At 51.7% G+C, this 41,808-nt stretch carries 34 protein-coding genes, 1 tRNA gene and 5 pseudogenes; 15 read left to right on the top strand and 25 right to left on the bottom strand.

Annotated elements, in window-relative coordinates; genetic code table 11:
* Window positions 1-88: 88 nt before the first annotated feature.
* The 3 genes from efeB to efeU all read right to left on the bottom strand — a co-directional run bounded on the left by efeB (window position 89) and on the right by efeU (window position 3,956).
* Complete coding sequence (gene efeB / locus NSCA4_RS0105095) at window positions 89-1,360, bottom strand: iron uptake transporter deferrochelatase/peroxidase subunit (protein ID WP_016687130.1); 1,272 nt, start codon at window positions 1,358-1,360, stop codon at window positions 89-91.
* Between the two features lie 541 nt (window positions 1,361-1,901).
* Window positions 1,902-3,065 carry an iron uptake system protein EfeO gene (gene efeO / locus NSCA4_RS0105090; RefSeq protein WP_016687129.1) on the bottom strand — a complete coding sequence of 388 codons (1,164 nt, stop codon included), beginning with the start codon at window positions 3,063-3,065 and terminating at the stop codon, window positions 1,902-1,904.
* A 54-nt stretch (window positions 3,066-3,119) separates the two neighbouring features.
* Window positions 3,120-3,956 carry an iron uptake transporter permease EfeU gene (gene efeU / locus NSCA4_RS0105085; RefSeq protein WP_003775827.1) on the bottom strand — a complete coding sequence of 279 codons (837 nt, stop codon included), beginning with the start codon at window positions 3,954-3,956 and terminating at the stop codon, window positions 3,120-3,122.
* Between the two features lie 506 nt (window positions 3,957-4,462).
* On the opposite strand from efeU, the pseudogene mltA reads away from it, so the two are divergent.
* Window positions 4,463-5,786 (top strand): annotated as a pseudogene (gene mltA, locus NSCA4_RS12845) (murein transglycosylase A).
* Between the two features lie 230 nt (window positions 5,787-6,016).
* Here the strand turns inward: mltA and NSCA4_RS0105075 are convergent.
* The gene (locus NSCA4_RS0105075) at window positions 6,017-6,481 is read right to left on the bottom strand and encodes a CYTH domain-containing protein (protein ID WP_016687128.1); all 465 of its coding nucleotides are present in this window, start codon (window positions 6,479-6,481) and stop codon (window positions 6,017-6,019) included.
* A gap of 63 nt (window positions 6,482-6,544) precedes the next feature.
* Complete coding sequence (locus tag NSCA4_RS0105070; protein ID WP_016687127.1) at window positions 6,545-6,970, bottom strand: CopD family protein; 426 nt, start codon at window positions 6,968-6,970, stop codon at window positions 6,545-6,547.
* 221 nt (window positions 6,971-7,191) lie between these two features.
* Between NSCA4_RS0105070 and NSCA4_RS0105065 the strand changes: the two genes are divergently transcribed.
* Window positions 7,192-7,467 carry a hypothetical protein gene (locus tag NSCA4_RS0105065; protein ID WP_016687126.1) on the top strand — a complete coding sequence of 92 codons (276 nt, stop codon included), beginning with the start codon at window positions 7,192-7,194 and terminating at the stop codon, window positions 7,465-7,467.
* Window positions 7,468-7,842: 375 nt separating this feature from the next.
* On the opposite strand, the gene NSCA4_RS0105060 is transcribed toward NSCA4_RS0105065, so the two are convergent.
* Together NSCA4_RS0105060 and rlmH are read right to left on the bottom strand one after the other, a co-directional pair.
* Window positions 7,843-7,919 (bottom strand) — tRNA-Met (locus tag NSCA4_RS0105060).
* A gap of 141 nt (window positions 7,920-8,060) precedes the next feature.
* Window positions 8,061-8,531 carry a 23S rRNA (pseudouridine(1915)-N(3))-methyltransferase RlmH gene (gene rlmH, locus NSCA4_RS0105055; protein WP_016687125.1) on the bottom strand — a complete coding sequence of 157 codons (471 nt, stop codon included), beginning with the start codon at window positions 8,529-8,531 and terminating at the stop codon, window positions 8,061-8,063.
* On the opposite strand from rlmH, the gene NSCA4_RS16005 reads away from it, so the two are divergent.
* Entirely contained in the window at window positions 8,530-8,652 is a 123-nt protein-coding gene (locus tag NSCA4_RS16005) for a hypothetical protein (RefSeq protein ID WP_255265274.1), read from the top strand. The two genes, rlmH and NSCA4_RS16005, sit on opposite strands and share 2 nt — an antisense overlap.
* Window positions 8,653-8,729: 77 nt before the next feature.
* Here NSCA4_RS16005 and rsfS read toward each other — a convergent pair whose 3' ends face one another.
* The 3 genes from rsfS to NSCA4_RS0105035 form a co-directional block, all read right to left on the bottom strand.
* Entirely contained in the window at window positions 8,730-9,116 is a 387-nt protein-coding gene (gene rsfS / locus NSCA4_RS0105045) for a ribosome silencing factor (protein WP_016687123.1), read from the bottom strand.
* 67 nt (window positions 9,117-9,183) lie between these two features.
* Window positions 9,184-9,795 (bottom strand): nicotinate-nucleotide adenylyltransferase, encoded by a 612-nt coding sequence (gene nadD, locus NSCA4_RS0105040; RefSeq protein ID WP_016687122.1) that lies wholly within the window; start codon window positions 9,793-9,795, stop codon window positions 9,184-9,186.
* Between the two features lie 57 nt (window positions 9,796-9,852).
* Window positions 9,853-10,449 (bottom strand): beta-class carbonic anhydrase, encoded by a 597-nt coding sequence (locus NSCA4_RS0105035; protein ID WP_016687121.1) that lies wholly within the window; start codon window positions 10,447-10,449, stop codon window positions 9,853-9,855.
* Between the two features lie 158 nt (window positions 10,450-10,607).
* Between NSCA4_RS0105035 and NSCA4_RS0105030 the strand changes: the two genes are divergently transcribed.
* The 6 genes from NSCA4_RS0105030 to NSCA4_RS0104985 all read left to right on the top strand — a co-directional run bounded on the left by NSCA4_RS0105030 (window position 10,608) and on the right by NSCA4_RS0104985 (window position 19,425).
* On the top strand, window positions 10,608-11,486 hold the full coding sequence (locus NSCA4_RS0105030; protein WP_016687120.1) for an NUDIX hydrolase: 879 nt from the start codon (window positions 10,608-10,610) through the stop codon (window positions 11,484-11,486).
* Between the two features lie 66 nt (window positions 11,487-11,552).
* Window positions 11,553-12,494 (top strand): ABC transporter ATP-binding protein, encoded by a 942-nt coding sequence (locus NSCA4_RS0105025; protein WP_016687119.1) that lies wholly within the window; start codon window positions 11,553-11,555, stop codon window positions 12,492-12,494.
* Between the two features lie 1,711 nt (window positions 12,495-14,205).
* Window positions 14,206-15,717, top strand: coding sequence for a DNA recombination protein RmuC (locus NSCA4_RS0105005; protein WP_016687115.1), 1,512 nt, complete (start codon window positions 14,206-14,208; stop codon window positions 15,715-15,717).
* A gap of 539 nt (window positions 15,718-16,256) precedes the next feature.
* The gene (locus tag NSCA4_RS0104995) at window positions 16,257-17,093 is read left to right on the top strand and encodes a GNAT family N-acetyltransferase (RefSeq protein WP_016687113.1); all 837 of its coding nucleotides are present in this window, start codon (window positions 16,257-16,259) and stop codon (window positions 17,091-17,093) included.
* 68 nt (window positions 17,094-17,161) lie between these two features.
* Window positions 17,162-17,290: a hypothetical protein gene (locus NSCA4_RS16000; RefSeq protein ID WP_016687112.1), complete on the top strand. Its 129-nt coding sequence runs from the start codon at window positions 17,162-17,164 to the stop codon at window positions 17,288-17,290.
* A 278-nt stretch (window positions 17,291-17,568) separates the two neighbouring features.
* Window positions 17,569-19,425: an ABC transporter ATP-binding protein gene (locus NSCA4_RS0104985; RefSeq protein WP_016687111.1), complete on the top strand. Its 1,857-nt coding sequence runs from the start codon at window positions 17,569-17,571 to the stop codon at window positions 19,423-19,425.
* A gap of 333 nt (window positions 19,426-19,758) precedes the next feature.
* Here the strand turns inward: NSCA4_RS0104985 and NSCA4_RS16275 are convergent, their stop codons facing one another.
* Window positions 19,759-20,547, bottom strand: a complete 789-nt coding sequence (locus tag NSCA4_RS16275) for a hypothetical protein (protein WP_016687110.1) — start codon at window positions 20,545-20,547, stop codon at window positions 19,759-19,761.
* Here NSCA4_RS16275 and NSCA4_RS15990 point away from each other — a divergent pair.
* Window positions 20,428-21,172, top strand: a pseudogene (locus NSCA4_RS15990) (M16 family metallopeptidase). The gene NSCA4_RS16275 and the pseudogene NSCA4_RS15990 overlap by 120 nt on opposite strands.
* Before the next feature lie 344 nt (window positions 21,173-21,516).
* On the opposite strand, the gene gltX reads toward NSCA4_RS15990, so the two are convergent.
* Window positions 21,517-22,911: a glutamate--tRNA ligase gene (gene gltX, locus NSCA4_RS0104970; RefSeq protein WP_016687107.1), complete on the bottom strand. Its 1,395-nt coding sequence runs from the start codon at window positions 22,909-22,911 to the stop codon at window positions 21,517-21,519.
* A gap of 74 nt (window positions 22,912-22,985) precedes the next feature.
* A pseudogene (locus tag NSCA4_RS15005) lies at window positions 22,986-23,108 on the bottom strand (IS5/IS1182 family transposase); the annotation flags it as partial.
* Window positions 23,109-23,175: 67 nt separating this feature from the next.
* Here NSCA4_RS15005 and NSCA4_RS0104965 point away from each other — a divergent pair.
* Window positions 23,176-24,270, top strand: coding sequence for an ABC transporter substrate-binding protein (locus NSCA4_RS0104965; RefSeq protein ID WP_016687106.1), 1,095 nt, complete (start codon window positions 23,176-23,178; stop codon window positions 24,268-24,270).
* Between the two features lie 29 nt (window positions 24,271-24,299).
* Here the strand turns inward: NSCA4_RS0104965 and NSCA4_RS0104960 are convergent.
* From NSCA4_RS0104960 to NSCA4_RS15485, 7 genes and pseudogenes are all read right to left on the bottom strand, one after another.
* A pseudogene (locus NSCA4_RS0104960) lies at window positions 24,300-24,551 on the bottom strand (glutamate--tRNA ligase family protein); the annotation flags it as partial.
* A gap of 131 nt (window positions 24,552-24,682) precedes the next feature.
* A pseudogene (locus NSCA4_RS0104955) lies at window positions 24,683-26,783 on the bottom strand (peptidase domain-containing ABC transporter).
* Window positions 26,780-28,072 carry an HlyD family secretion protein gene (locus tag NSCA4_RS0104945; RefSeq protein ID WP_016687102.1) on the bottom strand — a complete coding sequence of 431 codons (1,293 nt, stop codon included), beginning with the start codon at window positions 28,070-28,072 and terminating at the stop codon, window positions 26,780-26,782. Before NSCA4_RS0104945 ends, NSCA4_RS0104955 begins: the two are co-directional and overlap by 4 nt.
* Window positions 28,073-29,167: 1,095 nt before the next feature.
* A complete protein-coding gene (locus tag NSCA4_RS13750; protein ID WP_016687097.1) occupies window positions 29,168-29,272 on the bottom strand; it encodes a bacteriocin in 105 nt (34 codons plus the stop codon).
* A gap of 347 nt (window positions 29,273-29,619) precedes the next feature.
* On the bottom strand, window positions 29,620-29,805 hold the full coding sequence (locus tag NSCA4_RS0104915; RefSeq protein ID WP_016687096.1) for a hypothetical protein: 186 nt from the start codon (window positions 29,803-29,805) through the stop codon (window positions 29,620-29,622).
* 33 nt (window positions 29,806-29,838) lie between these two features.
* A complete protein-coding gene (locus NSCA4_RS0104910; RefSeq protein WP_016687095.1) occupies window positions 29,839-30,069 on the bottom strand; it encodes a Blp family class II bacteriocin in 231 nt (76 codons plus the stop codon).
* Window positions 30,070-30,216: 147 nt separating this feature from the next.
* Entirely contained in the window at window positions 30,217-30,390 is a 174-nt protein-coding gene (locus NSCA4_RS15485; protein ID WP_016687094.1) for a hypothetical protein, read from the bottom strand.
* A gap of 420 nt (window positions 30,391-30,810) precedes the next feature.
* On the opposite strand from NSCA4_RS15485, the gene NSCA4_RS0104900 reads away from it, so the two are divergent.
* Window positions 30,811-32,148 carry a TolC family protein gene (locus NSCA4_RS0104900; protein WP_016687093.1) on the top strand — a complete coding sequence of 446 codons (1,338 nt, stop codon included), beginning with the start codon at window positions 30,811-30,813 and terminating at the stop codon, window positions 32,146-32,148.
* Between the two features lie 147 nt (window positions 32,149-32,295).
* Here the strand turns inward: NSCA4_RS0104900 and NSCA4_RS0104895 are convergent, their stop codons facing one another.
* From NSCA4_RS0104895 to NSCA4_RS0104885, 3 genes are all read right to left on the bottom strand, one after another.
* Window positions 32,296-32,625: an FKBP-type peptidyl-prolyl cis-trans isomerase gene (locus NSCA4_RS0104895; protein ID WP_003743612.1), complete on the bottom strand. Its 330-nt coding sequence runs from the start codon at window positions 32,623-32,625 to the stop codon at window positions 32,296-32,298.
* 164 nt (window positions 32,626-32,789) lie between these two features.
* On the bottom strand, window positions 32,790-33,050 hold the full coding sequence (locus NSCA4_RS0104890) for a hypothetical protein (protein WP_016687092.1): 261 nt from the start codon (window positions 33,048-33,050) through the stop codon (window positions 32,790-32,792).
* A gap of 172 nt (window positions 33,051-33,222) precedes the next feature.
* Window positions 33,223-33,441, bottom strand: a complete 219-nt coding sequence (locus NSCA4_RS0104885) for a DUF2061 domain-containing protein (RefSeq protein ID WP_016687091.1) — start codon at window positions 33,439-33,441, stop codon at window positions 33,223-33,225.
* A 295-nt stretch (window positions 33,442-33,736) separates the two neighbouring features.
* On the opposite strand from NSCA4_RS0104885, the gene NSCA4_RS0104880 reads away from it, so the two are divergent.
* A complete protein-coding gene (locus NSCA4_RS0104880) occupies window positions 33,737-34,687 on the top strand; it encodes a D-2-hydroxyacid dehydrogenase (protein ID WP_016687090.1) in 951 nt (316 codons plus the stop codon).
* Window positions 34,688-34,943: 256 nt separating this feature from the next.
* On the opposite strand, the gene gnd is transcribed toward NSCA4_RS0104880, so the two are convergent.
* Window positions 34,944-36,392, bottom strand: coding sequence for a decarboxylating NADP(+)-dependent phosphogluconate dehydrogenase (gene gnd / locus NSCA4_RS0104875; protein ID WP_016687089.1), 1,449 nt, complete (start codon window positions 36,390-36,392; stop codon window positions 34,944-34,946).
* A 477-nt stretch (window positions 36,393-36,869) separates the two neighbouring features.
* Between gnd and ggt the strand changes: the two genes are divergently transcribed.
* On the top strand, window positions 36,870-38,639 hold the full coding sequence (ggt, locus tag NSCA4_RS0104870; protein WP_016687088.1) for a gamma-glutamyltransferase: 1,770 nt from the start codon (window positions 36,870-36,872) through the stop codon (window positions 38,637-38,639).
* Between the two features lie 439 nt (window positions 38,640-39,078).
* Here ggt and lpxC read toward each other — a convergent pair whose 3' ends face one another.
* Window positions 39,079-39,993, bottom strand: a complete 915-nt coding sequence (gene lpxC / locus NSCA4_RS0104865) for a UDP-3-O-acyl-N-acetylglucosamine deacetylase (RefSeq protein WP_016687087.1) — start codon at window positions 39,991-39,993, stop codon at window positions 39,079-39,081.
* 566 nt (window positions 39,994-40,559) lie between these two features.
* Here lpxC and gap point away from each other — a divergent pair.
* Window positions 40,560-41,564, top strand: coding sequence for a type I glyceraldehyde-3-phosphate dehydrogenase (gap, locus tag NSCA4_RS0104860; protein WP_016687086.1), 1,005 nt, complete (start codon window positions 40,560-40,562; stop codon window positions 41,562-41,564).
* Window positions 41,565-41,808 lie beyond the last annotated feature (244 nt).

The following is a 41,808-nucleotide window of genomic DNA, read 5'->3' as shown; positions in this document are numbered from 1 at the left end:
ATACCGGATTCTGCTTTTCAGACGACCTTTTTCAGGGAGAGTTTGACGGATAGAGCCTATGCGCCGTCAGATTTCAGACGACCTGTATTCACGCGCTGAGCAGGGTTTGGGCGAGGAAGCCGCCTTTTTCTACACCGGGGAGGATGAAGAAATAGCCGCCGCCGAAGGGGCTGATGTATTCTTCCAGCGGTTCGCCGTTGAGCAGGTTTTGGACGAAGATGAAGCCGTCGGCGAGGTTGGCTTGGTAGCAGATGAACACCAAGCCGACGTCGAGCTGGCCGTTGGCGGCGAGGCCGCGGGAGTAGTTGAAGGTGCGGCGGTAGAGCAGGTGTTTTTTCATGAACTCGGGGTCGCGCGGGTTGGCGAGCCTCATGTGGCTGTCTTTGGGGGTGGTTTTGCCGTCGGGGTCTTTGGCGAAGTCGGCGGTGTCGCCCTCTTTTTTGCCGTCCATGGGGGCACCGCTGTATTTGCGTCGGCCGAAGATTTCGGTTTGTTCCTGCAAGGGGGTTCTATCCCAGAATTCGACGAAGTGGCGGATGAGGCGGACGGCTTGGTAGCTGCCGTTTTTCGCCCAGGCGGGTTCGTCTTGGCTGTTGGCGGCGATGCCTGTCCAGAGGACTTGGTCGGCAATTTTGGGATCGGATACGTCGGGGTTGCCGGAGCCGTCGCGGAAGCCTAAGAGGTTGCGGGCGGCGATGGCGCCGGGTTCGGCTTTGGGCAGCCAGCCGTCTATGCTCCAGCGGATGACGGCGGTTTGGGCGGTGTTTTTGATGATGTCGCGCAGGGCGGCCTGGCAGGTTTCGGGGGTGAAGGCGCAGATTTGGAGGCTGAGGTCGCCGTCGCACCATGATTTTTGGAGGCGGTCGTTGGGAAAGTCGCGCATTTCTTGGAGGTGGCGGGGTTTTTTGTCTTTGAGTCCGAAGCGGTCGTCAAAGAGGCTGCTGCCGACGCCGACGGTGATGGTGAGGCCGTCGGGGCGGAATGTTTTGCCGAGCAGGCCGCTGCCTGCGGGGGGGAGTTTTTCGTCGCCGTCTTGGTATTCGCCGCCTTGGGTGAGGAATTCGATGCGGGCGGTGAGGGTGCGGAAGAGGTTTTCGAGTTGTTTGGGGTCTTTGGCGGTGACATCGAAGGCGCACATGATGCCGAAGAGTTGGTGCGGGGTGGTGATGCCGGCCTGGTGGGCGCCGTAGCAGGGGTAGGCTTGCGGGGAGTGTTCGTTGTGGCGGGTCTCGGCGGCGGTTTCGCCTTGTTGTTTGCCGGCAAACCAGCCTGCCGCGCCGGCTGCGCCTGCGGCGAGGACGGTTTTGAACAGGGTGCGTTTGGTCGGTTGGGCGGGTTGTGGGTTGTTGTCTTGGCTCATGGCGGAGTCCTTTGCGGGGGATTCGGGCTGCGGTAGGTACGCGGGTGTTGCGTTTACAGTTTGCTATGTCGAATGTTCAGACGACGTTTAAGGTCGTCTGAAAACTTTGAATTGTCGGTCAATCCGATACACGGTAAGCAATGTACGATTCCTGAATGTATTTTGGTATGGCGGCAAGGTGTGCCGCGGTTTTAGTTTTTTTGTGGGCAAAGCCTACGTTACGGGCTGACGGCAGGGTTAGGTTGGGTTGGTAAACCTGACAAAACGTTGGAATGAAGAGGTTTTGTTGGGTCTCGACCCAACCTACGATTGCTGAATGTAGGTCGGATTCTTGAATCCGACGTTTGGCATGACGGCAAGGTGTGTCGCGGTTTATGCTTTGTCGGATACAAGTATCCGACCTACAGGGCTGTAAGGCTTTGGGTTTTCGTGGGCAAAGCCCACGCTACAACAGTTCCCTTTCGTGGGAGAGGGTATCAGCGATAGGTTTTCAGACGACCCCTTGAATGGCAAAAGGTCGTCTGAAACGGGCGGGTCTGGTTTATTTGAGACCCAGTGTGCCGCGCAGTTGGCTCAGGTCTTCGGCAAGGGCGTTAATCGGTGCCTGAAGGGTTTTGCGGTCTGCGTCGCTGAGTTTGTCGTAGGTTTCAAAGCCGTCTTTGGTTTTGTATTTGGCGAGGATGTCGATCACTTGTTTGAAGTTGGCATCGACTTTCTCGAGCAGGGCTTTGTTTTTCTCGGCAATCATCGGACGGAAGAGTTCGACGATTTTTTGCGCGCCTTCGATGTTGGCTTGGAAGTCGCTCAAGTCGGTGTGGCTGTAACGGTCTTCTTCGCCGCTGATTTTGCTGCCGGCAACTTCTTCAATCAACACTGCCGCTCCGCCGACGACTTTGTTTGGCGGGAAGGAGAGGGCGTCGATTTCTTTTTGCAGGGCTTCAACGTCTTTCATGAGTTTGTCGGCAATGTCTTTCACGCCGGAGACGTCTTTTTTGACCCACAGGGCGTGTTCGATGCGGTGGAAGCCGGTGAAGGCCGCGTCTTCGGTTTTGTCTTTGAAGTCGTCTTCACGCGCGTCGATGGCGGGGTCGAGTTCGTTGAAGAGTTCGGCAATCGGCTCGATGCGTTCGTAGTGGGTGCGGGTGGCGGCAAACAGGGATTTGGCTTTTTCGATGTCGCCCGCTTTGACGGCGTCGGTGAAGGCTTTGGTTTTGGCAACCAGCTCTTTGGCTTCACCTTGGACGTACACTTTATAGTCGGCAAGCGGCTTGGCGAGTTTTTCCAAATCGGCTTCGTTGCCGGTGTCTTTAAAGCCGCTGTCGGTTACCACCAGCTTGCCGCGCGGGTTGGTCAAAAGGCCGCAGGTCATTTCGTATTCGCCCGGCAGCAGGGTAACGGTCATTTTGTCGGAAAGTCCGGGGGCGATGTTTTCGCGTTCGTCGACCACCATCACGCCTTTGAGGATTTCCCATTCCAGCTTGCGGCCGCTGTTGTTTTTGATGTTGAACACGACTTGTCCGCTCGGTACGGTCAGTTCCATCGGTTCGCAGGCGGTGTCGTTCACGCCGACGTTGACGGCGCCGCCGGCATTCGCGCTTGATGCACCTGACGCGGCAGGTGCGGATTTTTCCGCTTCGGGCGGCTGACACGCGGTCAGACCCAAAGCCAGCATCACGGATAAAGCAGTTATATTGAGTTTTTTCATTTCAAACCTCTTTGGCATGTTGATAAGAATGAGATACGGAATTTTTAAGCGCCACTAATGGCTTTCAGACGACCTCTGCACCGCGGCGGGCCTGCTGCCGTGCAGAAACCAAATCATGACCGGAACCAAATACAGCAGCCACGCCAGCACCTCGCCCTGCGTCGGGTGGTCTGTATAGCCGAAGAAGCCGCCGAGCAGCACACCCAGCGGGCTGTCTTCATGCAGGTATTTGGAAGAATCAAACACCACCTCTTGCAGGTGGTTCCACACGCCCGCTTCATGCAGCGCGCGCAGCGAACCAGCCACCAAACCGGCGGCGACCACAATCAAAAACGCGCCCGTCCAGCGGAAAAACTTCGCTAGATTCAGACGCATACCGCCTTGATAAATCAGCGCGCCGATGACCACTGCGGCCAGTAGCCCCAATACCGCGCCGACGGGCATAGACCAAGTCGGACTCTGCTGAAACACCGCCAAGAGGAAAAACACGCTCTCCAGCCCCTCGCGCGCCACAGCCAGAAACGCCATGCCGACCAAAGCCCAACCTTGGCCGTTGCCGCGGTTTAAGGCGGTCTGAACCGAATCCTGAAGCTGCTGCTTCATCGAACGGGCGGCTTTTTTCATCCATAAAATCATATAAGTCAGCATCGCCACCGCCACCAAACCGATAACGCCGACCACAAATTCCTGTTCTTTCTGCGGAATCTCGCCCGTTGCCGAATGGATGCCGTATCCGATGCCCAAACACATCAGCGCAGCCAAAGCCACGCCCAGCCACACCTTAGGCATCAGCCGCGAATGTCCCGACTGTTTCAAAAAACCCGCGACGATACCGACGATCAAAGCCGCCTCGATACCCTCGCGCAACATAATCAAAAAAGCAATCAACATATATAAAACAAACCTTAAAACTTAATATCCAAAACTAAACCATTTATTCTTTTACCCAATCCGTTTCGCCCGCCGCCTTATCTATTCTATTCGGCTGCAATAAATCCTCTCCAATAAAATTCAGACGACCTTATGCCTAAATATTTATAAACCGATAATTAAACAAATGCAAATAATTTTTATTTTTAAGTAATAAACACAGTTACGAATATTAACAAGGAAATGACGAAAGTATCGGACAAACATACCGGTTTTCCGCAAACAGCGCGTCTCCCAACAGCCGATACGGCAGTCAAAATATATTCCCGTCCTTAAACAATATCTGCCACAACACACAAAGTCGTCTGAAAACCCGCCCCATCCGCGTTCAGACGACCTCACGCCTTGAGCCGAAGCAGGCGGAAAAACTGTGTTAGAATCCCAAGCTCTTGAATAAACGAACCAATATCCCGTCTGCAAACCACGTTCCCATCCACCCGATTTCAGACGACCTTTAAGACAACATTATGAAAAAACACCTATACCGCATCACACTCCTCACCATCGCCGCAGCCATCCTCTCCGCCTGCCCGAGCAAACGCATCAAAAAACTCCCCGAAACCGATACGATTACCATCAAAGGTCCGGACCGCCCGACCGGCACGCCCGACCCCGTCGGCACCACCGTCAGCGGCGGTGGCGCGACCTACACCGTCGTGTCTCACCCAGAACTGCCGCACTGGAGCACCCAACACTTCACCAAAAGCCTCCAATCCTTCCGCTTAGGCTGCGAAAAACTCAAAAACCGCGCAGGCTGGCAAGACGTGTGCGCCCAAGCCATGCAGACGCCCGTCCACCATTTCCAAGCCAAGCATTTCTTCGAACGCTATTTCACCCCTTGGCAGGTCAGCAACAACGGCAACCCCGCCGGTACCATCACCGGCTACTACGAACCCGTCCTGCTCGGCGATGACAAAGCCACAAGCAAAGCCCGCTTCCCCATCTACGGCATCCCCAACGACTTCGTTTCCGTCCCACTTTCTGCCAATTTGAGGGGCAGCAAAGCCACCGTCCGCATCCGCCAAACCGGTGCCAACAGCGGCGTCATCGACAACAGCGGCACACATACCGCCGACCTGTCCCAATTCCCCATTACCGCCCGCAGCACCGCCCTCAAAGGCAGATTTGAAGGCAGCCGCTTCGTTCCTTATTACACCCGCAACCAAATCAATGGCGGCGCGCTCAACGGCAAAGCCCCCATCCTCGGTTACGCAGAAGACCCCGTCGAACTCTTCTTCATGCACATCCAAGGTTCAGGTCGTCTGAAAACCCCGTCCGGCAAATACATCCGCGTCGGATTCGCCGATAAAAACGAACACCCCTACGTCTCCATCGGACGCTACATGGCAGACAAAGGCTACCTCCCCCTCGCACAAACCAGCATGCAGGGCATCAAAGCCTACATGAAGCAAAAACCCCGGCCGCCTCGCCGAAGTCTTGGGACAAAACCCCAGCTACATCTTCTTCCGCGAACTGACCGGCAGCAGCGAAGCCGGACCGGTCGGCGCATTGGGCACACCGCTCTTGGGTGAATACGCAGGTGCCATCGACCGCCACTACATTACCTTAGGCGCGCCGCTGTTTGTCGCCACCGCCCATCCGACCACCAAAAAAGCCCTCAACCGCCTCATCATGGCGCAAGACACAGGCAGCGCGATTAAAGGCGCCGTCCGCGTCGACTACTTCTGGGGCTATGGCGACGAAGCAGGCGAAGTCGCCGGCAAAATGAAAACCACAGGCTACGTCTGGCAACTCCTGCCCAACGGCATGAAACCCGGCTACCAACCTTAAAATCGGCTAAAAAGTCAAAAGGTCGTCTGAAGACACGTTTTCAGACGACCTTTGTGATTCTTAAACAAGCCGATACAGTGAATTAAATTAAACCAGCCGTAGCGCAGGCTTCGCCCGCGAATCTGCCGATCAAATCCTAATTTGGACAATCAACCCAACCGTTTCCTTGTGGGCAAAGACGCTACAATCCGCGACCAGTATCAGCGGCGTGCCGTTATTCCCAAACCCGCCTACCAAGTCGAATAAGGATGTTTGCTCAAATACGCATTGGTAAATTTTCCTTCCGACGTAATCTCCGCGCCCAGCCAGTCCGGTTTTTCAAAGGGCGTATCTTCCGCAGGCAGCTCAAGTTCCGCCACCACCAAAGGCGCGTTGTCGCCGAAATACTCGTCGATTTCAAACACAAAGCCCTTAAACTCCACCCGATAACGGTGTTTTTCCATCTTAAACGGACACATCGTCTCCATCATCTGCTGCGCGTGCGCCAAAGGAATTTCGTATTCAAACTCGCTGCGGCTGACATCCGAAATATAGCCTTTCAAAGTCAGCCAAGCCTTGTCGTCAATAATGCGCACGCGGATGGTGCGCTCTTTTTCCACACTCAAATAGCCCTGTTGCAACACCTGCGGCGCAGAGGCTTCGCGCTTCCAGTCATCGTTTTTCAACAGGAAGCGGCGTTCGATTTCAATAGTCATCTGTTTGATTCCAATATAAAAGAAGGTCGTCTGAAAACAGGTTTTGCCAGTTTTGCAAACGCATCAAAACGGTTTGAACACCACCATATACAAAGCGACGACCATCATCAATACAGGCACTTCGTTAAACACCCTGTACCACTTGTGCGAATGCGTATTGCGTTTTTCCTCAAAACCGCGAAGCAGCGCGCCGCAATAAAATTGATAAGCCAAAAGCAGCAGACCCATCAACAGCTTCACATGCAGCCAGCCCTGCCCCCACCACCCCGTAACAAACGGAATCAAAATGCCGAACACCAGCGTCCCGAAGCCCAACGGCGACATAAACTTATACAGCCGCCGCGACATTGCCGAGAGCCGCTCATATTCCACCGGCTGCTCCGCCGCTTCGACCTGCGCCAAATTCACAAAAATCCGCGGCAGGTAAAACAGCCCGGCGAACCACGAAATGACCAAAAACACATGAAATAGTTTAAACCACAAATACATTTTCAGACGACCTCACGCTCGAAAACGCATATTTTACCCGCCAAACCGCAGCGGCTGTTTTCTTTATGTCAACGACTGTCTGTTTTACGCCCGAAAAATGATAAATCACATCATGATTTCATACTGTTTATATGCAATAAGATTAAATTTTGTTAAAATGCATATGTAATTAAACTAATATGCCCAGCCCCCGCAGGACAAACACAAAACGGAAAGAAAACATGATTAAGCAATTTGAAATCAGCGCCAGCGTTCAAAAACAAATCGGCGACTACCTCGCCGCCAACCAAACCGACCTCAAAACCGCCATGGCGGACGAAACCCGCAACGGCGAAGTCGCCGCCATCATCCATGCCGGCCTGCCCATGATGGTGCGCAAAATCTATTCTCTGGAAAAAATGAAAAACTTCTTCTGGACGAAAAAAGAGCTGATGGTCGAATTCGTCGCCATGCGCCTTGCCGCCGCCGAAAAGAAAAACGCCAAGAAAAAACGCTGATTTCTTCCGGCTGATTGAGCAAAAAGATGGAAAGGTCGTCTGAAAGTTTCAGACGACCTTTGGTATTTTAGACGGTAAAGTGAAATCATCCCGCCAACCATCCGCCGTTTCACGCTACACAAGACAGGATACGCTAACTCCCCATCCCCATATTATTGACCTTTTTAAGAAACCATTCCGATGGAGGGAGAATGGCGGTGAGAGGAAATATCCTGTTTCTATTTGAATCTATTTATCTCTCAAATACAGAAACATACTGTTTGCGGTTTTGCCGATATTTATTAGAATTCCGGATATTTCTCATGCCGATTTGCCACTTTCATGTATAGACGGCAGACAACAAAAAACCCTCGGAAAACCGAGGGTTTTTGAAATTGGTTGCGGGAGCAGGATTCGAACCTACGACCTTCGGGTTATGAGCCCGACGAGCTACCATGCTGCTCCATCCCGCGTCATAAAACAGAACTATACTTTCATTCCGGAAATGTGTCAAGAGTTTTCTTGATTAAATTGTTTATAACAAAAAAATCCTATGATTTCAGGTGATTATTTGTTAATAAATATGCGAAGCCTGCCTATGGGTACGGCTTTTGCTATTCGCGGTGGTAGGGATGGTTGTGGAGGATGGAGACGGCGCGGTAGAGCTGTTCGGTCAGAAGGACGCGCACCATGCCGTGCGGGAGGGTAAGGCTGGAGAGGCGCATCATCATGCGGGCTTGTTGTTTGAGGCGGTCGGTCATGCCGTCGGCGCCGCCGATGACGAAGCAGACGTGTTCGCCGTTTTGCTGCCAGCTTTTGAGATGTTCCGCCAGCTCGACGGAGGTCGGGGCTTTGCCGCGTTCGTCGAGGACGACGAGGAACGCGCCTTGCGGGATGGCTTCGAGGATGCGTTTTTCTTCCGCCGCCATGCCTTGTGCGGCGTTGACGCCTGCGCCGCGTTTTTCGGGTTTGATTTCTTTGAGGGTGTAGGCGACGTCGCGTCCGAAGCGTTTGGCGTATTCGCCGACGGCTTCGTCCACCCAGCGGGGCATTTTGGTGCCGACGGCGAGGACGGTGATGTTCATGGGTTTCCTTGGTCGGATGGGTCGTCTGAAAGTTTTCAGACGACCTTTGGGTTTGACGAATGATGTTGAAACGGGATTCTTGAAGCCGATATTGTTGTTGTTCGGTCAAGGGGTCGTCTGAAAATTTCGGTTTGGGCAAAAGAGATTCGGTGTGCGCAATAAGGCCGTCTGTATGCACAGACGGCTTGGGATGGCTGCTTAGTCGGCGGCGTGCCAGGGTTTTTGCGCGCCGGCGTGGAAGCTGGGTTTTTCGCCGCCCCAGAGGGTGTCGATGTCGTAAAAGTCGCGGACGGCGGGCAGCATGACGTGGACGACGAGGTCGCCTGCGTCAACAAGCGTCCATTCGCCGCTGTCGCCTTCGGTGCTGAGAATTTCGAAGCCGACTTCTTTGAGGCTGACGGCGACGTTGTTGGCGAGGGCTTTGACTTGGCGGGTGCTGTCGCCGCTGGCGATGATCATGCGGGCGAACAGTGAGGTTTTTTCTTGGGTTTCGAGGACGGAGATGTCTTTGGCTTTGATGTCTTCGAGGGCTTCGACGGCGGTTTCGACCATTTTTTGCAGGTCTTGCAGTTCTTGTTCGTTCATTGTTTTCCTAATGGTGGGAATGAAATGGGGTTTGGACGGTATTATAACTTATCTGTATGAATTTACGCTATTTTCCGCTTTGGTACAGTTTGTGTTCGCGGATGTAGCGGGCGACTTGGGGCGGGAGGTCGTCTGAAAGTCTGCCGCTTTGGAGGATTTGGCGGATTTGAGTGGAGGAGGTGTTGTGCAGGGGGGCGTTGAGGATGCGGACGCTGCCGTTTTGGAGAGCTTCGCCCAGCCAGGCGTGGAGTTCGCGCGGGGTTTGGTTGAGGTTGTCGCCTTGGCGCATGGCAACGGCGATGTGGGTTTGGCGCACGAGGGTCTGCCATTTTTTCCAAGTGTGCAGTTTCATGAGGCTGTCGCTGCCCATGAGCCACCAAAGTTGGGCAGCGGGGAATTGCTGGCGGAAGATTTGGACGGTGTCGAAGGTATACGTCGCGCCGTCGCGGACGATGTCGCAGTCGCTGGCGGCGAAGCGGGGGTCGTCGGCGATGGCGAGTTCGGTCATGATAAGGCGGTCTTGGGCGGATGCGCGGGACGGGTCTTTGTGGTAGGGGTCGCCTGCGGGCAGGAAGATGACGGTGTCGAGTCCGATTTCGTCGGCGAAGGCGCGGGCGATATGAAGGTGGCCATTGTGGATGGGGTCGAAGGTGCCGCCGAAAAGTCCGATGTTTTTCATGGGTGTCCTTGGGTGTAGGGTGTGCGCTCTGTTTGGGTTTCAGACGACCTGTCGGGTTTATGGGTTGGCGGGGTCGTCTGAAAGGCTTTCTGCTTCGGGGCTGCCGTCAACGACCAGGGTGAGTTTGCCGGTGGTCGGATGGATGACGAGTCCGTGGACGGCAATGTCGGCGGGCATAAGCGGGTGGTTGCGGATGACTTTGACGGTGTGGCAGACGCTGTCTTCTACGTTGTCAAAACCGGTCAGCCAGTTGTCGAGGTTTATGCCCGCGTTGCGCAGGGTTTCGATGCGGTCGTCGGGGATGTTGTTCTCGCGTACTTTTTCGAGGAAATCGGCGGCGTTCAGCCCTTTCATGCCGCAGTCGTAGTGGGCAATGACCATGATTTCTTTGACTTTGAGTTCGAACACGGCGACCAAAAGGCTGCGCATGACCGACCCCCAAGGATGGGTAACGAGTGCGCCGGCGTTTTTGATGAGCTTGGCGTCGCCGTTTTTCAGTCCGAGCGCGTTGGGCAGCAGCTCGATGATGCGCGCGTCCATGCAGGACAGGATGGCCAGTTTGCGACCGGGGTATTTGTTGGTGAAATATTTTTCGTATTCGCCCGATTCGACAAAATTTTGGTTATAGGCGAGAATTTCACTCAATTCGCTCATGGTGTTGGACCTCCGACAAAATGGGACGATTATAGCCTTTTTCGGACGGTTTGGCTTTGCAGCGTGTGCCGCCTGCTTGTCGGCAGATTGGTTGCAAATTGAAGCGGAGCAGATACAATCCGCTTATGTTTATGTATTGATTGGATTGGGGAACAGCCATGTCTTCGCGCCCTTGTTTTTCCGAAACGCCCGACCGCCGCACCCACGACGCGCTCTACGATTGGGCGCGGGCAAGTTACGGCGCGGCAGACGACTGGAACACGCTCTATCTGAACGGGCTGGCTTTGGGTCGTCTGAATCCGTTTTGGTGCGAACGGATCAAACAAGACTGGCAGGAAGGGCTTTCTGAAGTTTCAGACGACCTCTACCTGCAAACGGACAACTGGCTGGCGATGGGCGACAGTTTGCAGCACTTGGCGCACGAATGGAAAAGCCTCGGACTGCTGCACGGCTGGCGCGACGAAAAGTTTGACGTGTGCGACGACGCGGGCAAGGTGCTTTTTGCGTTGGAACGCGCCGCCTTCCGCCCGTTCGGACTCATGAGCCAAGCCGTCCACCTCAACGGACTGGTGCAAACCGGCGACGACTGGCATTTTTGGATAGGCCGCCGCAGCCCGCACAAAGCTGTCGATCCCGACAAACTCGACAACCTCGTCGGCGGCGGCATTGCCAGCGGCGAAACCCCGTTTGAAGCCGTCTGCCGCGAAAGCGAAGAAGAAGCCGGACTGATGCCGCCTGCCCTCGACACCCTCCGCCCCGCCGCCCGAATCCACAGCCTGCGCCCCGTATTGCGTGGCATCCACAACGAAATCCTGCACATCTTCGACATCGTCCTGCCCGAAACCGTCCGCCCCGAAAACCAAGACGGCGAAGTCGCAGGGTTTGAATTGATGAACGTTTCGCAACTTGTCGAAACCATGTTGTCCCAAACCATGATGCACGATGCCCAGCTCGTTACCCTCGAAGCCCTCAAACGCTACGGCGCGCTCGACAGGCAACATTCGCTAAGCCTTTGGCTGGACAGCATTCGCCGCTGAACGAAACCAATAAACAAAACCCCGCCGTTTTCCTTCCCCGATTCCCCAAAAGGTCGTCTGAAACCTATGCTCCGACTTACCGACATCTGCAAACGCTTCGACAGCAAAACCGTCGCCGACCGCATCAGCCTGACCGTGTCCGCAGGCGAAACCCTCGCTGTCCTCGGACGCTCCGGCTGCGGCAAATCCACCCTGCTCAAAATCATCGCAGGCATCGACAAACCCGACAGCGGCGAAGTCTGGCTGGACGGGCAGAACATCACCGCCGTCCCGCCCGAAAAGCGCAACGTCTCGCTGATGTTTCAAGACTACGCCCTGTTCCCGCACCTGACCGCCCAAGAAAACGTCGGTTTCGGACTCAAAATGCGCCGCCTGCCCAAAGCCGAAATCGAAGCACAAACCATGCAGGCGCTGCGCGACATCGGTTTGGAAAACGAAGCCCGCCGCAAGCCCGGCAGCCTCTCCGGCGGCGAACAGCAACGCCTCGCCCTCGCCCGCGCCCTAATTATCAAGCCGTCGCTGCTGCTCTTGGACGAAGCCTTCTCCAGCCTCGACACCCACCTGCGCCACAGCCTCTACCGCCTGACCGACGAGAGCATCCGCCGTCAAAACATCCCCGCCGTCCTCGTGACCCATTCGCCCGAAGAAGCCGCCGCGCTGGCAGACCATATCGCCCTCATGCACGAAGGGCGCATCCTCCAATACGGCACGCCCGCCGAACTCTTCCGCCGCCCCGCCAACACCCAAGCCGCCCGCCTGCTCGGACTGCCCAACACAGACGATACGCGCCACATCCCTACGCACGCCATCTGCCCCGACCCGCAAGGTACACCCTGCCGCATCCCTGTCCCCTCACCCCCCCTGCCCGACAGCCTGCGCCTGACCTTCGCCCATCCCGAATACGGCGAACTGACCACCCTGTTACCCGCCGGACACTTACCCGCCGGCGATACCGTGCCGATACATATCGATAAAGAACAAATCGTTTGGTTTGAACCGTTGCGATGATGTTTTGTGTCCCGCCGTCGTTTGACCCGTCGGACAAATCAAAAAAGGTCGTCTGAAACTTTTCAGACGACCTTTGCTTTGACTTACAACAGCTTGGGGTTTTAAAACTGCCCGAGCTTATTTTTTAATCGCAGTACGCATATTGTCGGCGATGTGGGTTGCGCCGGCGGCCAGACCGGACATACCGATCAGGGATGCGGCGGCGAGTTTGATTAATTCTTTCATTTTGAGTCTCTTTCTTGTGTTTGTGTTGCGGATGTTATAGTGGATTAACTTTCAACCAGTACGGCGTTGCCTCGCCTTAGCTCAAAGAGAACGATTCTCTAAGGTGCTAAAGCACCAAGTGAATCGGTTCCGTACTATCTGTACTGTCTGCGGCTTCGTCGCCTTGTCCTGATTTTTGTTAATCCACTATATTTTGTTAATCCACTATATCGTCGGGTCGGCTTATTATTTGCCGGCTTCGGCGATGTTTTTGGCGACGGTCGTCGCGCTGGCGGTCAGACCGGACATGCCAATCAGGGAGGCGGCTGCCAATTTGATTAAGTTTTTCATGGTAATCTCTCTTTCTTTTGTTCCCTCCGCCGAACTTGGCGGTCTGCGGTTCGCGCTTGTGTCGGCATCTGATGCCGGAATCGGTTGATAGCCGAAAGCCGCTCCGCCTTGGGCGGGAAGGGTTGTTTATGGGGTTTGGGAAGCGTTTAAAATATTTCGTTTGTTTTCAAATTATTTTTTTGCAGCGGTTTCGATATTGCGGGCAACCATAGCGGCTGAAGCGGTAACGCCTGCCATACCTATTAAAGAGGCTGCGGCCAAGGTCAATAAATTTTTCATTTCGGGTAATCTTTTCTCATACTGATCAAATGTTATTTAATAACATCTACATTTGCCGTCGGCGTGTCTGCCGTATCGACAGGGGTCATGATACCGCCTTAATTGATAAATTATACAGTTTTTTAGTAAAGAAATACGCAGTAAAAATGGATTATTGTAATTATTTGATAAATTATTTTTAGTTTTGAAAATGACACCGATGTCTTGAGGAATGACACCGATGTCTTAGTTACAAGCCGATTACAAATTGTTTATTTTAGAATAGATGCTCTCGGATTTTTTGTTGCCAAATTACACCATTTTGGACGAATTTTAAATTTTTCTCATATTTTTCAATCAGATAAAAAACAACACTTTTCCGCTTGGTTTTTTGGTTTTTAGCTTCAGACTATAATCGCCATTGCCATTTTTAAAATTATCTATCCTTTTTTGGCAAAAACAGGTCGTCTGAAACCAAAATCTCTGTCCGACAAACCTGAATCCGCTGTTTTCTTGTGAAATCGCTCATTAAATAAATCTCTCATCCGGCGCAGTGGCATTGTTCCGCTTTGCCCAAAGTGGGCGGTTTTTCTAAGTTGTTGGCGGTAAAAGCCCTATTTGGGAGCAGCGAAACGTGTAAAACTTGTTTTCAGGTTTTCAGACGACCTGTTTGTGTTTATGGGTTGGCAGGGTCGTCTGAAAAGGCTTTCTGTTTCGTCGATGCCGTTTATGCTCCAAACACATCGGTGCTGTACCACGTTTGCGCCCTACGTTCTGAAATCCGCCGCTTGACATCATTTATCCGCCGTTCCACTCTATCCTATGCAAGCGCGCAGCGAGCTTGTCCTGCAAACATGCTATATTGCCGTTTTTGCTTTTTTCCGTTTTCAGACGACCTATGAATCTCCCGCTCCTTCTGACCGCCGCGCTTGCCTTTCTGTCCGGCGCGCTCATCACTTGGCTGCTCGCCCGCAACAAGGCGCAGACGCAGCAGTTTGCCCTGATGCAATCGCTTGCCGAGTGCCGCCAGCATCTTGAATTTGCCGAACAAAATCAGGCGCAAACCGCCGCCGAGCTTGCCGATGCGCGCTATCATGCCCAAGATTTGCAGGGTGAATTGCAGGAATTGGGCAACCGCTTCGCTGCCGCCGAACGCCAAATTGGTTATCTTCAAGAGCGCGAACTGGAAGCAGGTCGTCTGAAACAAGATTACGCCGAGCTTCAGGAAAACGCGCACAACCTGCACGTCCGCAACGAACGCCTCCACATCCAGCTCGAACAGGAACGCCTCGCCGCCGACGAAAAACTCAAACTCCTCGCCGAAGCCCGACAAAGCTTGGGCGACCAGTTCCAAAACCTTGCCAACACCATTTTGGAAGAGAAAAGCCGCCGCTTCACCGAGCAAAACCGCGACCACCTCAGCCAACTGCTGACCCCGCTCAACGAACGCATCCACGGCTTCAGCGAGCTGGTTCAGCAAACCTATGAAAAAGAAGCGCGCGAACGGCTGACCCTCGAAAACGAACTCAAACGCCTGCAAACCCTCAACACCCAACTGCACAGCGACGCCAAAGCCCTCACCGACGCCCTTACCGGCACGCAAAACAAGATCCAAGGCAACTGGGGAGAGATGATTTTAGAAAGCGTTTTGGAACATTCCGGCCTGCAAAAAGGGCGCGAATACACTGTCCAAGCCGCCGCCATCCGCCAAGAAGAAGACGGCGCGCGCCGCCTCCAGCCCGACGTCCTCGTCAACCTGCCCGAAGGCAAACAAATCGTCATCGATTCCAAAGTCTCGCTGACCGCCTACGTCCGCTACACCCAAGCCGCCGACGCCGCTACCGCCGAGCGCGAACTCGCCGCCCACGTCGCCAGCATCCGCGCCCACATCCGCAGCCTGTCGCAAAAAGACTATACCGACCTCGAAGGCTTGCGCACGCTGGACTTCGTGTTTATGTTCATCCCCGTCGAACCCGCCTACCTGCTCGCCTTGCAACACGATGCCGCCCTGTTCCAAGAATGTTTCGACAAGCGCATTATGCCGGTCGGCCCGAGTACGCTGCTCGCCACCCTGCGCACCGTCGCCCACATCTGGCGCAACGAACAGCAAAACCAAAACGCCCTCGCCATCGCGGCAGAAGGCGGCAGGCTTTACGACAAATTCACAGGCTTCGTCCAAACGCTTGAGGGCGTCGGCAAAAACATCGACCAAGCGCAAAACCAGTTCCAACAAGCCTTCAAACAGCTCTCGCAAGGACGCGGCAACCTCGTCAGCCGCGCCGAAAAACTGCGCGCGCTGGGCGTGAAAACCACCAAACGCCTGCAACGCGATTTGGTGGAAACCGCCCAAGAGTCTGCTTTGCAGGATACTTTGCAGGATAAGGGTTTGCAGGAAGGCGAAGAAGATTGAAGGCTGAGTCGGATTTCAGACGACGTATCAAAGACAAAAAGGGCGCATGATGCGTCTTTTTTATTTTTAACTGATTCGCTTTGCTTTTGAACGACACCGGCCGTCAACCGCCTCCCGCCTACGCCTGTGCGGGGCAGGAATGAGAGCCGATAATTAAGTAATTAAGCAGTATCAATGCAAGCAGGTTGGCAGGACGGAGAAAACAACGCTGCGGCAAACAGGTCGTCTGAAAAAGGTTCGGACAAGCACCGCTTTATTTGTTTCAGCAAAACCGGCTTCTTTCAGTTTCAGACGACCTCAAAGGCGGCATACATCCGCCCGACTGCCACGAAGCCCGGACTGTGCGGTATAATCATGAACATTCTTATAGTGAAATCAATCAAAAACGGACACAAAGCATTTATCCCGCCCACTATCCGACCGTACATTCAAACAGGAATGACCCGCGCCGTCCTTCCCGCAAAAAGGAACAGCGGCAATTTGAATATCCTTTTTTGCATGTGTCCGCCCGAATTTCAAACTTTACACAGGAAACCGCCATGTTAGTCTGCAACCCCTACGAAGTCGTGATTCACGGCACAACCAGCAAAGGTAAGATTTTCCGTCCCAGCGACTGGGCAGAACGCCTGTGTGGCATATTGTCTTCATTCACCAAAGACAACCGATTGTCCTACTCCAACTGGGTGCGCCCCATTTTGGTGGAAAACGTCCGCTGCGTCGCCGTCGATAAAAAACTCGAAGAAGACAATCCGCAAATGTTCCGTTTCCTGATGGACTTTGCCGCCGACAACGATTTGCGCATCATCGACTGCAAAGAGCTTTTGAAAGAACAGGAAGACAAAGCGCAAGGCGAACCGGCCGAACGCGTCCTACTGGCACAAGCCATCGAAGAAAAACACGCCGCCGAAAATGAAGTTGATCAAGCCGCTGCTGCCGACTACGTTTTGCGCGAGATCCCGCCCGAAGACACATCCAACGCCTTCGCCGCCCTCAGCGTCCTGCGTGCTTCATTGACCGACATCGGCAAATTCACCGAACAAATCAACACCATCCAACGCCCATCCGGCTACCGACTCTTAGGCATTTTTGAAGAAGGCAAACAGAACGCCGTCGCCGTCTGCGGCTTCCGCGAAGCCTGCAATCTCGCCAGCGGCCGCCATATCCACATCGACGACATCGTTACCCTGCCGCAAAGCCGCCGCAAAGGCTACGCCTCCCGCCTTTTGGCTGAAGTCCGCAAAATTGGCGCGGAAACAGGCGTGACCAAAATCCACCTTAACGTCCACGTCAATCAAAACCGAGCCGATGCGCACCGCCTGTATTTCAAAAACGGTTTCGAAATCAGCGCATACCATTTCCGCTGCGATCCTAAATGACCCAAAAGGCCGTCTGAAGACCAAATACGGTTTCAGACGGCCTCTTTCACTCCTAAGAAAGGAACCCCATGAAAACCGTCCTCAGCCTCACCGCCCTCTTCTTCCTTGCCGCCTGTACTTCTGCAACGGGATCGGGCGGCAGCTCGCAAGTCTATGGCGAAATCAAAACCGGCATCGAAAGCAGCCGTACCCGATAAACTGTCATAATAGTGAACCCGCGATAACTCAAAGGTCGTCTGAAAACATCATTCGGATTTTCAGACGACCTTTGTTTCGGCAAAACCCAAATCAGATTGGCAAACACACTCTCGGCAAAACATCTGCCGAATTATCGTTCCCATTTCTCCTTCGCGGTGTCTTCCCGCCGGTTTTTCCCGTAAAATAATGTCTTTAACCCCCGATACTTGTTTTCTGGCAACCCGTCCCCACCGTAGAGGTCGTCTGAAATCCACTCTATCTCAATCAAAACAATACAATGATTCAAAAAATATTCTCATGGTTCGAATCCCGAATCGACCCCTATCCCGCAGCCGCCCCGAAAACGCCTGAAAAAGGGCTGTGGCGGTTTGTCTGGAGCAACATCGAAGGCGTGCGCAAATGGATTGCCGTCTTGGCGGTGTTTACCGCCGGTATCGGCATCATGGAAGCCCTGTTGTTTCAATTTATGGGCAAAGTCGTGGACTGGCTCGGCAAATACACGCCTGCCACCCTGTTTGCCGAAAAAGGCTGGGCGTTGACGGCGATGGCGGGAATGATGGTGTTTTTCGCCCTCTGGACCTTCCTCGCGTCCAACGTGCGCCTGCAAACCCTGCAAGGCGTTTTCCCCATGCGCCTGCGCTGGAATTTCCACCGCCTGATGCTGGGGCAGAGCCTCGGTTTTTATCAGGACGAATTTGCCGGCCGCGTGTCCGCCAAAGTCATGCAGACCGCGCTGGCGATGCGCGACGTGGTGATGACGGTTGCCGACATGGTTGTTTATGTGCTGGTGTATTTCATTACTTCCGGCGTGATTCTGATTTCGTTCGACGGCTGGCTGCTGCTGCCCTTTATCGGCTGGATTATCGGCTTCGCCTTGGTGATGCGCTTCCTGATTCCCAAGCTCGGCAAAACCGCTGCGCGTCAGGCGGATGCGCGTTCGCTGATGACCGGCCGCATTACCGATGCCTATTCCAATATCACCACCGTCAAACTCTTCTCCCACGGCGCGCGCGAAGCGGCCTACGCCAAGCAGTCGATGGAAGAATTTATGGTTACGGTACACGCCCAAATGCGTTTGGCGACGCTTCTGCACACATGCAGCTTCATCGTCAACAGCTCGCTGACCGCCGGCACGACCGCGCTGGGCATCTGGCTTTGGTATCACGGACAAATCGGCGTCGGCGCGGTTGCCACCGCCACCGCGATGGCGTTGCGCGTCAACGGCCTGTCGCAATACATCATGTGGGAATCCGCCCGATTGTTTGAAAACATCGGCACCGTCAACGACGGCATGGTAACCCTGTCCAAACCGCACACCATTCTCGACAAGCCGAACGCCCTGCCGCTGAAAGTGTCGCAAGGCGAAATCAAGTTTGAACACGTCGATTTCTCCTACGAAGCAGGCAAACCGCTGCTCAACGGCTTCAATCTCACCATCCGCCCGGGCGAAAAAGTCGGCTTGATCGGACGCAGCGGCGCGGGCAAATCCACCATCGTCAACCTGCTTTTGCGCTTCTACGAACCGCAAAGCGGCACGATTTCGATTGACGGGCAAAACGTCGACAGCGTGACCCAAGAAAGCCTGCGCGCCCAAATCGGTTTGGTCACGCAAGACACCTCGCTGCTGCACCGTTCAGTGCGCGACAACATCGTTTACGGCCGCCCCGACGCGACCGACGCCGAAATGATTTCCGCCGCCGAACGCGCCGAAGCCGCCGACTTCATCCCCAACCTTTCCGACGCCAAAGGGCGGCGCGGCTATGACGCGCACGTCGGCGAACGCGGCGTGAAACTCTCCGGCGGACAACGCCAACGCATCGCCATCGCCCGCGTCATGCTCAAAGATGCGCCGATTCTGCTGCTCGACGAAGCCACCAGCGCGCTCGACTCCGAAGTCGAAGCCGCCATCCAAGAAAGCCTCGACAAAATGATGGACGGCAAAACCGTCATCGCCATCGCCCACCGCCTCTCCACCATTGCCGCGATGGACAGGCTCATCGTCTTGGACAAAGGCCGCATCATAGAAGAAGGCAGCCACACCGAGTTGCTCGAGAAACAAGGCCTCTACGCCAAACTCTGGGCGCACCAAAGCGGCGGTTTCTTGAGTGAACACGTCGATTGGGAACATAATTGAGTGTCTTGCAGTAAGCAAAAGGTCGTCTGAAAATCCGGTTTTGAATTTCAGACGACCCCAGTTCAAAATCATCTCGACAGGGCGCAAGATTGCGCCCTTCTTTTTTGGGTATATAGTGGATTAACTTTAAATCAGGACAAGGCGACGAAGCCGCAGACAGTACAGATAGTACGGAACCGATTCACTTGGTGCTTCAGCACCTTAGAGAATCGTTCTCTTTGAGCTAAGGCGAGGCAACGCCGTACTGGTTGAAAGTTAATCCACTATAAATTGCAAATCTGACCGAAGGATGGAAGGGTCGTCTGAAACCGAAAATCAGGTTTCAGACGACCCTTAATTTTCGGCGGCCAGACAATTAAACCGCCGTAACCTTCCCGTCAAAGGGTGTTTCATTCCGCGTACTTGCACTATACTGCCCCTGAAGAATACCGTCCGAAAGGAAAAACAATGAAATACGCTCCTGCCTTCCTCGCCCTTATCCTGCCCCTGTCCGTACAGGCAGCGGTCAACATCCAACGCTGGACCACCCCGCAAGGCGTGCAGGTCCTCTTGGCCGAGCGGCATGAAAATCCGATTATCGACATGGCAGTCAGCTTCCGAGGCGCAGGCAACGCGTCCGATCCCGACGGCAAAAGCGAAACCGCCGCCTTCACCGCCGCCCTGTTGACCAGCGGCACAAAAGAAATGGACGAAGAAACCTTCAACGCCCAAACCAACGGATTGGCAGTTGAAATCGGCAGCGGTACGGACAACGAAACCGCCACCGCCACCCTGCGCAGCCTGAGCCGTCCGGACACACTCAAAAAAGCCGTTTCCCTGTTCAACGGCGCACTGACCCGCCCGCGTTTCGACGAAGCTGTGTTCTGCCGCAACCAAACACAAGCCGCCACCTTCCTGCAACAACAGGAAACCAAACCCGACTTCACCGCCGCCCGAACATTGGCGCGCCTCTCTTATCCCGACCACCCTTACGGCAAAGACGCATACACCACCGTACAAAGCATAAACGGCATCACGCTTGACGACATCCGCGCGTTTTACCGCACCCGCTACGGCAAAAACAATGCCGTCGTCGCCATCGTCGGCGATATAGACCGCAAAGGCGCCGACCGCCTCGTGCAAGACGCATTGTCCGGACTGCCCGACCGTGCCGCCGCATCGGCCGACGTTCCGGCCGTCAAAAAAACATCCTGCACAACGCCGCGACATCCCCTTCGCCGGCGAACAGGCACAAATCATGCTCGGAATGCCGCTGATTACCCGCAACGACCCCGATTACTACGCGCTTGTTGCCGGCAACTACGTCCTCGGCGGCGGCGGATTCGACAGCCGCCTGATGGAAGTCCTGCGCAATCAGAGGGGCGACACCTACAGCGTGTACAGCAACCTTACTCCGGAACGTCAGGCAGGCATGTTCACCATCGCTTATTCTTCGCGCAAACCCGCCGCCCGCGCCTCGCTTGCCGCCGCACAGGAAGTCATCAGGCAGTTCATCGCCGAAGGTCCGACCGAAGAAGAAATGGCTCAAGCAAAAGCCAACATCACGGGCAGCTTCCCCCTGCGTTTCGATTCCAACGCCAAACTGCTCGGCTACTTGAACCTCATCGGTGTCTATAACCTGCCCGACGACTACCTTGAATCCTACCCCAAAGCCGTCGCCAAACTGACCGCCGCCGACGTCAAAGCCGCCTGGCAAAAACGCGTCCGCCCCGAAGACTTGAATATCGTCGTGGTCGGTGCGCAGTAAAGGTCGGGTTGAATAGACGCAAACGTCGTCTGAAAACAGGTTTTAGGTTTCAGACGACGTTTTTTATGCTCGAAACGGCTTTCTTCTTCCGAACGCTTGTTATAGCGGATTCAAACGAAAAGTCCCCATATCGGCATTTATCCGCGCAGTCGGAAGTCTGGAAAGTTGAAATAATGGTGATTTCTAAATATTCCCTCAAACGAAGGAGCAGGATTCCAGCCTGCGCGAAAATGACGGAGCAGGTGTTTTCTGTTCCAACCTGCCGTCCATTTCACAAGAAATCAAAGGGTATCGGAAAAATCGAAAAGGTCGTCTGAAAATTTTCAGACGACCTTTTCAACGTTTTAAGAACGTATCCGTTTCAACACTTCTTCTTTGCCGATTAATGCCAACACGGCATCGACGCTGGGCGTTTTCGCCGTGCCGCAGACGGCGAGGCGCAGGGGCATGCCGAGTTTGCCCATTTTGATGCCTTCTTCGTCGCAGAAAGGTTTGAACAGGTCGTGGATGGCTTCGGCGTTCCAGTCTTCCAGCCCTTCAAGGCGTTCGGCAAAGCGCAGCATACGGGCGGCGGCTTCGTCATCCCAGTGTTTCTGCACGTCCGCTTCGGCGGGCGTTTGTTTGACGTAGAAGTAGAGACACTCGTCGGCGAGGGTGTTCAGGTCTTGGGCGCGGTCTTTGACCAGTGCCAATACGTCTTCCAACGCGGGTTTTGCCGTGTCGTAAATGTCGCGCAGGGCGAGGCGGGGTTTGATAAGTTCGGCAAGTTTTTCGTTGGCGGTGATTTTGATGTGTTCGCCGTTGATCCAGTAGAGCTTTTTCAAGTCCATGCGGCTTGGAGACGGGGAAACGTCTTTCAAATCAAACCATTCGATGAATTGTTCCATCGTGAAGAACTCGTCGTCGCCGTGCGCCCAGCCCAAACGCGCCAGATAGTTGAGCATGGCTTCGGGCAGGATGCCCATCGCGCCGAAATCGGTGATGGCGACAGTGTCGCCGCTGCGTTTGGAGATTTTTTTGCCTTGTTCGTTGAGAATCATGGGCAAGTGGCCGTATTCGGGCAGGTTTGCGCCGATGGCTTTTAAGATGTTGATTTGTTTCGGGGTGTTGTTCACATGGTCATCGCCGCGGATAACGTGGGTAACGCCCATGTCGTAGTCGTCCACGACGACGCAGAAGTTGTAGGTCGGCGTGCCGTCGGCGCGGGCGATAATCAGGTCGTCGAGTGCTTCGTTGGGAATGGAAATTTCACCTTTGACCAAGTCCGTCCACTGGGTAACGCCGTCCAAAGGCGTTTTGAAGCGGACGACGGGTTGCACGTCGGCAGGGATTTCGGGCAGGGTTTTGCCCTCTTCGGGACGCCAGCGGCGGTCGTAAGTCGCCGTGCCTTCTTTTTCGGCCTTCTCGCGCATGGCTTCCAACTCTTCTTTGCTGCAATAGCAGTAGTAGGCGGCGCCTTTTTCCAAGAGTTCGGAGATGACTTCTTTATAGCGGTCAAAACGGCGGGTTTGGTACACGACGTTGTCGGCGTTGTCGTAATCGAGACCGACCCATTTCATGCCGTCGAGGATGATGTTGACGGATTCGGCGGTAGAACGCGCCAAGTCGGTGTCTTCGATACGCAATAAGAACTCGCCTTTGTGATGGCGGGCAAACGCCCATGAAAACAAGGCGGTGCGTACGCCGCCGATGTGCAGGTAGCCGGTGGGGCTGGGGGCGAAACGGGTTTTGACGGTCATGATGGCTCCAAAGTCTTTGAAAACAGGTATTTTACTTTTTCGGCAAGGTTTAAACAATGTAAGGCCGTCTGAAAATATAGTGGATTAAATTTAAACCAGTACGGCGTTGCCTCGCCTTGCCGTACTATTTGTACTGTCTTCGGCTTCGTCGCCTTGTCCTGATTTAAATTTAATCCACTATAATGTCGGCGCAGAAGGACCGTCTGGGAACTTTTCTCCTGAAAACAAGACAAATGATAATTATTTCTTTGAAAGTATCCGCTCATGAACAAACGCGCTTTATTTGCCGCCCTCGCCCTCCTGCCCCTTTTTGCCCAAGCCGAAATCAAAACTATCAAAGACGTATTGGGACGCGAAGTCAAAGTCGATGTCCCTGTCAAACGCGCGGTTTTGGCGTTTTACTATCCCGACTATATCGCGGTAACGGGCGCGGACAAATTTAAAAACGTCATCGGCATTTCGCGTGAGTTTTGGGAGAAATTCAATCCCGGCAGCTGGGCGATGTTCAAACAGAAGCTGCCTACGCTGCAAAACATTGCGGACATCGGCAACATCAGCACCGGCACGTTTTCACTGGAGAAAACGCTCGCGCTCAAGCCGGACGTATTGATTCTGGCCGACTGGCAGTATAAGGCCGTCGCCACCCACCTGCCGCGCATTAAAGCGGCAGGCATACCCGTCGTCGTGGTCGATTTCAACGCCGAAACCGTCGCGCGGCACACGCGCAGTGCGGAAATTTTCGGCGAACTCAACGGTACGCAGGCGCGCGCCCAAAAAATTGCCGCCGAATACGCCCGAGGCATTGCCGATATCCAAAAACGCGTCGCGCGCTCCAAGCAGTCCAAACCGAAAATCTATATCGAGTTCGGCGACAAAGGCCCGTCTGAATACAGCTACACCTTCGGCAAAGATATGTGGGGCGCGATTGCCGACACAGCAGGCGGCAACAATATCGCCGCGCCTTACGTTAAAAACTGGGGACCGATAAACCCTGAAAAATTCCTGACGGCCAAACCCGACGTCATCGTCATTTCGGGGACGGAAAACGGCCATAAAGACAAGCCTGGCATTATGGCGATGGGCATAGGCATCAGCCAGGCCGATGCGCAACGCCGCCTGGCCGGATTTGTCAAACGCAAAGGCTGGGCAGACATTCCTGCCGTCAAAAACAAACGCGTTTACGGCATCTACCACACCGCCTCCCGCTCGCTCACCGATTTGGCCAGCGCGCAATTTATCGCCAAAACCCTGTATCCGCAGCAGTTTGCCGACATAGACCCAAACAAGACCTATCTGGACTTCTACCGCAAATACCTGCCCGTCGTGCCGGACGGTACGTTTTACATCCGATTGAAATAGCGGCTGCAAAAATCATAGGCTCAGGCCGTATAGCGGTCGAAACGGCGGGTTTGGTACACGACGTTGTCGGCGTTGTCGTAATCGAGACCGACCCATTTCATGCCGTCAAGGATGATGTTGACGGATTCGGCGGTGGAACGCGCCAAGTCGGTGTCTTCGATACGCAATAAGAACTCGCCTTTGTGATGGCGGGCAAACGCCCATGAAAACAAGGCGGTGCGCACGCCGCCGATGTGTAGGTAGCCGGTGGGGCTGGGGGCGAAACGGGTTTTGGCGGTAATGATGGCTCCAGAATCTTTTAAAACGGGTATTTTACTGTTTTTAGAAGGAATCGGACAATGAAAGGTCGTCTGAAACCTGAAAATTCGGTTTTCAGACGACCTTTTTTGAAGCTTGCCTACGCATGGGCGTTTTATTGGCCCCCTGCTTTCTGCATCCGCACCACCCTATCGGCGGATTCGATGGTTTCCTTGCGGTGTGCCACCATGATTTTGGTAATGTTGAGCAATTTCAGGTTTTCATTAATCGCCAGTTCGTTCTTCATGTCCAGATTGCTGGTGGCCTCGTCCAAAAACAGGATGCGTGGTCTTTTGTACAGCGCGCGTGCCAAGATGACGCGCTGTTTCTGCCCGCCGGACAAGGCATTACCCATATCGCCAATCAGGGTTTCGTAGCCCATAGGCATTCTGATAATGTCTTCATGTATCATCGCCATCGCCGCACATTGCACTATTAATTCCATATTTGGCGTTTCATCAAAAAAGCAGATGTTTTCGGCAATCGAGCCTGCGAACAATACGTCGTCCTGAGTTACCGTGCCGCTCAAGCCGCGGATGAACTTGGGCGAAAGTTTGTGGATGTCGTGCCCGTTCACCAATACTTTTCCCGATTCGGGCTTGAGGTTGCCGATTAAAATATTCATCAGCGTCGATTTGCCGCAGCCCGAACTGCCCGTAAACGCGATGGATTCGCCCTGTTTGATGTTCAAGCTGAAATTTTGCAGGACATAGGGTTCGCTGTCGGAATAGCGGAACGACACGTTTTCTACGGCAATATCAATATCGCCCGAAATCTCGGGAACATACGGGTCTGCAACTTCTTCCGCCTCTGTTTCGGTCAATACGATGTCCGCAAGGCGCTCGGCATACAGCCCCAACATTTTGATTTTGATGTATTGGTTGACCAAATCGCCCACCCGGTTTTCAAACTGGTCTTTGTAGGCAAGGAAAGCCATCAGCGCGCCGACGGAAAAGACACCGTCCAATACGCGGGTTGCGCCCAGGTAGATGATGACGATGCCTTCGATGCCGAACAAAAGTTTGTTGGCGAAATCGAAAACGTTGGTCAGCTTCAGGGTGGTCAGATGGGCATTGACGGTATCGACAAACAACGTCATCCATGAGCTGTGGCGCTGTTCGTCTTTCTCAAACAGTTTGACGGTATGAATACCGCGCACGGTTTCCATGAAATAAGTGTTTTGCTTGGCTTCATGAACAATGTTTTCTTCGGTCGCATTACGCAGCGGATAATATGCCGCGATGCGGATGATGATGTACAACACCAGCGCAATCAATACGACGACGGTCAGCATCGGGCTGTAAAAAAACATCAAACCTAAAGTAAAGACCGCCATAATGCCGCTCAAAACGGTTTTAAACGCAGTCGAAGTCAGCGTGTCCTGAATGTCGTCGATGGCGTGAAAGCGCGATATTACGTCGCCCAAATGCCGTTTGCTGAAATAATCGCTGGGCAGCTCGAGCAGGCGTTTGAACATATTCGCCTTCCATTGCACGTTCAGCGTGGTCGTCAGGTGCATATTGACCCATGCCTGAAGCAGGGAAGTCAGTTGTTCGATGATTTTCATCAGGCCGAATCCGAGTGCCAGCGTCAGCAAAAGGTTTCGGTCGGCGGAAACAATCACATGGTCGATAACCCATTGAGTGAAAAACGGACTGACCAAACCGAAAATTTCTAAAGCAAACGCCAAAATCAATACTTGGATAAGCGATTTGCCGATGCCGGTAATGCCTTTGACCAAAGCGGAAATTTTAACTTTCTGCTTGTCGTCTTTCGCTTCGAAATGCGTGTTCGGCCACATTTCCAGCGCAATGCCAGTAAATTTTTGCGACACTTCCTCCATCGGGATTTTCCGCATTCCGACAGCGGGATCCATGATGGTAATGCCGTTTTTTGCCGACTTCTTTCAAGACTACAAAATGGTTCAAATCCCAATGCAGGATACAGGGGGGTTTCAAATTGGGCAGGTCGTTCAAATCCAAACGTAGCGGACGCGAAGTCAGGTTCAAATCGTTGGCGTAATGCACGATGTTCGCCATGGTCGTACCCGTCTGCGAAATCGAATATTTCTGCCGCAATGTGCGTAAATCCGTGTGATAGCCGAAATAGCCCGCAATCGCAGTCAGACATGCCAAGCCACACTCGGCAATTTCCGTCTGCAAAACCACCGGCAGCTTTTTGCTGAATCCGAATGACAAACGTTCCAAATAACTCATCGGCCTAATTTTCCTGCAATGCTGTAAAGCGGGTCGAGTACCCATTCATAAAGTTTCTTACGCTCGTTCAGGATGTCGGCCTCCAAAGCCATCCCCATCTGCAACGGCTTTTCTTCACCGTAAACCTTGACCGTCTGCTTTTCAGGTTTGACCCTCACCAGATAAACCGACTCGTTCGGACGCGACGGATTTTCTTCCGTATCGGCAGGATAAACACCGCCCAAATTGGCAAGCTCCTGTTTGCCCATAGCCGTTTTCGCAATGGAAATGATTTTGCCTTCGGCATGACCGAATTTTTGATAAGGATAAGCCTGATAACGCAGAATCACTTTATCGTCAGGCTTGATAAAGCCGATGGCATTGCTCGGTACATAAAGGTTCGCCACCAAATCCGTCTTGCCCGGCACAATGCTGAGCAACAGGGTTGAAGCCGTTACCTGCTGACCGACTTCTACATTGGACGTACTGACATAACCCGACTTGCTCGCACGGATGACCTGTTCCTGCTGGGAATCCAGATTCAACGTTTCCTGCGTGATTTCCGCCACACTGCGATTCAACTGGCTCAACTCCGTCTGCTGTTTTTCGGGCAGGGTTTTCAAGGTCTGCCGCTGCGCATTCAACTCGCGGACAATGCCAGACTCTTCCCGCCGCAACGCATTCAGTTGGGACAGCTGGTCGAGGCGGCCGTTTTCATAGTCCATCATCTGCTGTTCGGAAATAAAACCTTTTTTCAAAAGGGGGCGGTATTTCGCAATCAACTCTTCGGCAAGCGCTACACGCTTTTTCTGTCCCGAAATCTGGCTGCGCACATCGGCAAGCTGGTTTTCCAGACGGCTGACGCTGTCGGTAGTCGTCCGCGCCTCCCCTTCCTGCAACTTCTTCTGCCGCTCGATTTCATGAAGCAGCATTTCCTTTTTCGCTTCCGCCTCCTTGACCAGACGGTCGCGGATATTGCCCTCGCCGTTGTAACGCGGCATCGAAAGCTTCAGCAGAACATCGCCTTCTTGCACAAAATCGCCTTCTTTCACCATTTTCTCGGTAACGATGCCGGTATCCGCAGGATAAACCCGCACCAAGCCCGACACAGGCATCAACTGCCCCTCGACATTGGTCTTGCGCGTATAGCTGCCGAAAAAGGCAAACAATAAAATCGCCGCCGCCGCCGAAGCCGCGCAGCCCGTCAAAAACACAAAAGAAAACGGGCGGGTCATGACGACATGCCCCGTCCACTTGTTCTTCTTCGCCTCGAAAATCTCAGGGCGGAAAAAACTGTTGTTATCAGCCATTCATTACACTCGATTTCTCAATACGTCGTCTGAAAAACTTCCTAAAGCATATCAACCATTATTTCAAACTGTTCAAGCCGACGGCAATCCCGCACAAAAAGCCGACAATCGCGACAATGCTGAAAATAATGACATAAAGGGTTTTAGTTTTCTTGTCTTGAGTCATGGTATTTTTTATTGAAAAATTTGTTCAGAAGCAGGATAAGCGGTACGAATATCAACGTGGAAACAGCAGCATAGCGCAGCGACTTGGCAAAATTCGGATAAATGAAAAAATACGACATTAACAAGTTTACCGAAAAGTAAACCACGCCCGAAACCGCCGCATTTTTCAATAATTTTTTGGTGTTTTTTTCAATCTTCTTCATAGTCCTACTTCCTTTTCGACAAATGGCAACAAATAACAGTCATGGCAAGGATGACGATATTGTCCAGAACATATTGGTTTTTGTAGGCTTCAGGCTCATGGGGTAAACAAACCAATGCAGAACAGAAAATAGGATGTTTGATAGAAAAACGACTTTCAAATCGATAAATTTTTTCATATGCGCCGCAACGAATAATCAGTAAACAATACCAAAGACAAAAACATCAAAAATGCCTCGGCATAAACAGCAAAAACATTCCACACGAATCCGTAACGGTAAAGCTCATAGCACCAACCGCATACCGCCATCAGACAGAATACGGCAAAGACATATTTGCACACAGTCAAAACAGCCTGAAACCGCTTGCCTTTACCAAAAATCCGATCGCCGTCCATACGATAAACCGTCCCTACCTACTCTTCCGTTCGGTTTTTCAAAAGTTTTTCGCCCGCCAAGGTCATGAGAAATATAAACAATGCCGATAAAAAACCAAGCAATAGAGAACGGGATAAAGCGTATTTGGAAAAAAAATAATACACCGCAGACAAGACGGCGAATACGGCAAAGTCCAAAAACAATATCGATTTCAAGCTGCGCTTTTTATTCATCTCGATTTCCCAAAACCATTCCAAACAACATGTCGTCTGAAAAGATACTGCCCGTCAAAGCAACCGCATGGGCATCCTTACCTAAACGGCTGCACCTTCGGGGCAGAACCTTATTCCGATCAAAACCATCTCATCCACGGAAAATTGATGACAGGAAGGACGCAGCCTCCTTCGGTAATACCGCCGGAAATTTTTTCCAAATCTTTGATATCCAGTTGTTTCATAATAAATTCCTTAAATAATAAATAATTCTTCAATAAATTTCATAATTAACATATCTTTATATTATGAAAACATGTTAATTAAGATTTTTTCTCAAAAAACCTTCTTCCAAATACTGTTAATGCAAAAACAAATAATGTACACAGGAAGCTTAAAACTATTGAATTTAACAAAGTATAATTTGACCCGAAATAATATACCAAAATCAGCATAATAAACAATATTAAATCAGTAATTAATATAGGTTTCAGATTACTTTTTTTACTCATACTTTCTCCAATAATAGAAATAGTAGAATAAGTACATAGGTACAGATTTCATCTGTACCTATGTATGGGGTTAAATTTAATTAGCCTGTTGTCCAGCGTTCACCCAACACACCACCGGCAACAAATCCAACACCTAGCCCAATACCAGCGCCAACAGGACCTCCAAATGATCCTCCACCAAAGCCAGCAGCACCTCCCATAACGGCACCTTTCCAACTCCAACCACCAGTTACATTTTCAATGTCTTTCATTTCCAGTTTTTGCATAATAAAAATCCTTATATAAAAATTTAAAAATAATTAATCATTCCAAGTTGCTGCTGCGCCAAGAACGCCGCCACCAATCGCACCTAAAGCGGCTGCACCAGCAACACCCCATGGTCCTAAGGGAGCTCCCCATTTGGCAGAACCAAAGCCGCCACCTAATGCACCAGCAGCAACCACGCCCCAATCAATACCACCGGCAATCAAATCCAATTCTTCCATAGTCAATTCACGGACAAAAGAATCATTCATAGCTAAAGTTTGCATAATAATCTCCTAAAGATTAAGTTTTACAAAAGGCATAAAGCCCGTTTAAAACCGGAAGGCGGCTCTCCGCCTCCCGTCTTACGGAGAAAGAAAATATTTCTGCGAAAAATGTTTTCTTTCTCTGTATCCTTATACCGAATCTATGATTCAGTTGTTGCGAACGGCTTCGCGGGCTTCTTTCCATGCGTCGCTTAAAGCGTCGCCGGCTTTGGAGAAGCCGTCGCCCATTTCTTTCCAAAAATCTTTCCAGTCTTTCCGGAAGTCTCTGAAGTTGTAACCGCCGGCTACTTGTTCCAATTCGTGCTGTTTCAGATCTTTCATGATTATTACCTCATATCACGTTGATTAATCAGGATGTAACGGCTTTTATGTTTTGCCGTTTCATCGGTTGCGTGTTAGTGGGACAGAGAAAAATGAGAATTAGTTCTGTTTAATTTTGCACGAATACGCAAAGATAATTTAAGTTATCATTACCATATTTGAATCAAAATCTTTTTACCTTACCCTTTAAAGATAATATCTTAATAACGCAGTCTCGGTTATTTGCCTTTTTAAGATAAACACATAATTAAATTTTATATCTTTACAAACATTAATTATTAGAAAATCAGAGTTATAGTTTTTCAATGCCGTATGATAATTTTCATCTTTTTTTATAGCGTTGTAATATTTTTTATCCGAGAAAACTATTTTAGAAAATATATACACTAATTATTTTATTTTTAGGAAATAATATTAGTCATGTCTGATATTAAATTGACGTTTTGGTGCGTTTTACCTGTTTGCCTGATTTCCCCTGCCGCTCATTCTTTCACGCTGTTTGATGCCTGGCAGGCTGCATTGGGATATTCCGCCGATTATTCTGCGGCAAAATACGAACGCGATGCCGAAGCGGCGAAAAAGGTACTGGCACGGGCAGATCTTCTGCCTCAGACAAGTGCCAATTACCAATATCAGAAACAGCCTTATTCGCTTTCTTCCAATACCCAAAGCAACGGTTGGAACGTCCAAATCAGCCAAGTATTGTTCGACCGCAGTAAATTCGCTCAATACAAACAGGGAAAATTGGCTGAAGAGATGGCGGATATCCGGTTGGACAACAGAGGTAACGAACTGCGGATAGAAGTGGCAAATGCTTATTTCGATGTATTGATGTATAGGGACAAGCTGCGGGCGGTTCGTGCGGAGAAAGATACTTATGAAAAACAGGTCAAGCGTGCGCAGGAAATGTTCCATCAAGGAGCGGCAACGGTGTTGGATACCCATGAGGCCATGTCGGGTTACGACAATGCGCTGGCTAAAGAAGTAGATACGCTGACCAGGCTGAAAACGTCGGAAAGCACGCTTGCCAATCTGACAGGGCTGAATCCTAGCGAAATTACCGTTTTGAATATGAAGGGCGGAAACGAACCTGTCGATTTATTGGACTATTCCCAAGAACAGGAATGGCAGGCCTTGGCCCAGGCGCATAATCCGGAATGGCAGTTGCAGCGTAAGAATCTGGAAAACGCACAGCAGGAAGTAAAGGCCGCAAAAGGAACAAGGATGCCGACGGTAACTGTCAACGGCGGTTATACGGACAGCAGGGGCACTTACCACTACGATTACAGTGCATACGGTGCGGGCAGTTTCGACCAAGATTACCGAAGCAAAGGGGCAACATTCAATATACAGGTCAGCATGCCGCTTTTTACGGGCGGCAAAATATCGGGCCGAATCAAGGAAGCCGCATCGCGCGAGATGCAGCAACGCGAGCTGCTGACGGCGGCCGAACGTAAAATCCGCCTTGCCGTCAAACAGGCGTATGACACGATCCGCAGTAATAAAATGCAGATTACGGCCCAACAGCGCCTTTTGGAAAGCAACCGTGCCAAGCTGGAAGCAACCCGTTTGGGACGGCAGGTCGGTATCCGTAACAATCTGGAGGAAATACAGGCGCAACAGGCGGCATCGGATGCAGAACAAAAACTCGCCGAAGCCAAATACGGCTATATCAAGGCTTATTTGCAACTGTTGCAAAGCGCAGGCGTATTGGGAGACGAAAACCGCATCCGCAGGCTGAGTGCGGCTTTGTTTTAATTTCGAAAATTTGTAGAACCATTAAAGCAGGATTTCACTAAAGCAGTATGAGATACAAAAAGGTCGTCTGAAAACCTCAAAATTCGGTTTTCAGACGACCTTTCGCTCTTTTTCAAAGCAGAAAATCCATTACAACGCCGTCAGGCATTATTCATAAACTTTCAACAGCTCCACTTCAAAAACCAACGTCGCGTTAGGCGGGATCACGCCGCCCGCGCCGCGTGCGCCGTAGCCCATTTCGGCGGGGATAGTCAGCTTGCGTTTGCCGCCTTCCTTCATGCCGCCGAAACCTTCGTCCCAGCCTTGAATGACCTGACCCACGCCCAGCGTAATCGTCAGCGGCTGACGACGGTCGAGGCTGGAGTCGAATTTGGTGCCGTCTTCCAGCCAACCGGTGTAATGCACGGTAATTTCCTTGCCCTTCACGGCCTCTTTGCCGTGGCCTTCCTGCAAATCTTCAATAATCAAACCGCTCATGTTTTATCCTTTCATAGCGTTTTCAATCAGTTAACAATATCGACTCTTCGATATTCCGCGCTGAAGGGTATCATAGCTGCCGTTTCCGATAAAGCAAAAGGTCGTCTGAAAACGGGTGGATACGTTTCAGACGACCTTTCAACTTATCGTCAACCGATGGGCAATCAATTTGAGCCGTTTTGCAGCGAGCGGGCATAGGTGTCGTTGTAGCCGATGTCGGTAATTTCGCGCACGCCTGTGGCAGGTGCGGTGAATTTCACGCGGTCATCATCTTTACGCATATCGTGCGCGTCGTGATATTCGACTTTGGCTAAACCCGGAATGGGGCCGGAGTCGTTGGCATGGTTCCATTCAGGAATGCGGCTGTCGGCAAAAGATGCGGCGGCGGCAACGGCGATGAGGGAGGCGAAGAGTGCTTTTTTCATGATACTTTCCTTATGATGTTGAATATAAAAGATGAACTGCATAGGCGTTCAAGCGATGGAAAGCATTTTATTGATTTCGTTTGGATTAATAAATATCCATTTTGTTGAAAGAATATTTATCAATAAGAAACAATATGCCATAACCCGTTTTCAGACGACCTCCCTGCAAAACTTATCCACAATGGTGCAGCGGCGTAGTCCATTCCTGTTTCACGGTTTTACTTTTTTCGTAACGTCGCCATGCTTTTTCGTGAAAATAGAAAACGACGGTGTTGGCAAGCGGCTCGACCAGCGCGACTGCGCTTGAGATGCCGATGCTGCCGGTCAAAATATAGGCAACGCCGAACGCGGTGGCGAAATGTAAAATGGCAAAGGTCATGGTTTTAATCATGATGGTTTCCTGATATGGTGATGTCTGTATGATTCGGATAATATAGTGAATTAACTTTCAACCAGTACGGCGTTGCCTCGCCTTAGCTCAAAGAGAACGATTCTCTAAGGTGCTGAAGCACCAAGTGAATCGGTTCCGTACTATCTGTACTGTCTGCGGCTTCGTCGCCTTGTCCTGATTTTTGTTAATCCACTATAACTATTCTCAACTGCGCCGTATATTGCGCCGTATCTTTTGAATATTTTATTTAAATTTAGTTTATTTCAATCATTATTTAATTTTCGATAGGTAAAAAATGAATCCGCTGTGCATTGCCGTTCTCGACCGCGACACGCTTGCCGACCGTCCGTTTGACTTTGATTTTCCGCATACTTTAAGCAGCTATGGTTCGACTGAGGCGCATCAGACCGCCGAGCGCATACGGGGCGCGGACATCATCATTACCAACAAAGTCGTGATTTCCGCCGAACACATCGCCGCCAACCCGCAGCTCAAACTGATTGCGCTAGCCGCGACGGGCGTCAACAATGTTGACCTTGCTGCCGCCAAGCAAGCGGGCGTGAGCGTGTGCAACATCCGCGCTTACGGCAACGAATCAGTGGCGGAACACGCTTTTATGCTGATGATTACCCTGATGCGCAACCTGCCTGCCTATCAGCGAGACGTTGCAGCAGGCTTGTGGGAAAACTCGCCGTTTTTCTGCCACCTCGGCGCACCGATGCGCGATTTGAACGGCAAAACACTGGCGATTTTCGGTCGCGGCAATATTGGTAAAACGCTGGCAACTTATGCGCAGGCTTTCAAAATGAATGTCGTGTTCGCCGAACATAAACACGCCGAAACCGTCCGCGACGGCTATGTTTCCTTTGACGAAGTCATCCGCTCCGCCGACGCGCTGTCGCTGCATTGCCCGCTCACGCCGGAAACGGCAAACATGATAGGCGAAGCCGAATTGCAGCAAATGAAACCCGGCGCCATCCTCATCAACTGCGGGCGCGGCGGCTTGGTTGATGAAGCCGCTTTGGTTGCGGCGTTGAAATACGGCCAAATCGGCGGGGCAGGTTTTGACGTGTTGACACAAGAGCCGCCGCGCGACGGCAACCCTCTGCTGAAAGCCCGCCTGCCCAACCTCATTGTCACGCCACACATTGCATGGGCAAGCCAAGAGGCCGCCAACCGTCTGTTTGACATCCTTGTGGACAACATCAACCGCTTCGTCACAGGCAATCCGCAGAATCTGGTTTGATGCCGACAGCCCTAGTCCTGTTGATAATTTTGTGAACAATTTAAAAGGTCGTCTGAAAATTTTCAGACGACCTTTTTGTATATCAATAGTTTTCAATGAATTAGGTTTGGTTTGATTGAATTGGAATTAGGTTTAAATTGTGGATAAGTTGTGAGCAATCAGTGGATTTTATCAAAAACCGATGCTTTAAAACGGCAAAGGTCGTCTGAAACCTGAATCTTGGTTTTCAGACGACCTTTTCGCTGGTTCAAACAAATCAAATATCGTAAGTAGTCGATGCGGTATCGCCGCCTTTGCCTGTCCAATTGGTGTGGAAGAACTCGCCGCGCGGTTTGTCAGTGCGCTCGTAGGTGTGCGCGCCGAAGTAGTCGCGTTGGGCTTGCAACAGATTGGCGGGCAGGCGTTCGGTGGTGTAGCCGTCGAGGAAGGTAATCGCGGAAGCCATGCAGGGCATGGGGATGCCGCATTCGATGGCTTTGGCGACCACTTTGCGCCATGCGGGCAGGCAGTTTTCCAATACGCCTTTAAAATAGGGATCGGAACCCAAAAACACCAAATCGGGATTGGCTTCGTATGCGTCGCGGATGTTGCCCAAGAACGCGCTGCGGATGATGCAGCCTTCGCGCCACAGAAGGGCGGTGTTGCCGTAGTTCAATGCCCAATCGTTGTTTTCGCCGGCTTCGCGGATGAGCATGAAGCCTTGTGCGTAGGAGATGATTTTGGATGCCAACAGGGCTTGGCGCAGGGCTTCGACCCATGCGGCTTTGTCGCCGTCAACGGGGCTGATGGTTTTGCCGAACAAGCTGCCGGTTTGAACGCGTTGGTCTTTGAGCGCGGACACGCAGCGGGCGAACACGGCTTCGGAAATCAGCGTCAGCGGGATACCCAAATCGAGGGCGTTGATGCCGGTCCATTTGCCTGTACCTTTTTGTCCGGCGGTATCGAGGATTTTTTCGACCAAAGGTTCGCCGTTTTCGTCTTTGTAGCCCAAAATCGCGGCGGTGATTTCAATCAGGTAGGAATCCAGCTCAGTTTGGTTCCATTCGCTGAAAATGCGGTGCATTTCGTCGTAGCTCAGACCCAAGCCGTCTTTCATGAATTGATAGGCTTCGCAAATCAACTGCATATCGCCGTATTCGATGCCGTTGTGCACCATTTTGACGAAATGGCCTGCGCCGTCGCGGCCGACCCAGTCGCAGCAGGGTTCGCCTTGCGGGGTTTTGGCAGCAATGGCTTGGAAGATGGGTTTGACGGCGGGCCATGCGGCTTCGTCGCCGCCGGGCATGATGGACGGACCGTGACGCGCGCCTTCTTCGCCGCCGGAAACGCCCGCGCCGATAAAGCGGATGCCTTTTGCCGCCAGCTCGTGGGTGCGGCGGGTGGAATCGGGATAGTTGGCATTGCCGCCGTCAATAATAATGTCGCCTTGCTCCAAAAGCGGGACAAGTTGCTCAATAAAGTCGTCAACGACAGAACCTGCGCGCACCATCATCATGATTTTGCGAGGTTTTTCCAGTTTATCTACTAAATCTTGCAATGAATAGGCACCGATAATGTTGGTGCCTTTGGCTGCGCCGTTGAGAAAATCGTCTACTTTAGCGGTGGTCCGGTTGTAAGCCACAACTTTGAAACCACGATCGTTCATATTCAAAATCAAGTTTTGACCCATAACGGCCAAGCCGATGACGCCGATATCGCCTTTCATTGATGGAAACTCCATTATTAATTTAATTTATCAGCCGCAACTCTATCTGATTTACAGATGTTTAACAATCCTTAACTATCTAATTTTTTGAAAAGATGACTTTACGTTGCGAGCGTTGGCTGCGCGTTGGGAAAACAAACTATAAATAAGATTTTAAATAATAAATAGATGATTATATTGAGTCGCGCATTTTTTTGTGTATAACTTTGATTCCTTATTCAGTTCAATAAGTTGAATGCAGATTTTGGATGCGGATAAACTGACGTTTGCCTTGTTGGCAGATGTGGATAATTTTGACATTCGGTTTGGCTCTGTGCATAACTTTCCGGCTATACACACAGCCTGCCGGTTTATACCGTTCTCAAACGGAACTGTATGACGAGATAAACAGTCCAATGGATTTTCATGTTTTAGACGACCTTTTGTACTTTTCAACAGCAGGTCGTCTGAAAAATAGCTAACTAAAAGGGAGCAGATATGAAATTTTCTTTTGGATTAAACCTGTTGGCAGTTTTGGTTTTGGCGGCATGTGCGCATCAGCCGATGCAGAAACCTGATGCCGCGCCTGTGCCGACGGCTGTGGATAACCATGCGCCGGAACAAGGGACGGGGCTGACCGAGCAGAAATTGATCCGCGCCAAACATTATATGGCGGCGTCTGCCAATCCGTTGGCGACCGAGGCGGGATACGAGATTTTAAAACGCGGCGGTAGCGCGATAGATGCGATGATTGCCATGCAGACGACCTTGGGTCTGACCGAACCGCAGTCTTCCGGTTTGGGCGGCGGCGCGTTTTTGGTGTATTGGGACAATAAGGCGAAAAAACTGACGACGTTTGATGCCCGCGAAACGGCGCCGAAAGCGGCAACGCCGGAGCTTTTTTTGGATGAAAACGGCAAACCGATGGGCTTTATGAACGCAGTAGTCGGCGGTCGTTCGGTCGGCGTGCCGGGGATTCCGAAGCTGCTGGAAGATGTCCATAAGCGTTACGGCAAATTGCCGTGGGCAAGCCTGTTTGACAAACCGATTGCTTTGGCGGAACAAGGCTTTACCGTTTCGCCGCGTATGGCGAAATCCATCGAGCAAAATCTAGAGCCTTTGAAACGCTATCCGCAAACTGCCGCGTATTTCCTGCCCGACGGCAAGCCTTTGGCAGCGGGAACGGTGTTGAAAAACCCTGAATTTGCCCGCTCCGTGCGCCTGTTGGCGGAAAAAGGCAGTGCGCCGTTTTATCAGGGGGCGCAGGCGCAGAATATTGTCCGTGCCGTTACCGGCGCTGTGGATAACCCCGGCAAAATCAGTTTGTCGGATTTGAAAAACTACCGCGTCGTCGAGCGTCAACCGGTTTGTGCGCCCTATCGTGAATACGAAGTCTGCGGCATGGGCGCGCCAAGTTCGGGCGCGATTGCTTTGGGCGAGATTTTGGGCGTGTTGCAAAATCAGGATATGAAGGCGTTGGGATCGGAAAATATCCACAGTTGGCGCTGGATAGGCGATGCGTCGAGAATTGCGTTTGCCGACCGCGATCATTACATCGGCGATCCCGCGTTTGTCAACGTCCCGACCCGAGCCTTGATTTCGCAAGCTTATCTGAAACCGCGTGCTGAAGAAATCCGCCAAGCCGACAAGGCGTTGGAAAACATTCAGGCGGGTAAGTTTGGCAAGAAATACGCGCAGGGTATGGCGGTAGAGCTGCCGTCCACCAGCCATTTGGTGGTGGTGGATAAAGACGGCAACGTCGTGTCGATGACGACTTCGATTGAAAACGCGTTCGGCTCGGGGCTGATGGCAAACGGCTATCTGCTCAATAATGAATTGACCGATTTCGCTTTCAACCCTGTCGGCGCGGACGGTAAAACCGTTGCCAACAGCGTGGCGGGCGGCAAACGGCCGCGTTCTTCGATGGCGCCGACCATCGTGATGAAAGACGGCAAACCTTATATGGCGGTCGGTTCGCCCGGCGGCAGCCGCATCATCGGTTTCGTCGCCAAAACGCTGGTGGCGCATATCGACTGGGGCATGGACATTCAGGCGGCAATCTCCCTGCCGAATATGCTCAATCGCGGCAGCCAATATGAAATCGAGGAAAAAACCGCTGCGGCGGACAAAGCGGCAGACTTGGAAAAACTGGGCTATAAAGTCCAAGTCCGCGATTTGAATTCCGGCGTACAAGGCATTGTGATCGGCAAAGACGGTTTGCTCGGCGGTGCCGACCCGCGCCGCGAAGGCAAAGTCATGGGCGATTGATCACTGATCGGCTTGTGGATAAAAGGTCGTCTGAAATCCGAATTTGGGTTTTCAGACGACCTTTTTTACCGCTGGAGAAAAGCTATGGATAAAATGTGTATAAAATTTGAGAAAAAATATAATCTTTCTATTTTTCAGAAGGATAGATTAGATAGTCATGTGGATAATCAAGGTTGAAATATTGGCAGAAGATGGTTTTGAGACCTTTGCAAAAATAGTCTGTTAACGAAATTTGACGCATAAAAATGCGCCAAAAAATTTCAATTGACTAAAACCTTCCTAATATTGAGCAAAAAGTAGGAAAAATCAGAAAAGTTTTGCATTTTGAAAATGAGATTGAGCATAAAATTTTAGTAACCTATGTTATTGCAAAGGTCTCATTCAATAAAAATGCTGTGGACGAACCATCATCCACAGCATTTTTGTACGCCGTCTTATCTCAAGCCGCGGGCAGCTCGTGGAAGGCAGACGGCAAATCTTCATCGTCGCCGAATTCAACCCATTTGTAAGCGGTTTCGTCCGCCAAAACCGCGCGCAATAAAGCGTTGTTGATGGCATGGCCGGATTTGTAGCCTTCGAATGCGCCGATAATCGGGTGTCCGATGATATACAAATCGCCGATGGCATCGAGGATTTTGTGGCGGACGAATTCGTCGGGATAACGTAAACCTTCCGGATTCAAAACGTCCATGTCGTCAATCACAATGGCGTTGTTCAAATTGCCGCCCAGCCCGAGATTGTGGGCGCGCATCATTTCCACTTCGTGCATAAAGCCGAAGGTGCGCGCGCGCGCGATTTCGTCGATGTAGGACTTGCCCGCGAAATCGATTTCAAAAGTGGGCGAGCTGCGGTTGAAAACCGGATGGTCGAATTCGATGGTCAGCGTCACTTTAAAGCCGTCATACGGCGTAAAGCGCACCCATTTGCCCGCTTCCTTGACTTCGACAGGCTTGAGGATTTTCAAAAACCGCTTTTGCGCCTTTTGATCGACAACGCCCGCGTCTTGCAAAAGATAGATAAACGGCAGGCTGGAGCCGTCCATAATCGGGATTTCGGGCGCGTTCAACTCAATCAGTGCATTGTCGATGCCGTAGGCAGACAGCGCGGACATGATGTGTTCGATGGTGCCGACGCGTACGCCTTTGTCGGTCACGATGGTGGACGACAGGCGCGTATCGTTGATGAGGTAGGGCGTAAGTTTGATGGTTTCGCCCATTTCGCCGTCCAAATCGGTACGGCGGAAGGAAATCCCGCTGTTTTCAGGCGCAGGGTGTAAGGTCAGCGCGACCCGTTCGCCCGAATGCAGCCCGACGCCGGTTACGCTGATGGATTTTGCCAAAGTTCGTTGCAGCATGAACCGCCTCCTTAGTAATCATTGGTTTGATGTTTGGATAATACGATAAAAAGGAAAAATAATCCATTATTTTTAATAGTATTTGCTAATGTAGACGTTTCGCAGCCACAGATTTTCAGACGACCTTTTGTACCGATAAGATTATCCACAAAATGACGTGTAATCGAAGTGGACAAATCTGATTTTATCCACAGAAAAATTCAAACAATTACAGATTATCCGACTTTGTTCTTACAAAAAACAGAACTTGAACGCAGCCTTTAAATGAATACAACAATTTGATTATAAAACCAGTAATCAGGTTATCCACAAAATAGGGACGTACTCATCATAATCACCATTTTTTTAAATAATCACATATTAATTTAAAAACCGGCCGGAATTTATCCCCAAATATGGATGCAAATCTTGCCAATGTACGTTTTCAGACGACCTATTTCATGGTTTTTTTATTTAAATCAAACATTTTTAAAGTAGCTTCGTGTAATTCTAGGTAGTAGTTTTATTTCAGGATACAATGCCCTTATTGAAATTTTTCCCCTTTCCCTACTACAAGGAGTATGAAAATGAGCATCAAAGTAGCGATTAACGGTTTCGGCCGCATCGGCCGTCTGGCATTGCGTCAAATTGAAAAAGCCGAAGGTATCGAAGTCGTCGCCGTCAACGACCTGACCCCTGCCGAAATGCTGCTGCACCTTTTCAAATACGACAGCACCCAAGGCCGCTTCCAAGGTACTGCCGAATTGAAAGACGATGCCATCGTGGTGAACGGCAAAGAAATCAAAGTCTTCGCCAATCCGAATCCTGAAGAATTGCCTTGGGGCGAATTGGGCGTGGACGTCGTTCTCGAATGTACCGGCTTCTTTACCAGCAAAACCAAAGCCGAAGCCCACATCCGCGCCGGTGCGCGCAAAATCGTTATTTCCGCACCCGGCGGCAATGACGTGAAAACCGTCGTATATGGCGTGAACCAAGACATTTTGGACGGCAGCGAAACCGTCATCTCCGCCGCTTCCTGCACCACCAACTGCCTTGCCCCGATGGCGGCAGTCCTGCAAAAAGAGTTCGGCGTAGTCGAAGGCCTGATGACCACCATCCACGCCTACACCGGCGACCAAAACACTCTTGACGCACCGCACCGCAAAGGCGATTTGCGCCGTGCCCGCGCCGCCGCGCTCAACATCGTGCCCAACAGTACCGGCGCCGCCAAAGCCATCGGTTTGGTTATCCCCGAATTGAACGGCAAACTCGACGGCTCCGCCCAACGCGTCCCTGTCGCCACCGGCTCGCTGACCGAATTGGTTTCCATCCTCGAACGCCCTGTGACCAAAGAAGAAATCAATGCTGCGATGAAAGCTGCTGCCAGCGATGCTTTAGGGTACACTGAAGATCAAATCGTTTCTTCCGACGTCGTCGGTATCGAATACGGCTCACTCTTCGATGCAACCCAAACCCGCGTGATGACCGTAGGCGACAAACAACTGGTAAAAACCGTCGCCTGGTACGACAACGAAATGTCTTACACCTGCCAACTCGTCCGCACTTTGGAATACTTCGCAGGCAAAATCTAAAAGATTTCGGATTGGGTAAACCAGTCTGTGGATAAGTAAGAGAAAAGGTCGTCTGAAAACGAGCGTGAACGAGTTTTACTAAACTTGGTTTCACATTTTCAGACGACCTTGTTTTTTATTTGTAACCTGCACCCTCTCCCGTCTGGCGGGAGAGGGTTGGGGAGAGGGTGGTTCTGCGATCTATACGAATTTGATTTTACCTAAACCCACAAAGCCACCACCCCTACCTACCCTACCCCGTCCC

Origin of the sequence: Neisseria sicca 4320, assembly GCF_000193735.1 — a bacterium.
Taxonomy (GTDB): Bacteria; Pseudomonadota; Gammaproteobacteria; order Burkholderiales; family Neisseriaceae; genus Neisseria; species Neisseria sicca_E.
The sequence above is the reverse complement of the archived record's forward strand: the minus strand, read 5'-3'. Positions and strand labels throughout refer to the sequence as shown.

Coding starts and splice junctions, on each gene's coding strand:
- NSCA4_RS15485 (WP_016687094.1), bottom strand. CDS start 30,390: ATGAAAGATCTGAAACAGCACGAATTGGAACAAGTAGCCGGCGGTTAC.
- NSCA4_RS0105035 (WP_016687121.1), bottom strand. CDS start 10,449: ATGAGCGAATTGAGTGAAATTCTCGCCTATAACCAAAATTTTGTCGAA.
- NSCA4_RS0105075 (WP_016687128.1), bottom strand. CDS start 6,481: ATGACTATTGAAATCGAACGCCGCTTCCTGTTGAAAAACGATGACTGG.
- lpxC (WP_016687087.1), bottom strand. CDS start 39,993: ATGCTGCAACGAACTTTGGCAAAATCCATCAGCGTAACCGGCGTCGGG.
- gnd (WP_016687089.1), bottom strand. CDS start 36,392: ATGAAAGGCGATATCGGCGTCATCGGCTTGGCCGTTATGGGTCAAAAC.
- NSCA4_RS0104895 (WP_003743612.1), bottom strand. CDS start 32,625: ATGAGCGGTTTGATTATTGAAGATTTGCAGGAAGGCCACGGCAAAGAG.
- NSCA4_RS0105005 (WP_016687115.1), top strand. CDS start 14,206: ATGAATCTCCCGCTCCTTCTGACCGCCGCGCTTGCCTTTCTGTCCGGC.
- efeU (WP_003775827.1), bottom strand. CDS start 3,956: ATGTTGATTGCTTTTTTGATTATGTTGCGCGAGGGTATCGAGGCGGCT.
- NSCA4_RS0104915 (WP_016687096.1), bottom strand. CDS start 29,805: ATGCAAAAACTGGAAATGAAAGACATTGAAAATGTAACTGGTGGTTGG.
- efeB (WP_016687130.1), bottom strand. CDS start 1,360: ATGAGCCAAGACAACAACCCACAACCCGCCCAACCGACCAAACGCACC.
- NSCA4_RS0105070 (WP_016687127.1), bottom strand. CDS start 6,970: ATGTATTTGTGGTTTAAACTATTTCATGTGTTTTTGGTCATTTCGTGG.
- ggt (WP_016687088.1), top strand. CDS start 36,870: ATGAAATTTTCTTTTGGATTAAACCTGTTGGCAGTTTTGGTTTTGGCG.
- NSCA4_RS13750 (WP_016687097.1), bottom strand. CDS start 29,272: ATGAAACAACTGGATATCAAAGATTTGGAAAAAATTTCCGGCGGTATT.
- rlmH (WP_016687125.1), bottom strand. CDS start 8,531: ATGAACATCACCGTCCTCGCCGTCGGCACCAAAATGCCCCGCTGGGTG.
- NSCA4_RS0104965 (WP_016687106.1), top strand. CDS start 23,176: ATGAACAAACGCGCTTTATTTGCCGCCCTCGCCCTCCTGCCCCTTTTT.
- NSCA4_RS0105065 (WP_016687126.1), top strand. CDS start 7,192: ATGATTAAGCAATTTGAAATCAGCGCCAGCGTTCAAAAACAAATCGGC.
- efeO (WP_016687129.1), bottom strand. CDS start 3,065: ATGAAAAAACTCAATATAACTGCTTTATCCGTGATGCTGGCTTTGGGT.
- nadD (WP_016687122.1), bottom strand. CDS start 9,795: ATGAAAAACATCGGACTTTTCGGCGGCACCTTCGACCCCATCCACAAT.
- NSCA4_RS0105025 (WP_016687119.1), top strand. CDS start 11,553: ATGCTCCGACTTACCGACATCTGCAAACGCTTCGACAGCAAAACCGTC.
- NSCA4_RS0104995 (WP_016687113.1), top strand. CDS start 16,257: ATGTTAGTCTGCAACCCCTACGAAGTCGTGATTCACGGCACAACCAGC.
- NSCA4_RS0104910 (WP_016687095.1), bottom strand. CDS start 30,069: ATGCAAACTTTAGCTATGAATGATTCTTTTGTCCGTGAATTGACTATG.
- NSCA4_RS0104985 (WP_016687111.1), top strand. CDS start 17,569: ATGATTCAAAAAATATTCTCATGGTTCGAATCCCGAATCGACCCCTAT.
- gltX (WP_016687107.1), bottom strand. CDS start 22,911: ATGACCGTCAAAACCCGTTTCGCCCCCAGCCCCACCGGCTACCTGCAC.
- NSCA4_RS16005 (WP_255265274.1), top strand. CDS start 8,530: ATGGGTTTCCTTGGTCGGATGGGTCGTCTGAAAGTTTTCAGACGACCT.
- NSCA4_RS0105030 (WP_016687120.1), top strand. CDS start 10,608: ATGTCTTCGCGCCCTTGTTTTTCCGAAACGCCCGACCGCCGCACCCAC.
- NSCA4_RS0104945 (WP_016687102.1), bottom strand. CDS start 28,072: ATGGCTGATAACAACAGTTTTTTCCGCCCTGAGATTTTCGAGGCGAAG.
- NSCA4_RS0104890 (WP_016687092.1), bottom strand. CDS start 33,050: ATGAAAAAAGCACTCTTCGCCTCCCTCATCGCCGTTGCCGCCGCCGCA.
- NSCA4_RS0104900 (WP_016687093.1), top strand. CDS start 30,811: ATGTCTGATATTAAATTGACGTTTTGGTGCGTTTTACCTGTTTGCCTG.
- NSCA4_RS0104885 (WP_016687091.1), bottom strand. CDS start 33,441: ATGATTAAAACCATGACCTTTGCCATTTTACATTTCGCCACCGCGTTC.
- gap (WP_016687086.1), top strand. CDS start 40,560: ATGAGCATCAAAGTAGCGATTAACGGTTTCGGCCGCATCGGCCGTCTG.
- NSCA4_RS16000 (WP_016687112.1), top strand. CDS start 17,162: ATGAAAACCGTCCTCAGCCTCACCGCCCTCTTCTTCCTTGCCGCCTGT.
- rsfS (WP_016687123.1), bottom strand. CDS start 9,116: ATGAACGAACAAGAACTGCAAGACCTGCAAAAAATGGTCGAAACCGCC.
- NSCA4_RS0104880 (WP_016687090.1), top strand. CDS start 33,737: ATGAATCCGCTGTGCATTGCCGTTCTCGACCGCGACACGCTTGCCGAC.